Source organism: Halorubrum sp. Ib24 (assembly GCF_002252745.1).
Taxonomy (GTDB): domain Archaea; phylum Halobacteriota; class Halobacteria; order Halobacteriales; family Haloferacaceae; genus Halorubrum.
The window spans coordinates 1-46207 of sequence record NZ_NHOX01000015.1 but is presented as its reverse complement, the minus strand read 5'-3'; the positions used below and the strand labels follow the sequence as shown (position 1 = coordinate 46207).

Sequence of the window (46207 nt, the reverse complement as noted above, 5' to 3'; positions counted from 1 at the left end):
AGCGCCGGTCGCCAGGGACTCGGGCCTCGGCTCCGCTCCGGGCGGCCGCCTCTTCCCGCGGACGATGAGGCCGGCCCGACCGGCCCCGGCTTCCACTCTTCGGCTTTTTGCCATCGCCTCCGTCCAGCCGGTCGGGCCGCCGGTCGCGCCGAGACGGGCGCTAAACCCCTTTGCGGCCGGTGCGTGGAACCGGACATGAGCAGGCCATCGTCGCCCCACGGACATCGGCATGGCGGGGAAGCTCGCCGCGGCAGTCGGCAGCGCGTCGCTGTCGGGGTCCAGACCGGCGCGCGCCCGCAAGAAGTGGCCAGGGGCGACGGACAGAAGAGTCGTTGCTGAGGGCGGACTCCGAGAGCCAGCGCTGTTCGCTGTCCTGGCGACAGGGGCGCGAGACGGAGGATCCCGTTACGCCTCGTCCGAGACGCGCACACCCAACCTGGAAGGCGGGGGACGTCCACCGCGCTCGCCGTGGGCCGCCCGCGCGACACCTGTCGACGCGTGACGCGGGAGTCCCTCTCGCTGTACTAGGATGCCTCCGAACGCGACCTTCCGCGTGGCGCCCGACCGGAGCGCGCGGTACGTTCGGCAATGATAGGCTACTTCAGGACGCGAACGGGATCGGCGGGCGGGCTCCGGGCGGTAGGTCTCCCGAGGACTTGCCGCGTCGCGAACTGTGGGGGGCGTGTCGGCCGGGAGCCCGGCTCGGCGCAGACCTGGGGAGCTACTCCGAACTTGGTCGTCCGCGTCACGGCTTTGCGCGACTGACAGCGGACGACTTCGCGCGCCGCGAGTCTCCGACGCGCTCGGGAGTGTCAGCCGCGAGCGGCTTTCTCGTGGGCGGCAGAAGGACAAGCGCGCGGTCACTGACGCAGCTTGTTCACGCTCCGCGAGAGCGCACCCCGACGACGCTCCGCGTCCGCGGCGCCTGGATCGAGGCGCTTCGTCGGGCCCGGCGCGCGGCTTCTCCTTCGCGATCTGCGCGGCAGCGGCCTTCAGATCCGGTCGCCACGCGGTTGGGAGGCGCGCCGGCGCGTCGGCGACGGCGGTGCGCGACTGCCGCGGTTCGCGGGGCGGACGGAGACACTCGGTCGACGCCGCTTTAGCGGCCGACACCGACCTCGCGAGCGGCCCCGCCGTCGGCGTCCGAACTACTTCGGCCAACAGCGGTTCGGAAGCCGGCGGCCCGTCACCCACGTCCGTGGGGCTCGCCGACTCGCCCGGAACGACCCGCGCGAGCGTCCGGCTGTATACGGCGGGTAACCCGCCCGACGGAGCCTGCGACACCGCGCCGCGCGCGACCTCGATCGACGGCGGCGCTTCGCGTGAAACCCCGAGGTGCCGGGGGAGGTTCGCGGCGGCGGCCGCCGCCGACGTTCGCCTAACGCCGAGCGACTCCGCGCGACGGTACCGGCGACGGCGACTGGGGCGCCTGCCTCGACGCGATCCCGGGCAAGCTCCGGTTCGAGCGCTCGATGGTCCACCGGCTCGCCGACCGCGGCGTCGCCCCCGACGCGCCGCCAGACGACGAGGACTGGTGGCACGCGCTGGAGGCGGTGCCGTCGAACCTCCAGCGCCTGTTCGTCAACGCGGCCCAGTCGTTCCTCTTCAACCGGATCGCGAGCGAGCGGCTCCGGCGCGGCCTCCCGTTCGATCGCCCCGTCGCCGGCGACGTGGTCTGCTTCGCCGACGGCGACGCCCCCGACGAGCTGTACGCCCCCGATACAGACCGACTCCAGCGGGTCGACGCCGACCGCGTGTCGGTCGTCTCCCGGCACTGCGAGCGCGGCCGGGCGTTCGTGACGGCTCCGCTCGTCGGGACCGAGACCGAACTCGGCGACGGCGAGCCCGGCGAGATCGAGCGCGAGGTCCTCGCCGACGCCGGGATCGAGCCCGGCGACTTCGCGCTCCCCGGCGAGTTCGACTCCGCGGGCACGCGCCGGGCGCTCCTCCTGCGCACCGACCTCGACGTGGCGTTCTCGGACGGAGACCCCCGGTTCGCGTTCGCGCTCCCGAGCGGATCGTACGCGACCGTGCTGCTCCGGGAGTTCACGAAGAGCGGGCCGCTCGACCTCTGAGCGGGGCGCGGACCCTCGACCGATCCTCGTTCGTGCATTACCGAGGCGTCGAGAGCGTCGAAAACACCACGATACTGCGGCCCGTTCCGAGCCGTTTTTGTGCGGGAGCCGTCAATCGGGGCCATGACCCGGATCGTCGTCATCGACCTCCACGGCCAGTTCACGCACCTCGAGCGGCGGGCGCTCCGCGACATCGGCGTCGACACCGAGATCGTCTCGGCCGAGGAGCCGGCCGACGAGGTGGAGGCTGACGGGGTCGTCCTCTCCGGCGGCCCCGACATGGACCGCGTCGGCAACGCGCCGGACTACCTCGATCTGGACGTCCCCGTCTTCGGTATCTGCCTCGGGATGCAGCTGATCGCGGCCGAGCTCGACGGCGAGGTCGGCGGCGGCGACTACGGCGGCTACGCCGACGTCGACGTGGAGATCGTCGACGACGAGGACCCGCTCGTCGCGTCGCTCTCGCCCGACACCCGCGTGTGGGCCTCGCACGCCGACGAAGTGAAGTCGCTCCCGGAGGGGTTCGCCCGGACCGCCACCTCCGACGTCTGCGGCATCGAGGCGATGTCGAACCCGGAGGCCGACCTGTACGGCGTCCAGTGGCACCCGGAGGTCGCCCACACCGAGCGCGGCGACGAGGTGTTCGAGAACTTCGTTTCGATCTGCGAGTCGGCGTAGACGCTCCCCCCGTTTTCGGCCCCGCTCACTCTTCCACCCGCGCGGTCAGTACCGGCGCCTCGCTGTGTCGCACGACCCGCTCGGCGACCGACCCGGCCGCGATGAACCGGCCGACCCCGGTCCGACCGTGCGTCCCCATCACGATCAGGTCGGCCCCGTAGTCGTCCGCGGCGTCGAGGATCGCCTCGTGCGGCCGGCCGCGCCGGAGGTGCCTCTCGACCGGAACGCCGCGCTCCGCGCCGGCCGCGGCGACGGCGTCGAGCGCGCGCTCGCCGCGCTCCTCCTCGCGCTCGACGACCACGTCCCAGCGGTCGGCGCCGGCGATCGTCTCGTCGACCACGAACAGCGCGTGGATCCGCGCGCCGGCCAACTCGGCGATGCTGCCCGCGTGTTCGACGGCGTCATCGCTCCCGGGACTCCCGTCGGTCGCACAGAGGATCTCGTCGTACATCGCCGCCGAGTCTTCCCCCGCGGCTCAGAGCCGGTACCGGTGGACGTGTTCGGTCCCGCAGCTCGGGCACTCACGTCGGTACTCGACGGTCCCGCCGGTGGTGACCGCCTCCCACTCGCCCGCGTCGTCGACGAACCCGCACTCCTCGCAGGCGAGGGCGCTTCCGTCGAGCCGAGCACGGAGCCGATCGAACGCCGACGTGCCGCCGTAGCTCGATGACATGCGGTAACAGTTCACAATACTTCGATTAATAGCTGTCGGTGAGGGTCCCGTGGGGACCGCGCCGCTCCCGTGCGTCGCTCTCGGACCCGTGACGCGCGTCGAGGCCGCGACGGTCGAACCCGTCGTCGGGATAGTCGGACCCGTCGCCAGGCTCGTCGGACTCGTCGAAAAGCGGGAGGAAACGACCGCTTACTCCGCGAACAGCTCATCGACCGCCTCGCCGGCGGTCTCGGCCGCCTCGCGGGCGACCGCGTCGGGGTCGGGGTCCTCCGGGGCGTTCAGGTAGACGTCGACGTCGAGCACGCCCTCCTCGAACGTCACCGTGACGTCGAGGTCGGTCACCGCCGACTGGTCGTAGTGGGCGAAAATGACGCCCTCCGCGGCCTCGGCCGCGGTGCGGACCACTTCGTCGTCCGACGGCTCGTCGCTCATCGAACGCTTACGCGCCGCCCGCGCCCGGACCGCCCGGGCCCATCGGACCGCCGCCGCCGGCGCCGCCCTGAAGCATCTGCTGGAGCTCGCCCTGCAGGTCGTCGAACTGCTCCTCGACGCGCTCCTCCTGTTTCTGGAGCTGCTCGACGCGGACCTCGAGCGAGTCGACCTTGTTCTCGAGGTCGTCGTAGGCGGACTCGTAGTCCGTCTCGACGAGGACCTCGCCGATCTCGCGGTACATTCCGGCGTCCTCGTCGACGTCTTCGAGAGCGTCGAGCGCCGTCTTCGACTCGTTGAGCGCGGTCTGCGCCTGCTCCCTCTGCTCGGCGACCTGCTGTGCGGTCTCCTGCAGTTCCTGAAGCTCCTCGATCTTCTCCTGTGCCTCGGGCGGCATGTTCCCTTGCATAGGCGAAGCGAGGCGGTCCGGACGGAAAAACCCACGTCTTCGTCCCCATCGGCCGTACCGCCGGAGAGGGACCGTGAGCGGGCGGACAGCGGGGGATCTCCGAATCGGGTCGGCGGTTACCCGCGACCGGACGCGGCCTCGACCCGCTCCGCGACCTCGACGAGTCGGGACCAGCTGTTGATCCCGGCGCGGAGGGCGACGAGGTCGTCCGCGGCGACCCGGACCCGAACCGCGTCGCCGTCGCGGGAGACGGTCGCGGCCGAGCGCGCGTCGTCGATCTCGCCGACCTCGGGGGCGAGCGCGTCGGCGACGAGCCGTGCGCGCCGCTCGGAGGGGTAGGCGAACGAGAGGACCGTCTCGTGTGCGCGGGACGCCGTCACGGTCGGATCGGCCCGGACGGTTACTCGACGTTCACTTCCTTCACGTCGCCGCCGCGCTCCTTCAGGAGGACGCGGTGGCCGCAGTACGGGCAGCGCACGCCGCCGTACTCGTCGAGGGTGACGTCTCGCTTACAGCGGGAGCACTTGTAGCTCATTACCTATTCCTCGTCGGCGAGCGCGGCGCGGATGGAGCGGCGGACGGTGCGGCCGCCGGGCGTCTCGGGGCGGTACGCGCCGCCCGTGAACGTCTCGCCGGTCTCCTCGTTCACCCAGATGCCGGTGCCCTTGCGCGTGACGTCGTCGCCGTCGACGGTCGCGTTGCGCATCTCCTCTTCGATGTCCTGGACCCGCTTGCGGGAGACCCGGCCGTAGCGAGCGCCGAATCGGCCCGCACTACCGGTGCTTCGTGCCTTGTCCTCAGCCATAGTGAGTCCGTCTACCGCCAGCGCGGGTAAAAAGGCTACGAGTCGGGGGCGCCGCGGGGGACGGGCCGACCGAGCCAGAGACGCGGAGATATCGACGCTTCGACCCCGCTGCGGGCGCTCGATTCGCGAGTCTGACATCGGTGGTCAACTGAGACACTGAAGCGGCGGCGCGCCGCCGAGCGGTCGCCATCGGCGACCGCGAGGGGCCCGCGAGGGACGCGGTGAGCGCTCGGAGAGCGCGAACCGCGAGGCTGGGGAGGCGTGAGGCGTATCACGGTGCGGTCGGACGGGACTCAAAGGGGCTTTGGAGGCGTTCGGTTTCGATCCGTTGTCGACCACGTCTAGCCGAGTGGCCGGGGCTTCGGAGGCGTTCGCTGCCGTTCCAGCGGTTACTGTTTATAAGTAATCGACCGTATCGCCGGGTCCGTACTCCGCGCATCGACCGCAACGCCTTTTACAACTAAGTAATATCACTAAGTTGTATGCAAGGATTCGACGGCTTCAGCGACGTGAGCGAGACCGACGTGACGAAGGCGATCGGCAACGAGTGGACCGACGGCTTCCTCGAGTTCACCGACTCCGAGGTCATCGTCCTCGGCGGCGGTCCGTCCGGATTGATGGCGGCCAAGGAGCTGGCCGAGCGCGGCGTGAAGGTCATGATCGTCGAGAAGAACAACTACCTCGGCGGCGGCTTCTGGCTCGGCGGGTTCCTGATGAACACCGTCACCGTCCGGGACCCCGCCCAAGAGATCCTCGACGACCTCGACGTCGACTACGAGCCGGTCGAGGACGTCGACGGCCTCTACACGGCGGCCGGCCCCGAGGCCTGTTCCGGGCTGATCAAGGCCGCCTGCGACGCCGGCGCGCGCGTCCAGAACATGACGGAGTTCACCGACCTCGTCGTCCGCGAGGACCACCGCGTCGGCGGGATCGTGATGAACTGGACGCCCGTCCACGCGCTCCCGCGCGAGATAACCTGCGTCGACCCCATCGCGGTCGAGTCCGACCTCGTGATCGACGCGACCGGCCACGACGCGGTCGCGATCAGCAAGCTCGACGAGCGCGGCGTCCTCTCGGCGCCCGGCATCGAGCACGCGAAGGAGCACAACACCGGGATGGACCAGACCGGCGACGGCGAGTACGGCGCCCTCGGCCACGACTCGCCCGGCCACGACTCCATGTGGGTCGGCGAGAGCGAGGACCGAGTCGTCGAGCACACCGGCGTCGTCCACGACGGACTGATCGCGACCGGGATGGCGGTCGCGACCGCTCACGGCCTCCCCCGGATGGGCCCGACGTTCGGCGCGATGCTCGTCTCCGGGAAGCGCGCCGCGCAGTCCGCGCTCGACGAACTCGGCGTCGACGGCCCCGACGTCCGTCTCTCCGCGGGCGACGCGCCCGCGCGGGCCGACGACTGAGGCGCGGTCCGAGACGCGAACACCTCCCCCCGCCAACGCTCAGCGCCCCGCTGACGACGCTCCTCCCCCGACGGATTTATTGTCGGTATCCGCAGAGCGACACCCATGTACTGGCGGGGCCACGTCGGCATCGCGCTGCTCGCGTACGCGCCGGTCGCGGGGGCGGTCCGGGTCGCCGGCGAGCCCGGACTGGCGGTCCTCGGCGCGGCGGTCGCCGCCGCGTGCTCGACGCTCCCCGACCTCGACCACCGACTGCCGGTCGCCCACCGCGGCCCGACGCACACGGTCGCGTTCGCCGTCGCCGCGGGGGCGTTCGCGGCGCTCGCGGCCGGGGTCGCTCTCCCTGCGGGCGCGCCGACCGGGGTCGCCCTCCCGTCGTGGACCCCGGCCTTCGTCGGCGGCGTCGCGACCCTCTCGCTCTGTTCGCACGTCGCCGGCGACGCGATCACGCCGATGGGGATCCGGCCGTTTCGCCCCCTCTCGGCGTGGCACGTCACGCTCGACCTGACGCCGGCGGCGAACCCGCGAGCGAACCGGCTGTTCCTCGGGGTCGGCGCCGCCGCCCTCGCGCTGTCGGTCGGGCTCACTCCCTGACCGAACGCGCGACCGCCTCTCGCACCCGGCGAACGTCACGAACGTTCACTCGCTCCCGACTCAACCGTGTGCCTTTTTGCGGGCGTGCGCCGAACCCGGCGGTATGCGCAACGCAAAGATCGTCTGTACGATCGGTCCCGCGTCGGACGACCGGGACGCGATCCGCGCCCTCGCCGACGCGGGGATGTCCGTCGTCCGGCTGAACGCCAGCCACGGGACGACGGCCCACCGCGAGAAGGTCATCGAGCGGGCCCGCGCGGTCGACGACGCGATCGATGACCCGCTCGCGGTGATGGTCGACCTGAAGGGTCCGGAGGTCCGCACCGCGGAGCTCGACGAGCCGATCCGGCTCGCGACGGGCTCCGAGGTGACGTTCGCGGAGGGCGACGGCGCCACTCCCGAGCGCGTGGGGCTCACGCACTCCATCGCGGCCGCCGGCCCGGGCGACACGGTCCTCCTCGACGACGGCCGGATCGAGTGCCGCGTCGAGCGGGTCGACGGCGACGCCGTCGTCGCCACCGTCGTCTCCGGCGGGGAGCTCAGTTCGCGGAAGGGCGTCAACCTCCCCGGCGTCGCCATCGACGTCGACCTGATCACGCCCGAGGACGAAGACGAGCTCGACCTGGCCGTCCGGACGAACGCCGACTTCGTCGCGGCCTCCTTCGTGCGGAACGCCGCCGACGTCTACGAGATCGCCGACGAGCTCGAGGAGCACGGCGGCGACGACATCCCGGTCGTCGCGAAGATCGAGCGGGCCGGCGCGGTCGAGAACCTCGACGGCATCGTCGACGCCGCGGACGGCGTGATGGTCGCGCGCGGCGACCTCGGCGTGGAGTGCCCGCTGGAGGACGTCCCCGTCATTCAAAAGCGGATCATCCGGAAGTGCGTCAACGCGGGCGTCCCCGTCATCACCGCGACGGAGATGCTCGACTCGATGGTCCACTCGCGCCGGCCGACCCGCGCGGAGGCCTCGGACGTCGCCAACGCGGTCCTCGACGGCACCGACGCGGTGATGCTCTCGGGCGAGACCGCCATCGGCGACGACCCCGTCAACGTCGTGGAGACGATGGACCGCATCGTCCGCGAGGTCGAGTCCAGCGACGAGTACGCGGAGACGCGCGAGCAGCGCGTCCCGGCCGCCGCGGAGGGCTCGCGAACCGAGGCGCTGGCGCGCTCGGCCCGCTACCTCGCCCGCGACATCGGCGCGTCCACCGTCGTCGCGGTGTCGGAGTCCGGCTTCACGGCCCGTAAGACCGCGATGTTCCGGCCGGGCGTCCCCGTGGTCGCGACGACCCCGAACGACCGGGTCCGGCGACAGCTCGCGCTCTCGTGGGGGGTCAGACCCGTCCTGACCGGGTACGCCAGCGACATGGAGGCGATCCTCGACAACGCGGTCGACGCCGCGCTCGACACCGGCGGCGCCTCGTCCGGGGACACGCTCGTGGTGCTCTCCGGGATGCTGACCGAGTTCGAGGGGACGAACACGACGAACACGCTGAAGGTCCACGTCGCGGCCGAGACGCTGGTGACCGGGAAGGCGGCGGTCGCGGGCCGCGTCGCCGCGCCCGTCCACCGGACCGACGACGGCGACCTGAGCGAGGTTCCCGCGGGCTCCATCGTCGCGCTCGGCCCCGGCTTCGAGGGCGAGTTCTCGGGTGACCTCGACGCGCTCGTCGGGATCATCGACGCCCGCGAGGGGATGACCGGCTACCCCGCCGTCGTCGCCCGCGAGCTCGGCGTCCCGATGGTCGCCGGCGCGACGCTCCCCGAGAGCGTCGCCGACGGGAGCGTGGTCACGCTCGACGGCGAGCGCGGCGTCATCTACGACGGCGACGTGATCGCGGCGGCGCGCAATCGATAGCCGGCCTCCCTCGCCGACACGTACCCGCCAGCCATTTATCACCGACGCGCCTATCACCGGGCATGTCCAGCGACGAGGACGCCGACGGCGACACGCGGAGCCGGGCGAACGAGGCCCGGGACACCGACGGCGCCGGCGAGCGCCAGTGGCGGTTCGCCGTCGACGACGTCGGCCCGGACGGCGTCACGGAGGACACCGGCACTCCCGAAGAGGAGCCGATCGAACCCGGACCCATCGACGTCGAGAACGCCGTGTTCGTCGCGCTCGGGGTCGCGATCACGGTCGGCGTGCTGGTGTTCGGGTTCTGAGACACCTCGTCGACGGCGCGCGTCTTCCCCGGTTCTCAGCCGACGGCGCGCGTTCCCGCGTTTTCGCCGCTGACGGCCCGGCCCTCGTACTACCACTTATACCGCCGCGGCCGTACGTCCGGACATGGATCTGATCACGGGCGCCGGATCGCTCCTCCAGTCCGGACTGATCGGGCCGGACACGCTTCCCCTCCTGCTGTTGACGGCCGGCCTGCTGCTCTCTATGGCGGAGGCGCTCGCGCCGGGCGCGAACTTCATCGTCGTCGGTATCGCGCTGATCGGCGCGGGGCTCGGCGGGCTCCTGCTGACGTCGCTCGGTATCGCGGGCGCGGGCCTCACGCTCGTCATGGCGCTGCTGACGCTCCTCTTCGGCGCGGCCGCCTTCTACGGCTACCACGAGTTCGACCTGTACGGCGGGAAGGGCCAGCAACAGACCAGCGACAGCGACTCGCTGAAAGGGAAGACCGGCACCGTCACCGAGGTCGTGACGACCTCCGGCGGCGAGGTGAAGCTCTCCGGCGGCGGCTTCAACCCTTACTACTCCGCGCGCTCGATCGAGGGCACGATCGAGGAGGGCGAGGAGGTGATGGTCGTCGATCCCGGCGGCGGCAACGTCGTCACCGTCGAGTCGATGGGATACGTCGAGGACGACATCGACAAAGAGCTCGCGGCGGACCGCGCCCGGAAGGAGGCCGCCGAGGCCGCGGGCGGGGACGACTTGGAAGCGGAGACCGACGGGGAACGCGAGGCCGACGCCGAGACCGAGACCGAACGCGAGTGATCCCCCCGGGGCCGCTCGGGACTCGGGTGGACAAGACACTTGTCCGGCCTCGCGGATACCCCGGTTATACAGACTGGAAAGCGAATACACCCGCCTTTAGGCGGGTGATGAAGCCGACATGGTGGGAAGCAATCCACTGGCCGAACGTCTGTACCGAGTTTCATATACCGAGGTTTAACTGACAGGCCGCTCTATACGTAGTTAGGAATCGGTCGGAACGGAGCGGATTCCGAACCGTCCTTCAGAGGCGGCCTGTCCGCCCGCGTAACGAGGCAGTATCTGAAAGGGCAGTCGGTGAACGCTACATCCTCGAAGGGTGTGTCTGTGTTGACTGCTCGAAGCGAGTCAGACGATATCCCCAACTCCGGTGATGCCTGCCAGCGTCCCCGCGGCAAAAACAACACTGGGACGCCGTACACGGCCGAGGATAGGGGTAACGGCCAGTTGGCATGGCCAGCAGTCCACCAGTCCGACACTGTGGGACTACCCGTGCCCGAAAGGACTGGGAGTCCGGTAATTAGACTGCGAACCTGAAACTCCCACCGCTCGGGATTCCTCCGCGTTTACGCGGAGGAGGATGTCACTCACTCAACAAGACTCTCACGCCTGTGCGAGATCACTCAACGACTCACCGACGGTAAAGCCGATTGTGTCGTCGAACTCTTCGCCACCGAACACTATCGCAAGCATCTCCTCGCTCGGGTTATCAATAGTTATTGACGACGAGGTAGCGGATTCGACTTGGATGGCTGGATCATCATCCAGTTCGACCCTCGCGTCATAGGCTCTAGAATCAGTCCATACGTCCTCATACGCAGTCATGCCGTCTTCATCGTCTTTTTCGTCGGCGTCTTCATCGCCCGATGCCGGCGGCAATTCAAATGCGTCCGAGAGAACAGTCTCATCCGCCGAATCGGTAATCGTCACAGTGCCAGTAAGGGTATCGTCAGTTTCGTTGAAAAGGTTGACATCGCCCAACGCGAGGTCGGCAAGACTGTTGACGATCCCTGTACAGCCGGCTGTTCCTGCGATGAGCACTCCACCACTGCAGGCGAGGAACCGTCGTCGGGAAGCGCTGTCTAAATACTGACGGACCGTCCATTGGAGGGCCATGTCACCTCATCGAAGTGCTACCGACATCAAGATACGGAAGACTAAAATCCGATTTGAAACACGACAATTTCCGTCTATCAACCCCCCGTACTAGACTTTTGTAGCCTTCGGAGATGAATTTCGGGAACCACATTACTGCGATAGCACCACCAACGAGCACGAAGTAGCTGAGTGACTTCGCTGAAAAATATTCACGTAGAATAGCGACAAATATTCAATTTAGCTACGCACCTGTGGCCGCCTCGATCCAAAGTAAACGGGCGTCCGCCTCCACCGCACTCGACATCGACGGCGTGGAGCGGACAGACGAGTGACGGCGACGGCAGGCCATACTCAGTTCGAACTGACGCCCGTTTCAGCGGAAAGTGTCGAAGCGATCGGCTTCCGACGGAGCCGACCGTACGAGAGCGTTACCGGTCAGGGTCTTCGTTTCGGCCGTAATGCCCGCCTCTCGCCTCGGGAAGGTCGCCTCTTCTCACGTGTGGTCGGGGCGGACCACCAATCGTCCCCGTAGACATCAACACCAGCGACAGGACCCTCAGCCGAGCCGATAGTTGCTAACGCGGTCTCGCGCAACGTACATCGAGACGAGACCGACGAGACACGCGATGACAGCCGAAACGAGCGTCCCACTGAGACCGATCACGAACTGACTAACCCCGAGGACCGAGCCGAGCGCGCGGCCGACGGTACCGGAGTGTGCGATAAGGGTCGGGAGCGCGACGACAAGTACGGCGACCGAGTAGAGTGCGAACGCGAAGGCGCTGGGGACGATCGCTTTGGTACTTCGAGAGACGCTGACGGCCTCAAAACGCGGAAAACCGACACCGATTCCGGTCCCGATCGTCCCCGACACGGCCGATAAGACGAGCGCTGACACGCCGAGGCTCGCAACGACCGGTACCGAATGCGGACTCAGAAGTCCCGTGGTAACGGTCGCCACGACGGTTATCGGCGCTATCAGGAGGGCACCGGAGAGGGCGTGTCCGATGACCAGTGAGCGTTCGGGGGTCTCCGAAAGCAGTGTGACGGGGAGCGCTGCGCCCTCTTGACCCACCACGTTGAGCGCGAACAACGACCCGGCAACCCACGTTCCACTGAGCACGATCCACAGCGGCAGCCCGGTTCCGATCTCCCCTGTTTGGACGGCCGTGACAGTCGGACCAGCGAGGACGATCAGGGGATACAACGCGAACGAAAGCGAGATCGGCGACCGGCGTGCACGTTTCCAATCGACTGCAACGACACCGAAGACCGGCCGTGAGAGAACTTTTGAGAGGCCGTTGAGCCGTGAAGATCCCCCCTCCGACCGCTCGATCTCGTGCGTGATGTGAACGCCATCAGCGTACCAAAGCCACTCTGCAAGTCGGGATAGGGACGCGGCCGCGACGACGACGAACGCTCCTGTGAACCCCACCGCGCCGACCGCCCTGAGCGGTGACGCCCCGATACCGAGCCCCACTGCCGCGAGGTCGCCGAACCAATCGATCGGCGTCGGCGCGAGCGCTCGATAGACCGGTTCCAAGACAGACGCGAACGCGTTCGTGAATATCAGCGCGAAGTACCCGATACCGAACAGAAGCAGGAACAGCGTTCGAAGGCGGCTGAGGAGCCGCGATCGAACGCCGGCGTTTCGCACCCCCAGTGCGATGATGAAGCCTGCCGGGATCCCGGTCGCGAGTAAGAGACACAATGTGAGCAACAGGGCGGGGATCGTGAGCAGCGAGCCGGCACCGACGGCGAACGCGACTGTGGCGGCGCTTCCGATTGTGAGGAGGAACGCTGACCAGAGCGTTAGTTCGGCAAGGACGAGGCCACCGATCACGTCCCGGTGTGAGACCGTCGTCAACAAGCCGCCAACGTTGTCTGGGCGAAGCGCGACGGCGTACGCGCGATATCCACCGAATCCGACCACGAAGATCCATCCGTAGACGAACGCCATCCGCGCCCATTCGAGGAGCGGCTCGGTCTCGCTTCCGGCGACGAATCCCCCGGCGAGGTACGCCCCGAACACACCGCCGATTGAGAACGGAAGCAGCATGACGCCCGCGAACGCGAGCGCCAACAGCTGCGTCGTGTTCCTCCTCATCGTCCGCCAGCGGCGTCGGAGTTCGGTCCAGGCGATGAGCCGGGGCCGTTTTGCACGCCTCATCGGTCCTCAATCCGTCCGTCGTCCTCGACTCGTCCGTCTTGTCGGGCCGTCGCGTCTCCGGCGTTCCCGGGAGCCGATTCGGAAGCTGCCGGGCCGCGTTCGGCGGTGACCGAGAGGAACACGTCCTCAAGCGTCGTTCCCTCTTCGGCTTCCATCCGCGCCGTCAGTTCCGCGGGTGCGCCCTCGGTAACGAGGTCGCCCTCGTAGAGGACGCCGACGACATCCGCGAGCTCTTCGACGACCGAGAGGATATGCGTCGAGAGGAACACCGTGTGGCCGTCGTCGGTCAGGTCCGCGATGACGTCGATGACGGTTCGAGCCGCCCGCGGGTCGAGTCCGCTGGTCGGTTCGTCGAGGAATACGACGTCGGGCTCGTGTAACAGCGCCTGAATCAGCCCGATCTTCTGGCGCATGCCCTTCGAGTAATCGTCGATTCGCTTGTCGGCGTCGTCCGTGAGACCGAATCGATCCAACCAGTCTGCGATCCGAGTCTCCATCTCGGTAGCGGGGATGTCACGAAGCCGACCATAGTACTCGAGCTGTTCACGACCGGTGAGTTCGTCGAAGACCGGCGGTTCTTCGGGAAGGTAGCCGATCGATGCCCGAATTTCATCACGGTCAGAGACGGGATTTCCGTTGATCCACGCCTCACCGTCAGTCGGTCGCGTCAGCGACGTCAGCATCCGCATCGTCGTCGTTTTTCCGGCCCCGTTCGGTCCGAGGAAGCCGTACACCGTGCCGGGGTCGACGGCGAGGTCGAGCCCGTCGACAGCGATCTCAGTCCCGAACTGTTTTGTCAATTCACGCGTCTCGATGGCGCCTGTCTCCTGTGTCATTGTGACGGATGGATGGTCAGGTTCGTACCGCAGTCGGTCATAGGGCGATACCTCCGACTCCGACAGCGACGAACGCCAGCGCGACCACCGTCGGAAACACCGCCCGCCAGAGCCGTGAGAACGCGAACCGTCTCGGGGAGCGATCGGTGATGACAAGATCGCCTGTGAGGACGGCCTCGTTCTGTTGCCGTTCCGTGTGTCCCGCGATAAGATACTCCTCGTCGGGAACGGTCCGACGTTCGACGTAGCGCCGCGTCCCGAGTCCGGGAATAATCCGTGCCCATCTCGCAACGGGTTCGAGATCGTCTCGCACGTCGACGAACCGTTGGATTCGCTCGGGTGGCGTTTCACTGGCACCGACGGTGATGACTGTTGATTCCGTATCGAGAGAGAACCGTTTGGCGGACGGGACGACGTCGAGAGACCCGGACGGACCGTCGAGAGTGAACGGACGCGTCGTCATACCGTCATCGAGATGGGTTTGAAACCACGGGATCCCGATCCCGAACGGTTGCCGTTCGGTGACCTCGAACTCGAACCCGAGGCTCCGCGATCCCGTGAACGGAGTCGTAAGGGTCTCGCTCGATTCGTTCGCAACGCCGCGGCACACGACGAAGGAGCCGGTGCTGGCCACCTCGCTCGGGTCTCGAACGGTGGCACGGAGGACACTCGGTACGACCGCAAGCGGCCGGATCCCGTACCAGCCGATCGCGAGACCGAGAGCGATGAAGCCGCTCCCGACGACCGTGTACAGCATCAACGGCAGGGACGCGGCTTGTCGATCGCATGAGCGGCGCGGTCGGTCGTCGTTGCGCCTGACCGGGACGGGTTTCCGTCCGTCCCGACGAGAGCTCGGTCGAACCTGCTGAATGTCGTCGTCACGAACAGTGTCGGTTGCTCACGGAGAGGCCACGAGACCTCTCGGAGGGCTTCGAGGAGGGCCACACTCTACGTGTCAGCGAGACCTACGCATAAAATGACGGGATCGTCCGATTCGAAACCCCGGTGAGACACAGCTGTCGAACCGTCCGTGAGAGACGCCCCGTAAGCCACCACCAGAAGGGCTGACCATGGAGTTTGAGTATCCCGACCTATGGCCCTCCGCTCAGTCGAAAACGTTGCGGAAGCGTTCGGCGTCACACGGGAGTTTCTGACTCCTATTGATGTTCGCCGCTGGCGGACGCTCGCGCTCGTCGCGCTCTTCGTCGGGGGCGGCGTCAGCTCCCCGACGGCACAGCTCAACATGTCGACCCGACAGGAGACGTCTGTGAACTACCCTCCCCTACTCGCTCACGGCTGACGCCGTTCGCTCCTTGACGGAAGGGCCTCCTGTTTCCACGACGCGCTTTGCAGATAGGAACGTATCCACAGGGAGCGCAGTCTCCACAGGCGTTGACGAATCGCCGAGCGAATCGTTCGCCAACCAGAAATCCTCGATTTCTGGTGACGTTGATTCGGAGTGTCCCACTCCTACATCTTGTAGACCGCGAGAAAGGATGTTCCACGCCGCGCTCGCGTCCCTGTCCGCCTCAAACCCACAGGACGGACAGGAGTGTTCACGGACCCAAAACGGCTTGTCGGTCGAAACGCCGCACGACGCGCACTCCTTGGTCGTCCCTCTCGGGTTGACCGCGACGAAGTGCGTTTCTTCACGCTCGCACTTGTATTCGAGCAACGAGAGGAACGTTCGCCACGCGGCAGACGCAGTGTTGCGGCTGTTCGACGGACCTTCCATCATCCCCTCCACGTTCAGGTCCTCGACCGCTACAAGCTCGAATTCCTGAGCGTAGTACGCCGAGAGCCTGTGCAAGAAGTCGCGGCGCTTCCGTCGCAGGTCGGCGTGACACTCCGCGACTCGACGCCGTTGCTTCTCGTCGTTGTTCGACCCGTGCTGTTTGCGCGAGAGCGTCCGTTGCTCGCGCTCCAAGCGGTCGCGTTCGTCTGAGGGGTCAGACGCATCCGCGCCCGGTTGTGGGCTTCGAGGCGCGCCGCGAGCAGTTCTGGTTCCGGTACGAGGACCGGCGGCCTGAGGCGGCACGGGAGCTTCGACGCGAAGCGATTGCGAAACGCGCCTCGCTCTCCGGCGGCGACGCCGCCGCCCGAGCCATCGCGGACAAACACGGGCGGCCGAGGCCGACGTGCCGGACGGAACGCAGCTCTCGGTCGGCGAACTCGCCGACACCGGTATGTGCGCGACGACCCAACAACTGGTATGTCCACCACGAGCGTCGAGACGGCGGCCAATCCGCAGGCGCTGGTCGACAGGCTCCCAGCAGCCCCGGGCGACTGGGAACGGAACGAAGAACCCGGCGGCATCGTTGAGTACCGGCTTTCGGACGAGGAAAGCCCCTGTACCGCGGCGAAAGTCGCTGTCCGTCCCGACATCCTGAGCGACGCGGCCGTCCGGCTCGTCCGCAAACGCGGATGTGGCGACGCGGGGAGCGACACCTTCGACTCGATCGCCGCCGCCACAGACGCAGTCAGCCGAGAACTCCGCCACGTCCTCGCGGCTGTCGGCGACGACCAGCCGCGATAGATTCGGCTGCGGGCTCGGTCGCGGCATCAATACCGGCACTAGCGGCTCCGGTGCGCGGCACCGGCGCGGGCCGATCGCCATACCGACATCGGTATCCGACGGGGTGACATACTGTGTGCCGTGTCGACACGACACACCGACGCCGCTTCGGCCGCGCTCGTCGCACTCGCCGTTTGGATTACCGGGCGGCGAGACGGACGTTCGCCGCGAGCGTTGCTTCGCCCGGTCCCGTTTCTCGGCGGTGCGGCCGTCGCGGTGTTCGTCGAAGTCACGTTCGCGCGGTGGCCGGAACGCACGACTCGCCTCTGGCGGCATCCGGCGATCCGCTTCGGCTCGCCGCTCGCGCTCCTTGCCGCGACCCTGTCCGTTGGCCGTCGAAGCGGCGCGCCACACGCGGCGACGCTCGGAGGCCTCGCCGGGTACTTCGCGCTGCTCATCGGAATCACCACGGACGTCGTTCCCGAGCCGAAACAGTGGTTTCGGCGCTCCGTCCCGGACGAGCGGAGGGCCCGCGACGACGTCGCTCACGGCGCCGAATAACCGGCTCTCGGATCGTCTGACCGAGGACAAGCGACGCCTAGAGCCGTCTCAACGGACGATTAATGCCGCTCGCGCCCCTACATCTGACACTCAGATGTCCGACCGGTACCCGATAGCCGGGCTCCCGACGCCAGACCCGACGTACGATGCCGACCGGGTGGTCGCGATCCAACTCGAGGCGCTAGCGACCAACGACGACCCGTTCACGAACGCCGGCATCGGCGTCGCGTACAACTTCGCATCGCCGGCGAACAGACGGGCGACGGGCCCGTTTGACCGCTTCCGGCAGATGGTGCACAACCCGCGATACGCCCCGATGATCGACCACGTCGAAGCGACGACGGGACCGGTCGAGCGCGACGGCGATGATGCCGTACAACGCGTCACGCTGACCGGCCCCGACGGCCGCACGGTCACGTACGCTTTCGGGCTGTCGCGACGCCGACGCGGCGAACTCGACGAGCACTGGCTGACCGACAGCGTGGTCCGCGAGTAGCGCGGCCGGCCGAGCGATCGCCGCTCGGGTCCCGGTCAGTGATCCCGCCACCGAAGCGACTGCCGATTCAGCGCCTCCACGGCGGGCTTGCCTTCTTCGAGCATTCGGTCGGCGATCGCGATGGCCGCGCGCAGTTCGTCGGCCGACAGCTGCTCGTACGCGGGGGTGCCGTCGACGTGGTCGTACCAGACCCCCTCGAACAGGCCGTCCAACACGACGCGGGCGAAACAGTGGTCGCGGTGGATCGGCCAGTCGCCCGCTTCGGCCGCCTGTTTCGGGAGCGCACCGGTGACCCGCTGGAGATACGTCTCGCGCAGGCGCGTGAGGTCGTCGCCGCCGAGCGTTCGTTGCCCCATTCGACACCGGTGATACGAGCCCGGTCAATAAGACGGCTTTCCCCGCGGCGCTATTCAGCACGGTATCAACAAACACCCCGACATGTGTCAGTAACAATCCGACCGATACAGAGGTCGAGTTCAGCAAGCCACGCCCGGAAGCGAGACACATTGCTACTCACAAACCTTGCCGGGCGTCAATTCCGAGCGACAAAAAACTCGACCGACACAAGACTCACAGATATTTGAGTGATACAAACATATATTGATACTCGTTCCGTAGAGACGCACATGAGCGAATTCGATCCGGCTCCTGACTCAGCGACAGAGACGCCACGGTGGCAAGACGGAACCGATACCTTCGGCCGCGTCTACGATGTGGCCCTCGGTCTCACGTCACCGACGACGTACACGAGGGTTGCAGAACTCGCAGACTGCTCCCCGAACGCAGCGAAAAAACACCTCGATCGCCTCGCGGAGATGGGGATTGTCCGCGCTGATCGTAGCAGCCGTCCGGCCACGTACGAGCGAAATAATGGGTATCTCGAATGGCAAGAGGCGAGTCGGATCGCCACCGATCTCTCTGTCGATGCGATTATCGACCGCGTCGAAGCGCTTGAACAGCGACGGACGGAGTACGAAGCCGAATTCGGCACCACCGACCCAGCCACCGTTGCGGTGTTCGATGCCGAAGACCACGAGACGATCCACGACCGCATGACTGCAGTAAGCGACTGGCAGGGGGTCATCCGAGACATTCGCTTATACGAACTTGCCCGCCAACTCTCACAGAACGACGGGCACCTCATCCCCGCATAAGATGAGTCCGCCCCCAGAGGATTCAGCGGCTGACTCGACAGGCCCGCCCGATCGACAAACGTTACGCCTGCTTGAAAAACAGTTGACGACGGACCAACTCGTTGCTGCCACCCAGTTCGACCCAAATACGCACGAACCGCGACTGCTCACCGCAACCCTTGACACTGACCGATATCCCGATACGATCGCTGACGCCAGAGTCGATATTCGATGGTTCACAACCGGAGATTTTTCCATCCACTACGTCGAGACCCGGAGAGAGAACACCCACTGGGAGTGTCGCTGGGATCGGCATCCAAACACACACAACACCCGACTCCATTTTCACGAACCACCAACCGGTACTGAAGTCTCAAATTACGATCTCGCTTCACTCCACCCACTCGATGTCTATTCAACGGTGTTCGAAGCGATCGAGCGGCGTATCGAAACGCTCTGGTGAGTGGTCTTTCTGCCCGAACTGAACCGCAGCCAACTAGCAACGAACTACGAGAACTCCGGCCGCTCAGCATACGCGACCGGATCGCGAGACCCGGCGTTCCGGAACGCCTCAAGCCGGAAGGCGCAGGCATCGCAGGTCCCACACGCAGGCTCCTCGTCCCGGTAACACGACCACGTCATCTCGTACGGCACACCGAGTCCCGAGCCACGCTCCGCTATCTCCGTCTCTGGCTTCGTCCCGACATCGATCACGTTCTGAAAGGCGTCGAAAAAAGCCGGACGACAGTCGGGATACCCGGAGAAACCCTCCGAACGCGCGCCGACAAACAGCGTCTCCGAACCGGTCGCTTCTGCGTACGATGTCGCCATCGACGATAGATTCGCGTCTCTGAATGGGACGTACGACGTCGGAATTTCGTCACTCTCCATATCGGCGTCAGCCACATCCATCTCTTCGTCCGTCAGACTCGATGTCCCGATCTGTGAGAGATGCCCCGTTACGATATGAAGGAAGTCACCCGCGTCAGCCTCTTCAGCAAGCGCTTTCGCACACTCGTACGCCTTGTCTTCAATGCGCTTCCCGTACGACGTATGGAGGAAGTACGGCTCGTATCCCTGCTCGATCGCCTCGTAGACTGCTGTCGCACTATTCATCACGCCGGTTACCGGAACCACTGTGCTTTCGTTGCTTATGTCTGCTCAGTTGCGTCGAACTGATCGCCGCTCTGTTCACCACACTGCGCTTTCCACAATGCTATCATCTAACCCTGACACCCTCCCGGCCCGGATCGGCCGACGACCCGCCCCGTCCGCACCGGACTGCCGTTGTTTTCATCGTCGAGCCCCTATCGGGTGTATGAGCGATCTCCCGGAGAGCCGCGCGGGTGTGTCGGACATCGACTGTACCGGACTGCAGGCGGTCGTCACCGGGTCGACGAGCGAGATCGGTCGCGCGGCGGCACTGGCGCTCGGCCGGCTCGGCGCCGACGTCATCGTTCACGGTCGCGACGCGGAGGCGGGCAGGGCGGTGGTCGACGAGCTCACTCGAAGCGGGGTCGACGCCGGCTTCCTCCGAGCCGACTTCGCGAGCGTCGACGCGGTCAGGGAACTCGCGGCCGACGTCCGCGAGGAGACCGACGGGATCGACCTCCTCGTCAACAACGCCGGTGGACTCTTCAGGAACGGGGCGACCACCGACGCCGGGATCGAGTACACGTTCCACGTCAACCACCTCTCGCCGTACCTGCTCACGGCCGAACTGCTCGACCACCTCCGCGAGGGCGCTCGCGTCGTCACGACCGCCTCCGGCGCACACGAGGGGGCGTCGCTGGACCTGGAGCGGGTCCGGGGTGATGACCGGTTCACCGGCTTCCGAGCGTACAGCCACTCGAAGCTGGCGAACGTCCTCTTCGCGTCGGAACTCGCCAGACGCCTCGACGCCGCGGACCGTGACGTGACGTCGAACAGCATCCATCCCGGCGCGATCCCGGGCAGCGGCTTCAGCCGGTTCCTGCCCGGGCCGCTCCCGGGGCTCTTCCAACGGCTCGAGTCGCTTCCCGGGGTCACGTCCGTCGCCGACGGCGCCGCGGAGATCCTGTTCGTCGCCGTCTCGCCGCGGACGGCGGACGTCTCTGGACGGTACTTCGCGGATCAACGGCCGCGGTCGCCGTCGAACGCCGCCCGGGATCCCGACGCCGCACGGCGGCTCTGGACGGAGAGTGCGGCGTTACTCGACACGGAACCGCCGTTGGCCGAGGAGTGACCGTCCGCCTCGGCAGGGGAGTCCGGCTTCGCTCGTGATTTCGTCCGTTCAGCGATCGGCCGAAACCGATCCCGAGGGCACGGATCGGACCTCACCCGACGATCACGACGGCGCGGTCCGTCGACCTGAGGACGTCACTGGTGACGCTTCCCATCACGACTTCCGCAACGCCCGACCGTTTCCGACCGGCTACCACGATCTCGTCGGCGTCGAACGACTCGGCGGCCTCGAGGATCGTCTGTGCGACCAACCCCTCGAGTTTCTCGCCCTCACAGCGGAAGCCGGCGTCGGCGATCTCCTCGACGGCGGTGGTCGCCGACGGGATGTCCTCGAACTCCCTCGGCGGTGCGCCCTCGTAATCGGCCTCGTCGACGTAGATCACCTTGACCTCGACTTCGTCGCGGTCCATCGGCAGTGATCGCACGTAATCCGTCTGTTCTACCGTACGCTCCTTGTTCGCGTCGATGGGGACGAGTATTCGATACGTCACAGTCGGAAGTCGTTACTGAACCTACATAATTATTCATCGTATTTTGGCGGATCGGGAATCCGCCGGAGCCGGTGGCGCCCGTCACCCGGCCCGTCCGGTTCGGGATCCGCGGGACCACCGGCGCTACGGTACGAAAACCACCGGACAGTGTTCCTGTTCGAGGATCTGTTGTGGCGTGCTGTCCGAGAACACGGAGTCGATGAACGAGTCCTCGGTGTAGCCGATGACGACCGTATCGATGTCCGACCGCTCGACGATCGACAGGATCCGTTGGCGGACCTCGGCCATCGAGCCGACGTCCGTCACCGACTCGATCGACACCTCGACCGACACGTCCAACTCCTCGGCCAGTCGTCTGATGTCCGCTGCGCCGATGTTCTCCTCGAGATCGATCGAGTCCGCCGAGAGGTGGATCGCCGTCACCTCCAACTGGTCGTGAGTTCCGAACGTTTCGAGGGCGTAGTTGACGGCACGTTCGCTGGTCGGCGAGAAGCCGAAGGCCGACTGTGGCACCCGACTGTCCACCGGAACGATGTCGAACGGGAGGAGGACGTGCATACGTGAACTGTATCGTCGGGGAGCATATTTTTATTGATATTTATACATATAATAATCCTCTAAAAACAACGTGGGCGGTGTTCAGATAAGGATGAAGAGTGAGGCGGTGTGTTTTCTGAGTGGTCCATTCACGAAAACACCCGCCTCAGCGGTAGTATCCGCCAGATTGACTTAGCGTCTGTTGAGCGAGAAGCGGCACCGAGACGACTGATGAAAGTCGGTATTCAGCTCTATCTGGCTGGATCATCACTTTCAAATACAGTATATATTATTGTCATTTTTTGGTGTCGATCGTGCTCGATCTACCGTTCACAACTGGGTTCACAAAGCTGAATTACAGCCACAATCTGGACAGATTCCGGATCACTTTGCGATTGATGAGACGGTGATCCAACTCAATGATGAACAGTATTGGCTGTATGCCGCTGTCGATCCTGACACGAGCGAATTACCCTATTCAACGCTTGAACCAACTACAAACAAGATGATTGCTCACGCGTTCGTTGCTGAACTCTGCGAGAAACACGATGTCTCCGACCCCCTGTTTCTCATCGATGGCTCGCACTCACTGAAAGACGCCTGCCGCCGGCACAGTCCCGATTTCAGATATGAAAAACACCGAACTCGGAACAGTGTTGAACGTGTCTTTCGAGAGATAAAGCGTCGAACTACCAGTTTCTCAAACTGTTTTAGCAACGCCGAAGCAGAAACCGCCGGCGAGTGGCTTCGGGCCTTCGCCTTCGCATGGAATCAGCTAATCTGAACACTACCTTTCGATCAGCCCAAAGAAGTATACCGAACCCACCCGCTCGTCATTCGACGTTTAGGTCGGTCAGGTACCACGAAATAAGCCGCGCCTGCGCTCGGCGGACGATTCCGCTCGCGGTCGACTTGTCCACGCCGACCACGTCGGCGAGATCCGCCAGCGTGCACCCTCGCGGGACCTCGAAGTAACCCTCTCTGAGGCCGGCGGCGAGGAGCTCCTCTTGTCGGCGTGTGAGGAGTCGGTCCGACCGCTTCTTGTTCACCTTCGAGAGGAGCTCGTACTCGGTACCGCTCGCTTCCAGCGTCTTTCGGAGCTGGTCGAACTCCCCGCGAGTGCCGGTCAAGTCGAACTCGTAGAACCCGTTCCGCACTTCGATCGGAAACTCGGGCGGGAACCCTCCGGCTTCGACGAAGGCGTAGAAGTCGACATCGGTCGTCTCGTACGTCGTGAGGAGCCGATCGTCGGTACGTTCCAACACCTCGTACGCGTCGATCGCATCGTGCTCGCGAAACGCCGCCGCGACCGACTCCGGAGTCCGAGTCAGCACCTCACCGAGTTCCTTCGCGGTGGCGCCGCTGCGGACGCCGGAGAGGAGGCGAAAGGTCGCGTCGGGAAACGCCTCCGACAGGTCGGCGATGTACAGGTCCGGCGGGAGGCGAATGCGGAACCGAGCGTCGATCATGCTGGTCACCGCCGCTTCGGGCAGATACCAACATGTTGGGGTCACGCACACATGAATCGCCCGGCAACACTACGGTATGAACTCCGAGTCGGCCGCTGCGGCCACGAGCGGACGGACGAAGTTGCGGGCAATGGCGCGAACGATCGCCACGTCGATCCGAGAGCTGCGACGCCGCGATCCGGTTTTGTCCGCCGTGGCCGCGATCAACGCTGTCCTATTTGGTGCCTTCGCCGTCGGCATCGTCTTCGACCCAACGGTCGTCAACGGGGAACCGGCGTGGCTCAAGCCGACGAAGTTCGCCGGCTCGATCGCACTCGTGTGCGCGACGCTCGGCTGGCTCGGTGTCCACCTCCCGGTCGACCCGGACTTTCGCCGCCGCGTCTCCCGGGTCGTCGGGGTCGGTCTCCTCATTGAAATCGCCCTCATCGGCGGACAGGCCGCGCGGGGCGTTGGGTCCCACTTCAATCAGGCGACGGTCCTCGACGGGGTTGTCGGGGGAGTCATGGGCGTCACAATCGTCGTCGTCACCGTCGCGGTCGCAGCGCTGGCGGTCCGGGCGCGCAACAACGAGTTCGATGTCCACCCGGCGTTCGCCGCGGGCATCCTCCTCGGCATCGGGTGGTTCGTCGTCGGGGCGTTCGAAGGAGCGGCGATGATCGCGATCCAGTCACGGGTCGTCGAGGCGACGGAGCCGACGGTCCCGATCGTCGGCTGGCAGCTCGTCGGAGACCTCCGCCTCGCCCACTTCGTTGGCCTCCACGCTCTCCAGCTGTTGCCGCTGACTGGCTACCTCGCGGCTGTCGGACTCCGCCGGGGGCTCGTCGACCACCCGAGACGCGCGGTATTCTTCGTCGCTACCGGATACGGCGCGGTCCTTCTCGGAACCGCCATCCTCGGCGTCGCCCCGGCCCTCGTCTGACGGGCGACCCCGCGAAACGGACCAGTGGGGCTACACGGTGACGGAGTACCTGCCGGCGTTCCGGATCACGGACCTCACGGAGCGGGAGGCGGACCTGATCGAGCACTTCGTTCCGGTCGCCGTCGACGAGGCGGGTGGCTTCGAGAACTTCCGTGAGACGGCGACGAAGACGAATTCGCTCGTCGATCGGCTGAAGGCGATCGAGTTGCCGGACGTCGACGACGTGGCCGACGATCTGGAGAACTACTTGGAGACGAAGGAGCGCGCCGAGGAGCTCGACGCCAAGATCGAGCAGACGGACAAGCTCATCGACGAAATCGTCTACGAGCTGTACGGGCTGACCGACGAGGAGGTCGAGATCGTTGAGGAGGCGGTCAGAGAGTAGCTGTCCATCGGAAGGTGTGATGTCGTGCTTCCGGGCAATGTCTCTCTTAGGAGACCTGTGAAATGAACCGAGAAACCGATTCTCACATCCTAACATCAATTACATCCACTTGTTCGATGGTAGAATCCGACTTTTCATCGATAAAAGATAATTCGTGATATCGACCAGCCTGCTCCACGGCTCTGTCAGGGTAGATGCGGAGTTTTATAGGGAAACTTCGCTCGCTCATATTTTCACAGGAGAGTACCGCCTCGTCGGGATCATACTCATGTTCCCTGCGTGGTTTGTTTTCTAATTCCACGGTTATGTCTGATGAAGATGAAAAATCAAGAGAGAAGTTCGAAATGAACTTTGAGAACTGTATTTCACCGTGGATTAAGAGATTCTCATCTTGTATGAGCGCATTTCCCCTACTTTCAGACATCTTATCGGGGACCCGGCTTCCATCGGAGTAGTGTGTTGGCGTCCAGTCAAGCGTGACTCCAAACGGTCTCCCTGTCCAGTATGTATAAGCCAAGGAGATACCGACTACGAAGACCGCAACAGCACGCAGAAAATTGACTATCCGATTGTTTGTCGGTATGTCTGATGACCAAAATACGAGTGTGGCAAGTGTGATTGCGACAAAATTAGCTGTACTGTCCTTGTACTCTGTGAGGAACCCCTCAGCGACGATTATTGTTGAGTCAAAATAAGAGGGGTCGCCGGAGGCCATAATGTCAATTCGGGCCTAAAACTTCCCGCTCAAATAGCTCAACAATGTACTCGCGTGCTCTTTCGTGATCTGATTCAATTTGTAGATTGCCGTTTTGATAGGTAACAAGAATGCTCTCTTCCTCATATTGGAATCCAACACTAGCGCTCTCAATAGAATACTCTCCGATAACATCCTGTGTTGGGATGTCTTCTACCTCCCTGTACGAGGCCTCTCTACCTCCATCGAGAACTGTGATGTCCACGACTCGATCGGAGGCAAGTAAAAAGTCCCATAGCGAGTCTTCTGGAGCGTGGAGGTTATGATATATTTTCGGACTGTTATCAGTGATTTCCAGAAACTGCTCTGTTACAGGGCTGAGAGAGGGAATATCGGACTCATACTCAAAGATGAGAAGGCGTGACCCTGTTCGCAGTTCAAACTCAACAGAGATATCCCTACCTTGGGTGTAATCTGATTCCTCTCTGTAATTTATATTCCCAGTTATAATGACCTGATTCGGGTACGGGTGAGCATCGATTATAGGGGCAAAGTCCCTGTTGACGTCGTCGATCTCGACACCATTGTAACCATCCTCCTCAATAGATTCTAGCCACTCAGAATCGAGTGACCCTGAGCGACGGAGGTTGGTTACGCTCATATGCTCTTATTCTATCTCCTTAACACAAAGAGTCCATGATTCCATACTGAAAGTGAAAATCAACGTTCGCTGGTCCACAATCCTGTGTGACACTAGTTGAATTCGGCTAGTCCTGTCTGATATTGCTGGTACTCTTCCGGCCCTCCCTTCTGACGATATTCCTCGATTACGTCGTCTATCGAGTACTGAATTTCTACACCCTGTCGGTTACACTCTTCGTAAATATCCACAAAGAACTGTTCAGGAGGATACTTATTCTCACCATCCTCTTCAAGCCAATTTTCGTAGAGTGAGACAAACTTCTGGAGGAACGCTATCGATATCGCAGCACGTTCGATATCTGGTGATCCTTGGATAGCATGATCCGCCAATATGTGGACTCGACCCTCAGAAGAGATACGCGCTCGTACAAAGAAGCCGGACAAATTGAATACGCCTTCAAGTTGGACAACACCCATCTGGCGCAAGATTCCTTGTAGGACGGGAATCGACTTCGTTACGTCCGTGGAGTCTGATACCCGTCCCTCTCGCCCGAAAAGGTCAGGTTCGTCACCTTCGATTCGGGCATCGGTCAGCATGCTGATCGACAGGTTTCCAGGTAAGTCTTGATTGTTCTTTTCTCTCGAAAATAGCCAGAGTAGAAAATCAGGTGAAAAGGTGACTTCGCGTATCTCAAGATAGTCCTCAAGGGTATTAGACAACAGTTGCTTCGCTGTTTCTGCGTTGGTTTTGTCTCCTCGGATGAACAGAAATTCAGGCCGGTTCCAATAAGCGTCAAAATTGATATACCCGGTTCGAGCGGGACGCATCTCAGTGTCTCCGTCGATATCGACCTCACTTTGTTCCCACCTTTCTTCCAAGTATCGGAGTGTTCGTATGTCGCTACAGAGATCAGATAGTTCGCCACGCACCTCTGGGTTCTCTCGGAGGTATTGGACGAAAGGGATTGTCTGATAGCCTCTTCCGGGAGAATCAAACGTACCGGGGCTAAAGTCTTCTAGCTCGCGGTCAACGACCTCTTCAAAATCAAACTCCGCGTCTAGAACCTCAGTCGTATGAATCCCATTAAATACCAACCGACCGCTGTATGAGAATTCATCGTCCTCGGTGAAAGACATAATATCTAGAATGTTTACCTGTCAGATATAATTTTCCGTTAAGCAGTCTGCCTAAAAACACTCACTCAAGTAGACCTAGTATCTGCGATATCACCGAAACCCAGCCCACCTACTTGGCCTAGTAGCATGCGGCGGCCGCGGACTCGGAACCGGCACGTCAAGACTCGGGTCGACATCTTCGCCTAAAAACAACTCTCCCCATGTCGTGATCGACCAGTAGATCTCGTAGCGACTGTCGACAATCTCGCGCTCGTATTGCTCGACGAGCTCGGCATCCGCTAGAACCTCGCACCGGTCACTCACCCGGCTCTGACTGACTCGCCCGCGAATGTCGAACGCGATCTCCCACGTGTCAGCAGCACCGTCGTCAGCGAGTCGCTCCAAAATCCGCTCGTGGAGACCGCCCATCCACGGGACGGAGTCCCGCATTCAGGTCGCGCCTCCGTTCGAGGCCTCGCCATCCGGAGGATCCTGTGCCTCGACGGCATCACTCTCGTCATCGATGTGGGTCCAGTTCTCGGTGTCGAGCCGACCGTCGAGGTATGCCTCGCCATCGTCGGTGATCATGTAGACGCCGTTTCCGAGATCTTTGACTAACCCCTTCTCTGCTAACTTCTTACACCGCCGATGAACCTGAACACGTGAGTATCGAATCGGACCTTCCTTCTTCATTTTCGTCGGAGAGCCGGATTCGTGTTCGGACAGATACTCTAGAATCCGATCGTCAGCAGCAGACATCCACTCTCCCGCATATCTCATATAATACATTGGCGCACCCATATTTAATATAAGACCGAATAGTGACTCTAAACACTACCAGTACATTCAAGTAACAATAGTGTTCATGTGTATCCACGGAGCCCGAGTGACGAACCCTCGGCTAGTGAGAAAATGTAGGAATCCCGGTCGCGGCGTTCCAGCGCCCGACCGGGTCGGGTTCTGTGCTGAGACCACAGAACCATGCTGATGATGGCAACTGCGGGGCTTAAGCCCTGCGCGACGACCGGCGAACCGAGCGGACGAACTAACGGCTGCGGTCTCTGCGAAGCGCCGGCTGACGGCTACGACGCGGCGTTCGGCGGCGCGCTCTGCAGAGAGTGCGCTGACGCGTTCGGCGACCTCTGCAGCGACGTGCGGGAGGTGCGCGATGAGTAGCGTCGACACCGGTGAGAGCGGGACCGGCACAGGCGACACCCTCGCCGGTCTCACCGCCTTCCAGCGCGATCTCCTGTGGGCGCTCTCCCACGACGACGCCCGCAAGGGACTCTCGCTGAAGGCGGAACTCGCCGGCTACTACGGCGATGAACTCAACCACAGCCGCCTCTACCAGAACCTCGACGAGCTCGTCGAGTGCGACCTCGTCGCCAAGCGGGCGCGCGACAAGCGCACCAACGAGTACCGCCTCACCGAGTCGGCCCGACGCGCCCTGGAAGCGCGCCGCGCATGGCAGGCGAGAGGTGAGACGGCGTGAGCCGCACGCGACCGTCGTCTATCCGATTCGACGCCCGCGAGACCCTCACGGGTGACCTCGACGACGTGACCGTCCGACAAGCGGTGGAGGGCCACGCGTGATGAAGAAACTCTGGCGATGCCGCCAGTGCGACCGGCTCGTCAACCGGTTCGTCAACGGCTGGGTCTGCCCGCGCTGTGGCTGGTGCTGCGGCCACTCACTCGCCCGCGTGAATCGGGGACCATGAGTCGGGACAGCGAGCAGCACGCCACCGCGCCCGCAGCGAGGACCCCCGCGGGCGACATCATCACGGATCTCGATCAGCTCTCGCTCGCAGCCACGTCGAGGACGTGCCAACACTGCGGTCGGTCGTTCATCGAAGGCGATGACGTCGTCGCGTACGTCCACAAGCCGGCCGAACAGCGGATCTACGAGGTCGGCCACTGTGTGTGCGCACACGCCGAACATCGCCAGCAAGAGGTGTTCACCCTCGGTGTCCACGAACTGATGGTCACCGGGCGCATCGGTGTCGCCTCTGACGCGGCGACCCAATCGACGTGGCCGATTCTCATCGACCCGGTCCCCGTGGGCGTGAGCGCGCCAGCGACGACGACGATCCGCTGGCTGCCGCCCGAGACACCACTCGCCGAGCAGGTCGTGCCGACGGCGACCCAGCGGCAACAGCGCCGGACAGCCCGGACACAGGTGACCGTCGGTGGCCATCAACCAACGGTGGAGGGTGACGACTGATGTCGCCGCCACACTTCGTCGACGACCGTCGGAACACGACGACCGGCCGCCATCGTCCACACCCACCCACGCCGAAGCAAGCAGTAGACGTGGACACCGTGCGCGCGACGATCGCGCACCTTCGTCGTGCCCTCACTGCGAGCGACGCTCACAATCCGGGCGCTGTCAACGCGGCCCTGTTGCAGGCCACGATGGCGATCGAGGAGACTTGCCACCCCAAGATTGCGGCCGCACTCCGGACTGCCCGCGGTGTCGATCCAGACTCGCGAACGCTACGGCGGTACATCCGGCAGCTACTCCGGCGGCTCATCGCGGTGGTCAACTGTTGGGAGCCATCCGAGTGATGCCAGCCAACGATCACTCCCGAGTGCCGCGTCCACAATCCACCGGACAGGGCCGCGAGTGTGGCGTCCGTCTCGTGCGTCCACCCGCTAGCGATGAGGCGACTGGTATCCGCTGTGCCGCGGTCTCGCCGCGGATGACCGAGTGGGTGCCAGATGTCCTCGAACAGCTTCGCGAGGGAAGCATCGAGACGGTACGCGCACAGACAAAGCACACCGACGCGTGGCGTGCGAGCTCATCGATACTCGATGCGACGCTCCCGGCGTGGAACTCCCTCAACGACACGTGGGACGACGCGACCGCGGAGGCGGTCGCATACACGCAGGCGATTACCGAGCTCGCCGTAACCGACACGAATTCGACCGCCGAGTCGACGTATCACGAGCGGCGTCACGAATCGTTAGTCGAAACGGTCGAAGCAATCGGGACGGGACGCGGCGCCGTCAACGCCGGACTCGGGGCGCTCGCGAAGGGGCCGGTCGCGCTCCATCGCGAGTTCGATCCCACCCCACGAGCGATTACGTTGGTCCTCGATGGGCCAGCATGGACCGAACTGGCCGACCGTCGGACTGGGGTCCGTGCACTCGCGGCGATCGCCGTCCTCGCAGACGGGTTCGACGTCCGGGTTCTCGCCTCGCCGGCACTCCAGCACGAACTCACTCACCGGTACCCGCGGTGGACCGAAGTCCATCTCGGTCTTACTGACAGCCGGGACCGGTCCCCCCAACAGGGACACCGCAGTTCCGATGAACCAGCTGCACCCACCGACATCACACAATTGGCGTGGATCGCTCTCGATGGACTCGCGTCCGCACCCGGGAAACGGCAGTTACTCGCCGCGTTACCCACCGAGAGTGGTCTGACGTACGCCGAGCTCGAAGCCGATCCCGAACTCGCGATCGAGCGCGGGACGATCGGTCGGTACGTCATCGACTTGGAGTCGCGAGGGTTAGTTGCGATCGACCGGCGTCGAGAGCACAACACGGTTCGGCTCACCGACCTCGGGGAGACGGCCGTCAGTAAGTGTCTCACGCCGGATTGTGAGCTCCACCACCCGGACCAGACCCAGTTGGCACACAGTCTTACCGCGACCACTCACGATTCACCAAGTACAGTGTCGCCCCCGCGAGGGGCATTGGGGACCGAACCGACCACGGTCGAATCGTGGCTTGCGGCGACCGGCGACGGCGACGAGGGCTACGTCCAGCGGATCGACACCCACGACGCGGCGTCGATCCACCAAAGGTTCACCGTCCCGGCGGAGACTGGAGCGGTTACGCTCGTTGATGACCCGGTTGAACCGTTTGACGACGGTCGAGTGAGCTACTTCAGTCACCTCGACGGCGAGTGTCTCGCCATCGTCCAGTGGGGCGGTCCACTCGCCACACTGGGACGTCTCGCGGGTGTCTTACTCAGCGACACGGCCCTGTCGGAGGTCCTCACACCAACGCGACTCGGTGAGACGTTCGCGAACATCCACGGTGGGTCCGGCGGACACACCGGTTCACCCGGCCGGACTCTGCGTCGCGGCCAGCAAGTCGGCTGGTTCAGCGAACACGAGGAGGTGTACGAGAACTGGCGTGACCGGATCGAGAGCGTCCGAGAGACGCATTTGGCCCGCCTCAGTGCGCTCACCGAGAGTTCCGATAGTGCGGCCCGTGGTGAGTTATTCGAAGACCTCCACGGGCTCATCGCGACGGCGACTCAGCTGTATCACGCTGCTGGCGCGGATCTAACTCTGACGGTCCGGCTGCCGGACACCGAGACGCTCGCCCAAAGCGAAACGAAGCGAGACAATCTTTGTGACTTCATTCGGTATACGGTGCCGAAACAGTCGGTGTACGGCGTTCACTCAGGCTACCGGATGTTGTTCGAAGAGCGTCCGGCGAAGCTCAAGCGACGGTTGCCGTACGACATCGAGACAGGTGCTTCGATGGAGCTAACAGCGTCGTGGGTGCTCGCCGGACCGACGGCGACAACGCTCCAGACAGCCATTACCGAGGCGCTTGCCGCGGAACTCGACACCCTCCGCGAGGCGATCGCCACCGGAAGCGAACAGGCACCGACGCTAACCGTGCCCGTTCGCGACGGGACGACATACGCGTCGCTCCGCCGGATCGTCGACGAACTCGCCGTGGAGTACGACACCGGGTGGACGCCGCGTGTTCGACGCGAGCTCACTCGGTTCTGCCTCCGATCGTTCGGCCGCGAAGTGCCACACCGAGCGAGTCCGTACGACGCGGTCACCTGTTTGGTGCGAGCACTCGATGACCCACGCCAACAGGAGTGGGAGCCGGCAGTGATCAGGGCGGCGACAACGCTGCCGACCAGTCGCTTCCGCCCTGACCTCGCACCGACGTCGACGAAGCTGTACGCGACGCTACTCAACGCGTCTGAGCCGCGTGGTCGGCAGGAACTCATCGAGCGCGCCGACATCTCGGCCAGTAGCTACGACCGCCGTATTGGGGCTGTCAGCGATCTCCCCCGTGTTCGGCCGACAACGGTGGGCGGACACCGGAAGTGGTACGCCGTCACACAGACGGAGGCGGCTAGTGCGGGCCAGAGGACGGAGCGCTCACGCCACCCTCTACGGGCTCGCCTGACCACCGCGCGTGTCGCTTCAACTGCTGGAGACAGCCGCGGCGATCCAAACAGGGCGGTGAGGGGAGATGTCCAACTGACAAGACAGTTCAGAAGCGGTCCCACTCGATCAGCCGAGATCCGGACGGCGACGGCAGGGCAGCCAACGCTGCATCGGTTCCGAGCCTCAGGCAGGCCACAAAAGAGGCCGCCGGCTACCTTGTGGAGGTAGCGATTCCAGGCAGATTCTCCAGCAACGGAATAGGCGGGAGTGGACTCGCGACACAGCAAGCAGTCTACCAGATGCATCGCTCGCACACCGATTGCCGCGAAGACAACTCACGACACACAATGGCCCGATCGACTACGGACGAATTCGACTGGGAGAATAGAGATTATCACCAAGACGCCCTTGTGGACGGATTCCCCCGTCTGAATATTGTGAATTACGAGTATGAGACAGGGTATCGGAAACACCTCGTGAAACTGCTTGAGAAGTACGACTGGGACGTTTCGACAGAAGTGTGGGATGACAATCGAAATGGCCGGGTTGATATCTTCGCAGAGCACCCGTCTGTCGGATGTATTGGGATCGAGGTCAAACGGACGCCTAAACGACAGGGCGGGCCAATTTCTGAGGGGATCGCACAGCTACTGAACTATCGCTCCTACACCTACGAGGAGTTCGACGTCGACTATTGGGTACTCGCTCCTGGCTTTGATGTCTCAACTGGACCTGGGGGAATGCCGTCAGAAAGAAAAAAACAGGTTCAGATCCAGTTACAGATGATACTTGTCGAACTTAAGATGGGAATGCTCGTCCGGTGGAAAAGATCGATTCTGTTCGGAAAGAGCCCTACACCGAGAATTAATCCACGGCATCCGGAATACTTCGACGAAGCAGATCGGCGAGCGCTTAACGAGACTATTAACGGCCGGAGCTGGGATGCAGGTGAGTACGAAGCAGGAGAGTAGATTCCCACTCACCGAGGTCGATTCCGAAGTATTCCAAGATCATGGCTGCTACAGAGGCCGTAACAAGCGAAAGAACTGTTTCCACAGCAGTTTACCCGACCATCGACCACGAACCATCAAAGAAGAGCGCAATGATGGTCCAGCCCACGAGCCCAAACGACAGTCCTCGAACAAGCCGAGTACGTTGTTGAGCAACACGACCAAGTCGCCCGAACGACTGACAACCAAGCCCACGAGGACCTCCGATACGCCGTCCACGGGGTGCTCGAAGGCGAAGCGGAACACCCCCAGCGGGCTGGACGCAGACTGACGGCGTGACCGTTGGCTACGGGAGCGGCGAGGCGATGTACGACAGCTGGGGCTATGTAAAAGACTGGGGGAGACCTTCCCGTTACGGAGAATCAAGGAGAAAGCCTCGCGCTTCAACGCGGGGATGAATCCGACAGTTCTCTACAGTAACCAGGACTCTCAGAGGCATACACCGAAGTGCTAGAGGCAGGGTTGGATGAATTGGAGAGTTGAATATCCAGCAACAACGTAGTTCGCACATGCTACTGTAGTTGTCGGATTCACCCCACGGCTAAACCCGTGGGCTTTCTCCTTGCCTATCTGTAGGGTCGTGTAGTTAACGGTGGGATCTGTGATGAACGCTATTGCCGAGTGGTTCGATAGAGGTAGTTTAAGTGATGACAATACTTGCGGTGGGTCACCCTTTCTTACCCAACAGATAGTCCGTGACAGCGTCGAATAAGTAGGCTGTGGTGACCAAATCCGGTCAATCCCGAGTTGCCGAGACAGCCTCGACGACCGATTGGGCGTTTGCCGCAACCCGACCGTACGAATCGTCGGCAATTGCATTGTGGTCAACGATTGAACTACCGACACCGACCGCGACTGCACCGGCCTGGATGTAGGCACCCGCGTTCTCCGCACCGACGCCGCCGGTCGGGACGAGGGGGATCTGCGAGAGGGGGCCGCCGATCGCTGCGACGTGATCTGGTCCCCCAGTCTTTGCGGGAAATACCTTCACCGCGTCGGCGCCGCCTTGGTAGGCTTCAAGCACCTCAGTCGGCGTGTAAGCGCCCACCACGATCGGCGTTCCGTAGCTGTTCGCCGTTCGGATGACGTCACGGTTCACCGTCGGCGTCACGAGGAACTCCGCGCCGGCGAGCTGTGCCGCACGCGCTGTCTCCGCGTCGAGCACGGTGCCCGCGCCGACCAGCACGTCCTCGACCCGATCCGATATCAGCTCGATCGATGCCATCGCGTTTGGCGAGTCTACCGTGACCTCAAGCGCCGTCACGCCGCCGTCGACAACGGCATCCGCGACCGCCCCGGCGTCGTCTGTGTCTACGTCCCGGAGGATTGCAATTACTCCGCTGTCCGTGATTCGGTCTAGTCGGTCAGTTTGCATGGTGAGGCCCTCCCTCGGAGGAGTATTAAATCAAACCGTGTCGAGGATGATCGTGCGCGTCACAATAGTTCGAGTTCGATTGTTTTCGCGGCACTGGAAACGAGCCCGGCCGTGTCTTCCTCGAGCCGTTTCCCCTGCATCTCGTCAGACGGCCCGGAGACGGTGACTGCGCCCACAGGATCGCCGTTGACGACGATAGGAGAGGCGACGCACTGCCAGTTCGCGTCGAGCTCGCCGCGATCGAACGCGATTTTTCGGTCCCTGATCGACCGGAGTTCGGAGCGAAGCGTCGCCGGGTCCGTCACGGTCCGGTCAGTCTTTCTATCGAGCCCATAGCGGTTGACGTACTCGTCAACTGCGTCCGCTGACCGGAACGCGAGAATTGCCTTGCCCGCCGCGGCCCCGTGGAGTCGGACGCTCCCCCCTACTGCGATTGGATGGTCGTCATTACCGATCCGGTGTAAGTAAATGGCGTCCGCTTCTTCCGGAACCACGAGGTTCGCGACCGCGTTTGTGTTCTGCGCCAGTTTTCGTATCTCGCTTTGTGCCGCCTGATAGACGGTATTCCGTTCTCTCGTCCCGAACCCGATCCGCAGGAACCGATGGGTGAGCTCGTAGGTCCCCTCGATGTTCTTCACGTAGCCGAGCGTACAGAGCGTCGAGAGGTGGTTGTGAACCGCGCTTTTCGAGACATCCATCGCGTCGGCTAATTCGGTGACTCCGGCGCCGTTACGCTCGTATAGTTCCTCGACGATCTGCAGGGACGTTGCCGTCGCCTGAACGGAGATGGTGTCCGGGTCTCCCATCGTTTCTGAGAGTGGTATGGGAGACAGCGGTATAACACTTGTTTAGTATAGGAGAACACAGTCGTGGATCAGAATATAATATTGGGTATAAAATTTATAAATTAAATATATTATACCCGCAATACTAGGCGGACGCGGCATAAATTTGAAAAAACGTATATAACTGGGCTCTGTTCAGCTTATGAAAACACAAATAATGCGGTTCTGAGCTGTTTTTAGGACAAATGTCCAGTAATTTTATATAGCTGTAGCATGAGGAACGGATAGTCAGGTACGATCATGACTAACAAACCAAACTACGCACAATACGGGCGACGTCGACTCATGAAAGGCGCGGGAATCGCGGGGCTCGCGGGACTCGCAGGGTGCATCGGAACCGGCGATCCCGAAAGTGGAGGGGATGGCAGCGACGGTAGCGACGGCAGCGATGGTAGCGACAGCAGCGATGGTAGTGACGGTAGCGACGAGAGCGACAGCGGCAACGGCATGGCGTCGGAGATCAACGTGTGGGGGTGGGACGTCGCCGCGCGAGCGCTGATGATAACTTCCGAGGAGTACGAGTCCGAGAACGACGCAACGGTTGCCGTCGAGGAGTTCGGTCGGTCCGCGATGAAAGACCGGCTTCAGACGAACCTGCTTTCGGGCTCCGGCGCGCCGGCGGTCTCCATGCTGGAGTCGGTCGACGGTCCCTCGCTCATCGACACGGGCTCCGTCGCACCCCTCTCCGACGAGATTGAGGAAGCGGGTGTCAAAGACGACTTCATCTCCGGGAAGTGGGAGGCGCTCACCGTTGACGGCGACATCTACGCGCTCCCGTGGGACACCGGCCCGACGGCGGTGTACTACCGGCGGTCGGTGTACGACGAACACGATATCGACCCGGACGGCATCGAGACGTGGGCGGACTTCATCGAGGAGGGTCAGAAGCTGCCCGACGAGCAGTACATGCTCAACCTCCCCGAAGGGGACCTCTCCGGCGTCTGGCGGTACCAGTTCCGTCAGCTCTCCGGCGAACCCTTCCTCGAGAGCGGCGAGGTGAACATCCACAACGAGAAGTCGCTCCGCGTGGCTCGCAACATCAAGGAGATTTACGACGCCGACATCGCGGCTAACATTGAGGGGTGGACGTCCGCTTGGTTCAGCGCCTACGGCGACGCGACGATCGCGTCGCTCCCCTCGGCGGCGTGGATGGAGGGGACGCTGCGCGCCGAGCTCCCCGACACCGCGGGCGACTGGGGCGTGTTCAAGATCCCCGCGCTGGAGTCGGGCGGCCCGCGAGCGTCCAACTGGGGCGGCTCCAACCTCATGATAGCCGACCAGGTGTCCGACGACAAGAAGGCTCGCGGCTGGGACTACTTGGAGTTCTCGCTGGCGACCGAGGAGATGCAGCTGGCGATGTACGACGAGTACGGGCTCTTCCCGGCGCTTGAAACCACCTACGAGGACCCGGTCTTCGAGGAGGAGCTCGACTTCTACGACGGACAGCCCGCGCGGGCGCTCTTCGCCGAGGTCGCACAGGAGGCTCCCGGTTACCGGTTCACCGAAGACACCCCCGAGGTGTCGCAGGCCATCGAAACGGAGCTCCAGCGTATGATTAACGGGGAACAGTCGGCCGAAGAGGCCGTGCAGGCGGCCGCGGAGACGGTCGCCGAGAACACCGATCGGAACCTCGCGTAATCCGGGAGGAGTCGATCGCATGGCCACTTCTGACGAAACAGAGGATCGCGTCGGGCAGGCATATCGCCGCCGTCTTCGCGGTGCAGTCGGGAGAGCGACGCGACGGTCGAGGCGAGCGGCGCGACCGCTCTGGGACCGGTTCCGCTTCGCCAGACAGGACCTGACGGCGGCGACGCCGACGCTGCCGCGAGTCGCGTACATATTCATCGCGCCGTTCTTCCTGTTGTTCAGTGCGTTCCTGGCGTTCCCGGTGTTTTACACGCTGTACCTCTCGTTTTTCGAGTACCGAGGAGTCGGACAGGGGTCGCTGTTCTGGATCGACCTCGGCCCGTTGTACCTCGAGATCCCGCAGATCGCACAGCTGGAGTTCATCGGGCTCGGGAACTATGCCCGCCTGCTCAGCAACGAGCTGTTCTGGCAGTCGATGTTCAACACGTCGTACATCTTGGTGATACAAGTCCCGCTGATGATCGGGCTAGCGCTCGCCCTCGCGCTCGCGCTGAACGCGTCGTTTCTGCGGCTTAAAGGAGTGTTCCGCACAGCGATCGCGTTACCCGTCTCGGCGAACCTCGTGGCGTACTCAACGGTGTTCCTGCTGCTTTTCAACGAACAGCTGGGATTCCTCAACTACGCCCTCGCCGGCGTCGGACTCGGCCCCGTCCCGTGGCTGACCGACGCGTTCTGGGCGCGGAACACGATCATCGCGGCGGTGACGTGGCGGTGGACCGGATACAACATGATCATCCTGCTGGCCGGGCTTCAGACGATCCCGCAGCAGCTGTACGAGGCCGCCGAGATCGACGGTGCGAACCGGTGGGAGAAGTTCCGATACGTCACGCTCCCGCAACTCAAACCGGTGTTCCTGTTCGTCATCGTCCTCTCAACGATCGGGACGTTCAAGCTGTTCGCCGAGCCGTACGTGATCACCGGCGGCGGTCCGACCAACTCGACTATCACTATCGTGCAATACATTTACCGACAGGCGTTCGTTAACTTCAACCTGGGCTACGCGAGCGCGCTCACGGTCGTGTTCGTCGTGATCGTCAGCGTGTTCTCTGTCGTCCAGATCAAGATCGGGGGTGAGGACTGATGCGCGAACAGCGCCGGAAGGACGCGGTCTGGCAGTTCCTCACGTACGCCTTCGTCGTCACAATGGTCGTGGTGATGATGGTCCCTCTGTACTGGATGCTGGTGGCGGCGACGCTCCCGCAGGAGCAGTTCCTGCAGTTTCCGCCGCGGCTGGTACCCGGGACGGCGTTCCTCGACAACTTCGCGGCCCTGCAGGAGCGGCTCGACTTCGTCCGGACGATCCGGAACAGCGTCCTCATCGCGGTGATCTACACGCTGCTCTCGCTGGTGTTGTGCTCGATGGCCGGCTTCGCGTTCGCAAAGTACGAGTTCAAGTTCAAGGAGCCGATCTTCTACGCGATCTTAGCGACGCTCGTGTTGCCGATCCAGCTCCTCGTCATCCCGCTGTTCCTGCTGATGGCACAGCTGGACTGGACGAACACGTTCCGAGCGATAATCCTCCCGTGGGCGGCGAACCCCATCGGAATCTTCCTCATGCGGCAAAACATGAAATCGATCCCGGACGCGTTGCTGGAGTCCGCCCGGATGGACGGGGCGACGGAGATCCAGATATTCTACCGGATCGCGCTCCCGACGATGCGGTCGTCGCTGGCCGCGCTGGCGATCATCCTGTTCCTGTTCCAATGGGACTTGTTCTTGTATCCACTCGTGATCCTCGAGAGCGCGGACATGTACACGATCCCGATCGGGTTGGCACAGCTGACCGGCTTCCAGCGTATCTACTACGATCAGATCATGGTGGCGGCGACGCTCGCTATCGTCCCGATGGTCGTGTTGTTCTTACTGCTGCAGAAACAGTTCGTTAGCGGCATCCTCGCGGGGTCGCTCAAGGAGTAACCAATGTCAGGAATCAACATCTCTGAGCTCGATAAAGTGTACGACTCCGGAACTGAGAACGTGGTCGCGGTGAAGGACCTCTCCGTCGAGATCGACCACGGCGAGTTCCTCGTCTTGGTCGGGCCGTCCGGCTGCGGGAAGTCGACGACGCTCCGCTGTCTCGCGGGCCTTGAGGACGTGACGGACGGCTCGATACGGTTCGGCGACGTAGACGTCACGGACCGCCGGGCCAGCGAACGTGACGTGGCCATGGTGTTCCAGAATTACGCGCTGTACCCGCACATGACCGTCCGGGGCAACATCGGCTTCGGGCTGAAGCTCTCGACGAAGCTGACCGGTGACGAGATCGAACAGAAGGTCGAGAACGTCGCCGAGATGCTCGGTATCAGCGAACTGCTCAACGAGAAGCCGAAGTCGCTCTCCGGTGGGCAACAGCAGCGCGTGGCACTCGGACGGGCGATCGTTCGGGAGCCATCTGTGTTCCTGATGGACGAGCCGCTCAGTAACCTCGACGCGAAGCTCCGGTCGGACATGCGGACCGAACTGCAGGAGCTCCAAGCCGATCTCGACGTCACGACGGTGTACGTCACGCACGACCAGACGGAGGCGATGGCCATGGGCGACCGGATCGCCGTGATGGACGGCGGCGTGCTCCAACAGGTCGGCGCGCCTGAGGACGTGTACCGCTCGCCCGTGAATCAGTTCGTCGCGGACTTCATCGGCTCGCCGAGTATCAACCTCTTTATCGCCGACGTCGACGGCGCGACCCTTCGGGGCCCCGGCGGGTTCACGTACGAGCTCGCCAACCCCGAACCGGTCGCGGGGCACGACCGCGTCAGCGTCGGCGTCCGACCTGAGGACATCACCGTCGTCGAGGCGGGGCAGAACACCGCCGACGTGACGGTCGTCGAGCCGATGGGGAACGAGAACTTCCTCTACATGGAGATGGCCGGCCACGAACTCACCGCCCGCGTCGCACCGGCGGTCCGGCCGACGGAGGGCACGCACGTCCCGTTCGACTTCAAGGAAGCGGCGCTCTACCTGTTCAACGCCGAGACCGGCGACGCGCTTAAGACCAAGACGGACACCGTCGACTCAGCAGTCGTCGGGACAACTGAAGACTGACTAACCTACCATGTACATCACCGACTACGAGCTGTTCGAAGTACCGCCCCGCTGGTTATTCCTGAAGCTGACGACGAGCGATGGCACCGTCGGCTGGGGAGAGCCGATCGTGGAGGGGCGGTCTCACACGGTCGTCGCCGCGGTCGAGGAGCTGCTCGACAACTACCTACTCGGCGAGGATCCGACACGGATCGAAGATCACTGGCAGGCGATGTACCGTGGCGGATTCTATCGCGGCGGCCCCGTGCTGATGAGCGCGATCGCCGGCGTCGACCAGGCGTTATGGGACCTCAAAGGGAAACAGTTCGGCGCGCCCGTCCACGAGCTGCTCGGCGGTCGCGCACGGAACCGGATCCGCGTGTATCAGTGGATCGGCGGGGACCGACCGGCTGATGTCGGTGACGCCGCTCAAGAGAAGGTCGATGCAGGATTCACGGCGCTAAAAATGAACGCGACCGCGGAGCTACGGCCTATCGATACCCCAGCGACCGTGGACGACGCGGTCGACCGGATCGCGGCTGTTCGGGAGTCGGTCGGCGACGAGGTCGACATCGGAGTCGATTTCCACGGGCGTGTGTCGAAACCGATGGTTCGGCGGCTTGCGGCCGCGCTTGAGCCGTACGACCCGATGTTTATTGAGGAACCGGTGTTACCTGAGCACAACGATGCGCTCTCGGGTATCCGGCAGTCGACGACGATCCCGATCGCAACCGGCGAGCGAATGTACTCGCGGTGGGATTTCAAAGAGGTGTTCGAGACGGACGCCGTGGACCTGATCCAGCCGGATGTCTCGCACGCGGGCGGGATCACGGAAATGAAGAAGATCGCGTCCATGGCCGAGGCGTACGACGTGTCGATCGCGCCCCACTGTCCGCTCGGACCGATCGCACTCGCGTCTTGCATTCAGGTTGACGCGTGCACGCCGAATGCGCTGATCCAAGAGCAGTCGCTCGACATTCATTATAATGAAACGAGCGACGTGTTGGACTATCTCGCCGATCCGACGGTGTTCGAGTACCGCGACGGCTTCGTCGACATCCCCGAGGGAGACGGCCTCGGGATCGAGATCGACGAGGAGTACGTCCGCGAACAGCGCGGCGACGTCGATTGGCACAACCCCGTTTGGCGGCACGACGACGGCTCCGTCGCGGAGTGGTGAGCCGGATGAGAACTCGAACGCGCCGACACGGAGGCGAACTATGACACGCCGACACGAGTCCCCGACCGAGCACGCGGTGTCCGGCCGGTTCGCCGGCGAGACCGCGATCGTCACCGGGTCGACGCGCGGGATCGGCGCCGGAATCGCGGAACGGCTCGCCGACGAGGGGGCGAACGTCGTCGTCAGCGGTCGCACCGTCGAGGCCGGCGAGGCCGTCGTCGACCGGATCGCGGATCGGACCGCGGACGAGTCGACCGACGGCTCGCGGACCGGCGACGCGACCTTCGTCCGCGCTGACATGCGCGACCCGGACGACGTGGCGGCGCTGGCGGAGGCGGCCGCCGAGCGGTACGGGTCCGTCGACGTGCTCGTGAACAACGCTGGCGTGCAGACGGAGACGGCCGCCGACGAGGCGACGCTCGACGACTGGGAGTTCGTCGTGGAGACGGACTTCCGAGCGTACTGGCTCGCCGCACGAGCAGCCCTCGCGCACATGGACCGCGGGGCAATCGTGAACGTCTCGTCGAACCACGCGTACGCGACGATGCCCGCTCACTTCCCGTACAACGCGGTGAAGGCGGGCATCAACGGCATGACGCGGTCGCTGGCCGTGGACTTCGGTCCACGCGTCCGGGTGAACACGGTCGTTCCCGGCTGGGTGGAGATCGAGCGAACCCGCGAGGAGCTCCCGGAGGGGCGGTTCGAGGAGGTCGAGTCGATCCATCCGACCGGTCGGATCGGCACACCGGCCGATGTCGCCGGGGCCGTCTCGTTCCTCGCGAGCGAGGACGCCGCGTTCATTACGGGGGCCGCCCTGCTCGTGGACGGCGGACGCGGCGCAGTGATGCAGGACGACACGCTCCCGAACTACCGGACACGGGAACGGTCGAAATAACCGACGGCCACAACCACTAGGGCTTCTGACGGACGTGCTCAACTACGGCTTAGCGACCTGTAGTCCATCGACACGGTCTCCCTCGATGACGGCGACTCCGTACGGTCCCACAAAGCTGCCGTCTGCTGATGAGTCGCCGTCGAGTGCCACGTCGACGTTGTCCCGGTTGGTGTCGTCCACTACGAGCGAGTCTGGATCGATTCCCGGCAACTGAAGCCGATCGCTCGTGAAGTTCGTCACCCACGTATAGCCGCCGCGGGACCCGACTCGGACGCCGTCTGGAAGCTGATCGGCGCGTCGGACATCCGCGCGTTCGAGCAAGTCTGACGCGAGCGTATCTGCCAAGTCAGCCCCGGGCCAGACCCCGCAGTAGGTGACCTGGCCGTCACCGACCACATTGGTGACGACTGCCGGCCGACCGTTCGCCGGACCATCGACGTCGTACACATACATGGGTTCAGCAGCGTTGGGAACGAGCCATTCGGCCCAGGTCCGAAACTGAACGGCCTGAATCACGTCTTCATCGACACCGCTGTCAGTGGGGCTGTCGACTCGCTGGACCGCGGTTTGGAGGCGTCGCGGCAGCGACTCGTGCTGGTCGATGTCCGCACCGACGAGATCAGCTAGCGGGCCGGGTTGGGGTGCCGGCCGGAGCTTGTTTTCCGCGTCCTTCACGCCGGTTCGGGGCCCGAAGAGGAGCTCCCCACCGTCGGCGACGTAGTCGCTCAGCTTGTCGGCGAGACCTTCGGTAACGAGGTGGAGTGCGGGCGCGACGACGGCCGCGTACCCGGAGAGGTCAGCACTCGGTGGGATCACGTCGACCTGTACGCCGTAACTGCGCACGGCGCCGTAGAAGGCCTCTTGGAGCGCCCAGTAATCGAAATCCGGCGCGTGCGGCTGAGTGTCAAGCGCCCAGAGCGAGTCGTAGTCGAAGATAGTCGCTACCGGAGCGTCCACGTGAGAAACACCGTCGAGTGCGGTGAACTCCTCGGCCGTTCGCATAGCGTCACCGTACCCACGGTCAGGCGAGCCGTCCGCCTTCCGGAGTCCGGCATGGTACTGTTCTTGGCCTTCGAGACAACGCCGCCACCTGAAGTAGAGGACAGCACCGGCCCCGTGGGCGGTGGCGTGGTGAGCCCACAGCCGCATCGCGCCCTCACCCGGCTGCGGACAGTGTGGTGGCCAGTTCACATCGCCCGGCTGCTGTTCCATCACCCAGAACGGCCGGTCTAGCGCGCTCCGGTAGAGGTCGTGGTCCATCCCGACTTGGTCAGGGTCGCCGGCCCGCAACTGGTCCGGTGACGCCTCCGCGTCGTAGCGGTCCTGGACGAACCCCGTCGGGTATGAATCCCACGCGACTCGGTCGAGATCAGCACTCACGTCATACGCGTTCAGCGTCGGGAATCGTCCCATGAAGTTGTGGGTGACGAACCAGTCGGGGTCGGCCTCGCGTATCAAGTCGGCATGGACGCGATTGTACTCGACGACCGAATCGCTGGCGAAGCGTGCGTACGCCAGCAAACGCGAGGGGTGATGTTCGGCAGGGGTCGGGCCCGGCGGATCGACCTCCTCGAAGGCTCCGTACTGTTGGCTCCAGAACGTGTTCTCCCACGCCTCATTGAGCCGGTCGATGTCACCGTACCGGTCCGCGAGCCAAGTCCGGAACGCGTCGGCGCAGTCGTCGCAGTAACACCGGACAGTCCTATGACAGCCGAACTCGTTGTCCGTCTGCCAGCCAGCGACGTGCGGCGAGTCGGCGTATCGCTCGGTGATTTGCTTGACGATCCGGGTCGTCTCCTCGTGGTACGCGTCGGAGTTGAAACAGTAGTGTCGGCGGCTGCCGTGTTCGCGGACGGTCCCGTCGGCATCTTCTTGTCGGATCGACGGTCGCTCGTCGACCAGCCACTTCGGTGGCGTCGCCGTCGGCGTGCACAACACCGCCTGCATCCCGTGGTCGCCGATGAGTTCGACAGCTTCGTCGAGCCACTCGAAGTTGAACGTGCCACGCTCGGGCTCGAGGGTTCCCCACGAGAACTCCGCCATTCGCACGTACTCGAGGCCGGCGTCTGCCATTGCAGCGACGTCGCGTTCCCACTCCTCGCTCGGCCAGTGTTCGGGAAAGTAACAAACTCCGATACGCATAGCGCATCCACTCAACCGCGCCACCTAAGCGTTCGGATAGGTGGGTATGAGAAGACGGTGTGATATTTATATGGGCGAAAGGACCGTGTGGTATGAAGAAACGCAGGGCGGACGCCACCGCAGTCACGTACGACCCGACCAGCCACGAGGTCACGATCGCGGATGACGCCGGGAATTTACTCGTCGGGGCCCTTGACGCGGCCGCAGTCGATGGCGATAATGAGCGAATGCAGGTCGCGGACGTGTCACTCTCGACCGAAGCAGGCGGCGTCGAAGCGATTTGCACCGTCGAGAACGCTAGCAACGAGCCGGTCCGGGCGGGCGACATTACTTTTAGGTTCGAGACCGCATTCAGCGCGGACGCGCGCGTCTACCGGCACGGGTACCAGTCGTGGTCGTCGACGGGTACGCTCACGGTTGGGGAGCGCTTCCCCACGGAGAGCCCAGACAACGCCCCGATGATGAACGACCTCGCAGCGTCGACTGACGACCGGACCAGCAGTTACCTGACCGGACTCGTCGAGGACGACCGATACGTCACGGCGGGGTTTCTCGAGCACGATCGCTACTGTACCCGGTTTGAGATCGACGACGACGACAGTGGCGTCGCAACACTCCGCGCGGTGTGCCCGCTCGAAGGGACACGCCTAGCGCCCGGCGAACAGTTGGCCCTCCCGCCGCTGTGGGTCGACGCTGATCGTGAGCTTCGGGAAGGGCTCGCTGCGTTGGCTGACTGCGTCGGCGAGCGGATGAACGCTCGCGTGCCTGAAACTTCACCGACCGGCTGGTGCTCGTGGTATCACTATTTTACCGACGTCACCGAAGCGGACGTACGAGAGAACCTCGCCGAACTCCGCGAGTGGGGGATCCCAGTCGACGTCGTCCAAATCGACGACGGGTACATGGAGGCGTTCGGCGACTGGCGATCGATCGCCGACGGGTTCGAGGATATGAGCGACGTTGCGGACGACATCTCAACCACCGGGTACCGACCGGGGCTGTGGCTCGCGCCCTTTTACGTGGAGGCCGGTGCCGACTTGCACGCCGACCACCCGGAGTGGTTCATTACGGAGCCGACCGACGCGGCTGCTGATGGGCCGGGAACACCCGTCGACGGCGGCTTCCGCGCCGGGTCGTCGCTGTACGGGCTTGACACGACGCACCCGGAAGTTGTCGACTGGCTTCGAGAGACCGTGTCGACGGTCGTCGACGACTGGGGGTTCACGTATCTGAAGCTTGATTTCCTCTTCGCAGCGGCGCTACCCGGTGAGCGATACGACGCTGAGGCGACCCGGATGGAGGCGTACCGTCGAGGGATCGAGACGATCGCCGAGGTGGCCGGTGACGACGTATTTCTCCTCGGGTCCGGCGCGCCGATGGCCCCAAGCGTCGGACTCTTCGACGCAATGCGGATCGGCCCGGACACCGATCCGACCTGGGAAACACCAGGGGAATCGGGGAGCCAACCGGCATTAAAAAACGCCGTCCGCAATACGCTCACGCGGAACTACTTGCACCGGCGCTGGTGGCTCAACGACCCCGACTGCCAGCTCGTTCGGGACACGAGCGACCTCACCGGAGCCGAGCGCGAGGCGTTCGCAGCGCTCGTCGCCACGACTGGTGGTGTAAACG

52 protein-coding genes and 5 pseudogenes are annotated in these 46207 nt (G+C 63.7%); 32 read left to right on the top strand and 25 right to left on the bottom strand.

The window, feature by feature from the left end:
• Positions 1–873 precede the first annotated feature (873 nt).
• The 3 genes and pseudogenes from truD (DJ82_RS15650) to DJ82_RS03265 all read left to right on the top strand — a co-directional run bounded on the left by truD (DJ82_RS15650) (position 874) and on the right by DJ82_RS03265 (position 2753).
• Positions 874–1260: a tRNA pseudouridine(13) synthase TruD gene (gene truD / locus DJ82_RS15650; RefSeq protein ID WP_394338184.1), complete on the top strand. Its 387-nt coding sequence runs from the start codon at positions 874–876 to the stop codon at positions 1258–1260.
• Between the two features lie 164 nt (positions 1261–1424).
• Positions 1425–2075, top strand: a pseudogene (truD, locus tag DJ82_RS15645) (tRNA pseudouridine(13) synthase TruD); the annotation flags it as partial.
• A 123-nt stretch (positions 2076–2198) separates the two neighbouring features.
• Entirely contained in the window at positions 2199–2753 is a 555-nt protein-coding gene (locus DJ82_RS03265) for a GMP synthase subunit A (protein ID WP_094581051.1), read from the top strand.
• 25 nt (positions 2754–2778) lie between these two features.
• On the opposite strand, the gene DJ82_RS03260 is transcribed toward DJ82_RS03265, so the two are convergent.
• The 7 genes from DJ82_RS03260 to DJ82_RS03230 form a co-directional block, all read right to left on the bottom strand.
• The gene (locus DJ82_RS03260; protein ID WP_094525354.1) at positions 2779–3204 is read right to left on the bottom strand and encodes a universal stress protein; all 426 of its coding nucleotides are present in this window, start codon (positions 3202–3204) and stop codon (positions 2779–2781) included.
• Between the two features lie 24 nt (positions 3205–3228).
• On the bottom strand, positions 3229–3426 hold the full coding sequence (locus tag DJ82_RS03255; RefSeq protein ID WP_094581050.1) for an HVO_0649 family zinc finger protein: 198 nt from the start codon (positions 3424–3426) through the stop codon (positions 3229–3231).
• 189 nt (positions 3427–3615) lie between these two features.
• Positions 3616–3858: a DUF3194 domain-containing protein gene (locus tag DJ82_RS03250; protein WP_094525356.1), complete on the bottom strand. Its 243-nt coding sequence runs from the start codon at positions 3856–3858 to the stop codon at positions 3616–3618.
• A 7-nt stretch (positions 3859–3865) separates the two neighbouring features.
• On the bottom strand, positions 3866–4252 hold the full coding sequence (locus DJ82_RS03245; protein WP_094525412.1) for a prefoldin subunit beta: 387 nt from the start codon (positions 4250–4252) through the stop codon (positions 3866–3868).
• Positions 4253–4380: 128 nt separating this feature from the next.
• Positions 4381–4644 carry a KEOPS complex subunit Pcc1 gene (locus DJ82_RS03240; RefSeq protein WP_094557632.1) on the bottom strand — a complete coding sequence of 88 codons (264 nt, stop codon included), beginning with the start codon at positions 4642–4644 and terminating at the stop codon, positions 4381–4383.
• 20 nt (positions 4645–4664) lie between these two features.
• Positions 4665–4799, bottom strand: coding sequence for a DNA-directed RNA polymerase subunit P (locus tag DJ82_RS03235; protein ID WP_004049526.1), 135 nt, complete (start codon positions 4797–4799; stop codon positions 4665–4667).
• 3 nt (positions 4800–4802) lie between these two features.
• Complete coding sequence (locus DJ82_RS03230) at positions 4803–5069, bottom strand: 50S ribosomal protein L37ae (protein WP_086220860.1); 267 nt, start codon at positions 5067–5069, stop codon at positions 4803–4805.
• 482 nt (positions 5070–5551) lie between these two features.
• Here DJ82_RS03230 and DJ82_RS03225 point away from each other — a divergent pair, with 482 nt between their 5' ends.
• From DJ82_RS03225 to DJ82_RS03205, 5 genes are all read left to right on the top strand, one after another.
• A complete protein-coding gene (locus tag DJ82_RS03225; RefSeq protein WP_094581049.1) occupies positions 5552–6487 on the top strand; it encodes a thiazole biosynthesis protein in 936 nt (311 codons plus the stop codon).
• 105 nt (positions 6488–6592) lie between these two features.
• Positions 6593–7081: a metal-dependent hydrolase gene (locus DJ82_RS03220; RefSeq protein ID WP_094525359.1), complete on the top strand. Its 489-nt coding sequence runs from the start codon at positions 6593–6595 to the stop codon at positions 7079–7081.
• A 103-nt stretch (positions 7082–7184) separates the two neighbouring features.
• The gene (gene pyk / locus DJ82_RS03215) at positions 7185–8942 is read left to right on the top strand and encodes a pyruvate kinase (protein ID WP_094581048.1); all 1758 of its coding nucleotides are present in this window, start codon (positions 7185–7187) and stop codon (positions 8940–8942) included.
• A gap of 62 nt (positions 8943–9004) precedes the next feature.
• Positions 9005–9250, top strand: a complete 246-nt coding sequence (locus DJ82_RS03210; protein ID WP_094525361.1) for a hypothetical protein — start codon at positions 9005–9007, stop codon at positions 9248–9250.
• A gap of 124 nt (positions 9251–9374) precedes the next feature.
• Positions 9375–10031 carry a protease gene (locus DJ82_RS03205; RefSeq protein ID WP_094525362.1) on the top strand — a complete coding sequence of 219 codons (657 nt, stop codon included), beginning with the start codon at positions 9375–9377 and terminating at the stop codon, positions 10029–10031.
• Between the two features lie 600 nt (positions 10032–10631).
• Here DJ82_RS03205 and DJ82_RS03200 read toward each other — a convergent pair.
• From DJ82_RS03200 to DJ82_RS03185, 4 genes are all read right to left on the bottom strand, one after another.
• On the bottom strand, positions 10632–11144 hold the full coding sequence (locus DJ82_RS03200) for a hypothetical protein (protein WP_241881394.1): 513 nt from the start codon (positions 11142–11144) through the stop codon (positions 10632–10634).
• 538 nt (positions 11145–11682) lie between these two features.
• Positions 11683–13296, bottom strand: a complete 1614-nt coding sequence (locus tag DJ82_RS03195) for a hypothetical protein (RefSeq protein WP_094581047.1) — start codon at positions 13294–13296, stop codon at positions 11683–11685.
• Positions 13293–14132, bottom strand: a complete 840-nt coding sequence (locus tag DJ82_RS03190; RefSeq protein WP_094524321.1) for an ABC transporter ATP-binding protein — start codon at positions 14130–14132, stop codon at positions 13293–13295. Before DJ82_RS03190 ends, DJ82_RS03195 begins: the two co-directional genes overlap by 4 nt.
• Before the next feature lie 37 nt (positions 14133–14169).
• Positions 14170–14766, bottom strand: a complete 597-nt coding sequence (locus tag DJ82_RS03185; RefSeq protein WP_241881393.1) for a hypothetical protein — start codon at positions 14764–14766, stop codon at positions 14170–14172.
• A gap of 459 nt (positions 14767–15225) precedes the next feature.
• Here DJ82_RS03185 and DJ82_RS03180 point away from each other — a divergent pair, with 459 nt between their 5' ends.
• Entirely contained in the window at positions 15226–15432 is a 207-nt protein-coding gene (locus DJ82_RS03180; RefSeq protein ID WP_094524323.1) for a hypothetical protein, read from the top strand.
• Here the strand turns inward: DJ82_RS03180 and DJ82_RS03175 are convergent.
• A pseudogene (locus tag DJ82_RS03175) lies at positions 15415–16083 on the bottom strand (RNA-guided endonuclease InsQ/TnpB family protein); the annotation flags it as partial. The gene DJ82_RS03180 and the pseudogene DJ82_RS03175 overlap by 18 nt on opposite strands.
• A 261-nt stretch (positions 16084–16344) precedes the next feature.
• Here DJ82_RS03175 and DJ82_RS03170 point away from each other — a divergent pair.
• The 3 genes from DJ82_RS03170 (at position 16345) to DJ82_RS03160 (ending at position 17704) form a co-directional block, all read left to right on the top strand.
• On the top strand, positions 16345–16668 hold the full coding sequence (locus tag DJ82_RS03170) for a hypothetical protein (RefSeq protein ID WP_094524324.1): 324 nt from the start codon (positions 16345–16347) through the stop codon (positions 16666–16668).
• Positions 16669–16881: 213 nt separating this feature from the next.
• Complete coding sequence (locus DJ82_RS03165; protein ID WP_094581046.1) at positions 16882–17208, top strand: hypothetical protein; 327 nt, start codon at positions 16882–16884, stop codon at positions 17206–17208.
• 94 nt (positions 17209–17302) lie between these two features.
• Entirely contained in the window at positions 17303–17704 is a 402-nt protein-coding gene (locus DJ82_RS03160) for a DUF4864 domain-containing protein (protein WP_094524326.1), read from the top strand.
• 35 nt (positions 17705–17739) lie between these two features.
• Here the strand turns inward: DJ82_RS03160 and DJ82_RS03155 are convergent, their stop codons facing one another.
• Entirely contained in the window at positions 17740–18060 is a 321-nt protein-coding gene (locus DJ82_RS03155; protein ID WP_094524327.1) for a hypothetical protein, read from the bottom strand.
• Positions 18061–18330: 270 nt separating this feature from the next.
• Here DJ82_RS03155 and DJ82_RS03150 point away from each other — a divergent pair, with 270 nt between their 5' ends.
• Both DJ82_RS03150 and DJ82_RS15640 read left to right on the top strand, forming a co-directional pair.
• Positions 18331–18858: a helix-turn-helix transcriptional regulator gene (locus DJ82_RS03150; RefSeq protein ID WP_094524328.1), complete on the top strand. Its 528-nt coding sequence runs from the start codon at positions 18331–18333 to the stop codon at positions 18856–18858.
• A gap of 1 nt (position 18859) precedes the next feature.
• Positions 18860–19300: a hypothetical protein gene (locus tag DJ82_RS15640; protein ID WP_094557511.1), complete on the top strand. Its 441-nt coding sequence runs from the start codon at positions 18860–18862 to the stop codon at positions 19298–19300.
• 44 nt (positions 19301–19344) lie between these two features.
• Here the strand turns inward: DJ82_RS15640 and DJ82_RS03140 are convergent, their stop codons facing one another.
• A complete protein-coding gene (locus DJ82_RS03140; protein ID WP_094524330.1) occupies positions 19345–19992 on the bottom strand; it encodes a 7-cyano-7-deazaguanine synthase in 648 nt (215 codons plus the stop codon).
• 163 nt (positions 19993–20155) lie between these two features.
• Here DJ82_RS03140 and DJ82_RS03135 point away from each other — a divergent pair, with 163 nt between their 5' ends.
• Complete coding sequence (locus tag DJ82_RS03135; protein ID WP_094581045.1) at positions 20156–21061, top strand: SDR family NAD(P)-dependent oxidoreductase; 906 nt, start codon at positions 20156–20158, stop codon at positions 21059–21061.
• A 91-nt stretch (positions 21062–21152) separates the two neighbouring features.
• Here DJ82_RS03135 and DJ82_RS03130 read toward each other — a convergent pair whose 3' ends face one another.
• Positions 21153–21551 carry a universal stress protein gene (locus DJ82_RS03130; protein WP_094524332.1) on the bottom strand — a complete coding sequence of 133 codons (399 nt, stop codon included), beginning with the start codon at positions 21549–21551 and terminating at the stop codon, positions 21153–21155.
• A 123-nt stretch (positions 21552–21674) separates the two neighbouring features.
• The gene (locus DJ82_RS03125) at positions 21675–22109 is read right to left on the bottom strand and encodes a universal stress protein (protein WP_094524333.1); all 435 of its coding nucleotides are present in this window, start codon (positions 22107–22109) and stop codon (positions 21675–21677) included.
• 126 nt (positions 22110–22235) lie between these two features.
• Here DJ82_RS03125 and DJ82_RS03120 point away from each other — a divergent pair.
• Positions 22236–22872: pseudogene (locus DJ82_RS03120) on the top strand (IS6 family transposase).
• 49 nt (positions 22873–22921) lie between these two features.
• On the opposite strand, the gene DJ82_RS03115 reads toward DJ82_RS03120, so the two are convergent.
• Positions 22922–23557: a helix-turn-helix domain-containing protein gene (locus DJ82_RS03115; RefSeq protein ID WP_094581044.1), complete on the bottom strand. Its 636-nt coding sequence runs from the start codon at positions 23555–23557 to the stop codon at positions 22922–22924.
• Between the two features lie 130 nt (positions 23558–23687).
• On the opposite strand from DJ82_RS03115, the gene DJ82_RS03110 reads away from it, so the two are divergent.
• On the top strand, positions 23688–24476 hold the full coding sequence (locus DJ82_RS03110; RefSeq protein ID WP_094581043.1) for a hypothetical protein: 789 nt from the start codon (positions 23688–23690) through the stop codon (positions 24474–24476).
• A gap of 13 nt (positions 24477–24489) precedes the next feature.
• A pseudogene (locus DJ82_RS15175) lies at positions 24490–24861 on the top strand (restriction endonuclease); the annotation flags it as partial.
• An 82-nt stretch (positions 24862–24943) separates the two neighbouring features.
• Here the strand turns inward: DJ82_RS15175 and DJ82_RS14385 are convergent.
• The 5 genes from DJ82_RS14385 to DJ82_RS03090 form a co-directional block, all read right to left on the bottom strand.
• Positions 24944–25576: a hypothetical protein gene (locus DJ82_RS14385; RefSeq protein ID WP_143420499.1), complete on the bottom strand. Its 633-nt coding sequence runs from the start codon at positions 25574–25576 to the stop codon at positions 24944–24946.
• Positions 25577–25580: 4 nt separating this feature from the next.
• Positions 25581–26216 (bottom strand): hypothetical protein, encoded by a 636-nt coding sequence (locus DJ82_RS14380; protein WP_143420498.1) that lies wholly within the window; start codon positions 26214–26216, stop codon positions 25581–25583.
• Positions 26217–26308: 92 nt separating this feature from the next.
• Entirely contained in the window at positions 26309–27334 is a 1026-nt protein-coding gene (locus DJ82_RS03100) for a hypothetical protein (protein WP_094581042.1), read from the bottom strand.
• Between the two features lie 90 nt (positions 27335–27424).
• Complete coding sequence (locus DJ82_RS03095) at positions 27425–27763, bottom strand: repressor phrH2 (protein ID WP_094581041.1); 339 nt, start codon at positions 27761–27763, stop codon at positions 27425–27427.
• On the bottom strand, positions 27764–28093 hold the full coding sequence (locus DJ82_RS03090; protein ID WP_094581040.1) for a winged helix-turn-helix domain-containing protein: 330 nt from the start codon (positions 28091–28093) through the stop codon (positions 27764–27766).
• Positions 28094–28300: 207 nt separating this feature from the next.
• Between DJ82_RS03090 and DJ82_RS14375 the strand changes: the two genes are divergently transcribed.
• The 7 genes and pseudogenes from DJ82_RS14375 to DJ82_RS15555 form a co-directional block, all read left to right on the top strand.
• Positions 28301–28489, top strand: coding sequence for a hypothetical protein (locus DJ82_RS14375; RefSeq protein ID WP_143420497.1), 189 nt, complete (start codon positions 28301–28303; stop codon positions 28487–28489).
• Positions 28482–28805 (top strand): helix-turn-helix transcriptional regulator, encoded by a 324-nt coding sequence (locus DJ82_RS03085; RefSeq protein ID WP_094581039.1) that lies wholly within the window; start codon positions 28482–28484, stop codon positions 28803–28805. Before DJ82_RS14375 ends, DJ82_RS03085 begins: the two co-directional genes overlap by 8 nt.
• Positions 28806–29027: 222 nt before the next feature.
• On the top strand, positions 29028–29534 hold the full coding sequence (locus tag DJ82_RS03080; protein ID WP_094557500.1) for a hypothetical protein: 507 nt from the start codon (positions 29028–29030) through the stop codon (positions 29532–29534).
• Complete coding sequence (locus tag DJ82_RS03075) at positions 29534–29878, top strand: hypothetical protein (protein WP_141212560.1); 345 nt, start codon at positions 29534–29536, stop codon at positions 29876–29878. Before DJ82_RS03080 ends, DJ82_RS03075 begins: the two co-directional genes overlap by 1 nt.
• Before the next feature lie 134 nt (positions 29879–30012).
• Complete coding sequence (locus DJ82_RS03070; protein ID WP_198948002.1) at positions 30013–32688, top strand: plasmid replication protein RepH; 2676 nt, start codon at positions 30013–30015, stop codon at positions 32686–32688.
• A 119-nt stretch (positions 32689–32807) separates the two neighbouring features.
• Complete coding sequence (locus DJ82_RS14370) at positions 32808–33431, top strand: hypothetical protein (protein WP_141212687.1); 624 nt, start codon at positions 32808–32810, stop codon at positions 33429–33431.
• A gap of 156 nt (positions 33432–33587) precedes the next feature.
• Positions 33588–33808: pseudogene (locus tag DJ82_RS15555) on the top strand (hypothetical protein); the annotation flags it as partial.
• A 398-nt stretch (positions 33809–34206) separates the two neighbouring features.
• On the opposite strand, the gene DJ82_RS03065 reads toward DJ82_RS15555, so the two are convergent.
• Both DJ82_RS03065 and DJ82_RS03060 read right to left on the bottom strand, forming a co-directional pair.
• Positions 34207–34845: a bifunctional 4-hydroxy-2-oxoglutarate aldolase/2-dehydro-3-deoxy-phosphogluconate aldolase gene (locus DJ82_RS03065; protein ID WP_094527062.1), complete on the bottom strand. Its 639-nt coding sequence runs from the start codon at positions 34843–34845 to the stop codon at positions 34207–34209.
• Positions 34846–34904: 59 nt separating this feature from the next.
• Entirely contained in the window at positions 34905–35651 is a 747-nt protein-coding gene (locus DJ82_RS03060; protein WP_094557498.1) for an IclR family transcriptional regulator, read from the bottom strand.
• 324 nt (positions 35652–35975) lie between these two features.
• On the opposite strand from DJ82_RS03060, the gene DJ82_RS03055 reads away from it, so the two are divergent.
• From DJ82_RS03055 to DJ82_RS03030, 6 genes are read left to right on the top strand one after another with little or no spacing between them, the layout of a single operon-like run.
• Complete coding sequence (locus tag DJ82_RS03055; protein ID WP_094557497.1) at positions 35976–37328, top strand: ABC transporter substrate-binding protein; 1353 nt, start codon at positions 35976–35978, stop codon at positions 37326–37328.
• A 19-nt stretch (positions 37329–37347) separates the two neighbouring features.
• Positions 37348–38418 carry a carbohydrate ABC transporter permease gene (locus DJ82_RS03050; RefSeq protein ID WP_094557496.1) on the top strand — a complete coding sequence of 357 codons (1071 nt, stop codon included), beginning with the start codon at positions 37348–37350 and terminating at the stop codon, positions 38416–38418.
• Positions 38418–39254, top strand: coding sequence for a carbohydrate ABC transporter permease (locus DJ82_RS03045; protein ID WP_094527058.1), 837 nt, complete (start codon positions 38418–38420; stop codon positions 39252–39254). The genes DJ82_RS03050 and DJ82_RS03045 overlap by 1 nt, the downstream gene beginning before the upstream one ends.
• A 3-nt stretch (positions 39255–39257) precedes the next feature.
• The gene (locus DJ82_RS03040) at positions 39258–40379 is read left to right on the top strand and encodes an ABC transporter ATP-binding protein (RefSeq protein ID WP_094527057.1); all 1122 of its coding nucleotides are present in this window, start codon (positions 39258–39260) and stop codon (positions 40377–40379) included.
• 10 nt (positions 40380–40389) lie between these two features.
• A complete protein-coding gene (gene dgoD / locus DJ82_RS03035; protein WP_094527056.1) occupies positions 40390–41538 on the top strand; it encodes a galactonate dehydratase in 1149 nt (382 codons plus the stop codon).
• 40 nt (positions 41539–41578) lie between these two features.
• Positions 41579–42433 carry an SDR family NAD(P)-dependent oxidoreductase gene (locus tag DJ82_RS03030; protein WP_094527055.1) on the top strand — a complete coding sequence of 285 codons (855 nt, stop codon included), beginning with the start codon at positions 41579–41581 and terminating at the stop codon, positions 42431–42433.
• A gap of 42 nt (positions 42434–42475) precedes the next feature.
• Here the strand turns inward: DJ82_RS03030 and bga are convergent, their stop codons facing one another.
• Positions 42476–44575 (bottom strand): beta-galactosidase Bga, encoded by a 2100-nt coding sequence (gene bga / locus DJ82_RS03025; protein ID WP_094581037.1) that lies wholly within the window; start codon positions 44573–44575, stop codon positions 42476–42478.
• Positions 44576–44667: 92 nt separating this feature from the next.
• On the opposite strand from bga, the gene DJ82_RS03020 reads away from it, so the two are divergent.
• A partial coding sequence (locus DJ82_RS03020) for a glycoside hydrolase family 36 protein (protein ID WP_094581036.1) occupies positions 44668–46207 on the top strand: 1540 nt, incomplete at its 3' end.

Coding starts and splice junctions, on each gene's coding strand:
- DJ82_RS03060 (WP_094557498.1), bottom strand. CDS start 35,651: ATGGGAGACCCGGACACCATCTCCGTTCAGGCGACGGCAACGTCCCTG.
- DJ82_RS03190 (WP_094524321.1), bottom strand. CDS start 14,132: ATGACACAGGAGACAGGCGCCATCGAGACGCGTGAATTGACAAAACAG.
- DJ82_RS03110 (WP_094581043.1), top strand. CDS start 23,688: ATGGCGCGAACGATCGCCACGTCGATCCGAGAGCTGCGACGCCGCGAT.
- DJ82_RS14385 (WP_143420499.1), bottom strand. CDS start 25,576: ATGGCCTCCGGCGACCCCTCTTATTTTGACTCAACAATAATCGTCGCT.
- DJ82_RS03220 (WP_094525359.1), top strand. CDS start 6,593: ATGTACTGGCGGGGCCACGTCGGCATCGCGCTGCTCGCGTACGCGCCG.
- DJ82_RS03195 (WP_094581047.1), bottom strand. CDS start 13,296: ATGAGGCGTGCAAAACGGCCCCGGCTCATCGCCTGGACCGAACTCCGA.
- DJ82_RS03160 (WP_094524326.1), top strand. CDS start 17,303: ATGTCCGACCGGTACCCGATAGCCGGGCTCCCGACGCCAGACCCGACG.
- DJ82_RS03210 (WP_094525361.1), top strand. CDS start 9,005: ATGTCCAGCGACGAGGACGCCGACGGCGACACGCGGAGCCGGGCGAAC.
- DJ82_RS03050 (WP_094557496.1), top strand. CDS start 37,348: ATGGCCACTTCTGACGAAACAGAGGATCGCGTCGGGCAGGCATATCGC.
- pyk (WP_094581048.1), top strand. CDS start 7,185: ATGCGCAACGCAAAGATCGTCTGTACGATCGGTCCCGCGTCGGACGAC.
- DJ82_RS03065 (WP_094527062.1), bottom strand. CDS start 34,845: ATGCAAACTGACCGACTAGACCGAATCACGGACAGCGGAGTAATTGCA.
- DJ82_RS03135 (WP_094581045.1), top strand. CDS start 20,156: ATGAGCGATCTCCCGGAGAGCCGCGCGGGTGTGTCGGACATCGACTGT.
- DJ82_RS03205 (WP_094525362.1), top strand. CDS start 9,375: ATGGATCTGATCACGGGCGCCGGATCGCTCCTCCAGTCCGGACTGATC.
- DJ82_RS03200 (WP_241881394.1), bottom strand. CDS start 11,144: ATGGCCCTCCAATGGACGGTCCGTCAGTATTTAGACAGCGCTTCCCGA.
- DJ82_RS03235 (WP_004049526.1), bottom strand. CDS start 4,799: ATGAGCTACAAGTGCTCCCGCTGTAAGCGAGACGTCACCCTCGACGAG.
- DJ82_RS03245 (WP_094525412.1), bottom strand. CDS start 4,252: ATGCCGCCCGAGGCACAGGAGAAGATCGAGGAGCTTCAGGAACTGCAG.
- DJ82_RS03225 (WP_094581049.1), top strand. CDS start 5,552: ATGCAAGGATTCGACGGCTTCAGCGACGTGAGCGAGACCGACGTGACG.
- DJ82_RS03125 (WP_094524333.1), bottom strand. CDS start 22,109: ATGCACGTCCTCCTCCCGTTCGACATCGTTCCGGTGGACAGTCGGGTG.
- DJ82_RS03230 (WP_086220860.1), bottom strand. CDS start 5,069: ATGGCTGAGGACAAGGCACGAAGCACCGGTAGTGCGGGCCGATTCGGC.
- DJ82_RS03265 (WP_094581051.1), top strand. CDS start 2,199: ATGACCCGGATCGTCGTCATCGACCTCCACGGCCAGTTCACGCACCTC.
- DJ82_RS03170 (WP_094524324.1), top strand. CDS start 16,345: ATGTCCACCACGAGCGTCGAGACGGCGGCCAATCCGCAGGCGCTGGTC.
- DJ82_RS14380 (WP_143420498.1), bottom strand. CDS start 26,216: ATGAGCGTAACCAACCTCCGTCGCTCAGGGTCACTCGATTCTGAGTGG.
- DJ82_RS03095 (WP_094581041.1), bottom strand. CDS start 27,763: ATGCGGGACTCCGTCCCGTGGATGGGCGGTCTCCACGAGCGGATTTTG.
- DJ82_RS03260 (WP_094525354.1), bottom strand. CDS start 3,204: ATGTACGACGAGATCCTCTGTGCGACCGACGGGAGTCCCGGGAGCGAT.
- DJ82_RS03115 (WP_094581044.1), bottom strand. CDS start 23,557: ATGATCGACGCTCGGTTCCGCATTCGCCTCCCGCCGGACCTGTACATC.
- DJ82_RS03040 (WP_094527057.1), top strand. CDS start 39,258: ATGTCAGGAATCAACATCTCTGAGCTCGATAAAGTGTACGACTCCGGA.
- DJ82_RS03045 (WP_094527058.1), top strand. CDS start 38,418: ATGCGCGAACAGCGCCGGAAGGACGCGGTCTGGCAGTTCCTCACGTAC.
- DJ82_RS03075 (WP_141212560.1), top strand. CDS start 29,534: ATGTCGCCGCCACACTTCGTCGACGACCGTCGGAACACGACGACCGGC.
- DJ82_RS03180 (WP_094524323.1), top strand. CDS start 15,226: ATGGCCCTCCGCTCAGTCGAAAACGTTGCGGAAGCGTTCGGCGTCACA.
- DJ82_RS14375 (WP_143420497.1), top strand. CDS start 28,301: ATGATGGCAACTGCGGGGCTTAAGCCCTGCGCGACGACCGGCGAACCG.
- DJ82_RS03150 (WP_094524328.1), top strand. CDS start 18,331: ATGAGCGAATTCGATCCGGCTCCTGACTCAGCGACAGAGACGCCACGG.
- DJ82_RS03085 (WP_094581039.1), top strand. CDS start 28,482: ATGAGTAGCGTCGACACCGGTGAGAGCGGGACCGGCACAGGCGACACC.
- DJ82_RS03255 (WP_094581050.1), bottom strand. CDS start 3,426: ATGTCATCGAGCTACGGCGGCACGTCGGCGTTCGATCGGCTCCGTGCT.
- DJ82_RS03100 (WP_094581042.1), bottom strand. CDS start 27,334: ATGTCTTTCACCGAGGACGATGAATTCTCATACAGCGGTCGGTTGGTA.
- DJ82_RS03090 (WP_094581040.1), bottom strand. CDS start 28,093: ATGAGATATGCGGGAGAGTGGATGTCTGCTGCTGACGATCGGATTCTA.
- dgoD (WP_094527056.1), top strand. CDS start 40,390: ATGTACATCACCGACTACGAGCTGTTCGAAGTACCGCCCCGCTGGTTA.
- DJ82_RS03080 (WP_094557500.1), top strand. CDS start 29,028: ATGAGTCGGGACAGCGAGCAGCACGCCACCGCGCCCGCAGCGAGGACC.
- DJ82_RS03070 (WP_198948002.1), top strand. CDS start 30,013: ATGACCGAGTGGGTGCCAGATGTCCTCGAACAGCTTCGCGAGGGAAGC.
- DJ82_RS14370 (WP_141212687.1), top strand. CDS start 32,808: ATGGCCCGATCGACTACGGACGAATTCGACTGGGAGAATAGAGATTAT.
- DJ82_RS15640 (WP_094557511.1), top strand. CDS start 18,860: ATGAGTCCGCCCCCAGAGGATTCAGCGGCTGACTCGACAGGCCCGCCC.
- DJ82_RS03155 (WP_094524327.1), bottom strand. CDS start 18,060: ATGGGGCAACGAACGCTCGGCGGCGACGACCTCACGCGCCTGCGCGAG.
- DJ82_RS03055 (WP_094557497.1), top strand. CDS start 35,976: ATGAAAGGCGCGGGAATCGCGGGGCTCGCGGGACTCGCAGGGTGCATC.
- DJ82_RS03250 (WP_094525356.1), bottom strand. CDS start 3,858: ATGAGCGACGAGCCGTCGGACGACGAAGTGGTCCGCACCGCGGCCGAG.
- bga (WP_094581037.1), bottom strand. CDS start 44,575: ATGCGTATCGGAGTTTGTTACTTTCCCGAACACTGGCCGAGCGAGGAG.
- DJ82_RS03030 (WP_094527055.1), top strand. CDS start 41,579: ATGACACGCCGACACGAGTCCCCGACCGAGCACGCGGTGTCCGGCCGG.